The organism is Bradyrhizobium sp. BLXBL-03, from assembly GCF_051853015.1.
Classification (GTDB): domain Bacteria; phylum Pseudomonadota; class Alphaproteobacteria; order Rhizobiales; family Xanthobacteraceae; genus Bradyrhizobium; species Bradyrhizobium manausense.
In genome coordinates this window covers 335,657-390,583 of sequence record NZ_CP182470.1, presented here as the reverse complement: position 1 = coordinate 390,583, position 54,927 = coordinate 335,657, and the positions used below count along the sequence as shown (strand labels likewise).

The 54,927-nt window shown below is 64.7% G+C and carries 57 protein-coding genes and 1 tRNA gene (2 of these 58 only partly in view); 31 read left to right on the top strand and 27 right to left on the bottom strand.

The annotated features are described in order from the left end of the window. From sucD to ACNJX9_RS01870, 7 genes are all read right to left on the bottom strand, one after another. A protein-coding gene (sucD, locus tag ACNJX9_RS01900; RefSeq protein WP_439407640.1) for a succinate--CoA ligase subunit alpha crosses the window boundary here: on the bottom strand, positions 1–774 show its 5' portion. Its footprint begins 111 nt before the window's first position; 774 of the gene's 885 nt are visible here — the first part of the coding sequence; it begins with the start codon at positions 772–774; its stop codon lies off the left edge, out of view. 36 nt (positions 775–810) lie between these two features. Further along, positions 811–1,290 carry a DUF1579 family protein gene (locus ACNJX9_RS01895; RefSeq protein WP_057740743.1) on the bottom strand — a complete coding sequence of 160 codons (480 nt, stop codon included), beginning with the start codon at positions 1,288–1,290 and terminating at the stop codon, positions 811–813. 4 nt (positions 1,291–1,294) lie between these two features. Further along, positions 1,295–2,491: an ADP-forming succinate--CoA ligase subunit beta gene (gene sucC / locus ACNJX9_RS01890; protein WP_057740740.1), complete on the bottom strand. Its 1,197-nt coding sequence runs from the start codon at positions 2,489–2,491 to the stop codon at positions 1,295–1,297. A gap of 214 nt (positions 2,492–2,705) precedes the next feature. Continuing rightward, entirely contained in the window at positions 2,706–3,674 is a 969-nt protein-coding gene (gene mdh, locus ACNJX9_RS01885; RefSeq protein ID WP_027572983.1) for a malate dehydrogenase, read from the bottom strand. Between the two features lie 242 nt (positions 3,675–3,916). Continuing rightward, positions 3,917–5,104: a cell division protein ZapE gene (zapE, locus tag ACNJX9_RS01880; protein WP_439407639.1), complete on the bottom strand. Its 1,188-nt coding sequence runs from the start codon at positions 5,102–5,104 to the stop codon at positions 3,917–3,919. Positions 5,105–5,343: 239 nt separating this feature from the next. After that, entirely contained in the window at positions 5,344–5,880 is a 537-nt protein-coding gene (thpR, locus tag ACNJX9_RS01875) for an RNA 2',3'-cyclic phosphodiesterase (protein ID WP_220004977.1), read from the bottom strand. 175 nt (positions 5,881–6,055) lie between these two features. Beyond that, entirely contained in the window at positions 6,056–6,691 is a 636-nt protein-coding gene (locus ACNJX9_RS01870; RefSeq protein WP_439410235.1) for an arylesterase, read from the bottom strand. 55 nt (positions 6,692–6,746) lie between these two features. On the opposite strand from ACNJX9_RS01870, the gene ACNJX9_RS01865 reads away from it, so the two are divergent. The 4 genes from ACNJX9_RS01865 (at position 6,747) to ACNJX9_RS01850 (ending at position 11,854) form a co-directional block, all read left to right on the top strand. Then, positions 6,747–7,469 carry an ABC transporter ATP-binding protein gene (locus ACNJX9_RS01865; protein WP_439407638.1) on the top strand — a complete coding sequence of 241 codons (723 nt, stop codon included), beginning with the start codon at positions 6,747–6,749 and terminating at the stop codon, positions 7,467–7,469. After that, positions 7,466–10,036 carry an ABC transporter permease gene (locus tag ACNJX9_RS01860; protein WP_439407637.1) on the top strand — a complete coding sequence of 857 codons (2,571 nt, stop codon included), beginning with the start codon at positions 7,466–7,468 and terminating at the stop codon, positions 10,034–10,036. The genes ACNJX9_RS01865 and ACNJX9_RS01860 overlap by 4 nt, the downstream gene beginning before the upstream one ends. 283 nt (positions 10,037–10,319) lie before the next feature. Continuing rightward, positions 10,320–11,111 carry a Bax inhibitor-1/YccA family protein gene (locus ACNJX9_RS01855; protein WP_439407636.1) on the top strand — a complete coding sequence of 264 codons (792 nt, stop codon included), beginning with the start codon at positions 10,320–10,322 and terminating at the stop codon, positions 11,109–11,111. A 212-nt stretch (positions 11,112–11,323) separates the two neighbouring features. Continuing rightward, positions 11,324–11,854 carry a GNAT family N-acetyltransferase gene (locus tag ACNJX9_RS01850; protein WP_439407635.1) on the top strand — a complete coding sequence of 177 codons (531 nt, stop codon included), beginning with the start codon at positions 11,324–11,326 and terminating at the stop codon, positions 11,852–11,854. A 107-nt stretch (positions 11,855–11,961) separates the two neighbouring features. Here the strand turns inward: ACNJX9_RS01850 and ACNJX9_RS01845 are convergent, their stop codons facing one another. From ACNJX9_RS01845 to acnA, 3 genes are all read right to left on the bottom strand, one after another. Next, entirely contained in the window at positions 11,962–12,333 is a 372-nt protein-coding gene (locus ACNJX9_RS01845) for a DUF2794 domain-containing protein (RefSeq protein WP_057740723.1), read from the bottom strand. Between the two features lie 557 nt (positions 12,334–12,890). Continuing rightward, a complete protein-coding gene (locus tag ACNJX9_RS01840; protein ID WP_057740721.1) occupies positions 12,891–13,670 on the bottom strand; it encodes a DUF1223 domain-containing protein in 780 nt (259 codons plus the stop codon). Between the two features lie 230 nt (positions 13,671–13,900). Continuing rightward, positions 13,901–16,621, bottom strand: coding sequence for an aconitate hydratase AcnA (acnA, locus tag ACNJX9_RS01835; protein ID WP_057740719.1), 2,721 nt, complete (start codon positions 16,619–16,621; stop codon positions 13,901–13,903). 240 nt (positions 16,622–16,861) lie between these two features. Between acnA and ccmA the strand changes: the two genes are divergently transcribed. The 5 genes from ccmA (at position 16,862) to ACNJX9_RS01810 (ending at position 19,918) form a co-directional block, all read left to right on the top strand. Next, positions 16,862–17,464 carry a heme ABC exporter ATP-binding protein CcmA gene (gene ccmA / locus ACNJX9_RS01830; protein WP_439410234.1) on the top strand — a complete coding sequence of 201 codons (603 nt, stop codon included), beginning with the start codon at positions 16,862–16,864 and terminating at the stop codon, positions 17,462–17,464. A gap of 136 nt (positions 17,465–17,600) precedes the next feature. Continuing rightward, a complete protein-coding gene (gene ccmB / locus ACNJX9_RS01825) occupies positions 17,601–18,269 on the top strand; it encodes a heme exporter protein CcmB (protein ID WP_271619455.1) in 669 nt (222 codons plus the stop codon). Positions 18,270–18,360: 91 nt separating this feature from the next. After that, entirely contained in the window at positions 18,361–19,146 is a 786-nt protein-coding gene (locus ACNJX9_RS01820) for a heme ABC transporter permease (protein ID WP_271599597.1), read from the top strand. Further along, positions 19,143–19,328: a heme exporter protein CcmD gene (ccmD, locus tag ACNJX9_RS01815; RefSeq protein ID WP_439407634.1), complete on the top strand. Its 186-nt coding sequence runs from the start codon at positions 19,143–19,145 to the stop codon at positions 19,326–19,328. Before ACNJX9_RS01820 ends, ccmD begins: the two co-directional genes overlap by 4 nt. Further along, entirely contained in the window at positions 19,325–19,918 is a 594-nt protein-coding gene (locus ACNJX9_RS01810; protein ID WP_439407633.1) for a DsbE family thiol:disulfide interchange protein, read from the top strand. The genes ccmD and ACNJX9_RS01810 overlap by 4 nt, the downstream gene beginning before the upstream one ends. Positions 19,919–20,025: 107 nt before the next feature. Here the strand turns inward: ACNJX9_RS01810 and ACNJX9_RS01805 are convergent, their stop codons facing one another. Continuing rightward, a complete protein-coding gene (locus ACNJX9_RS01805; protein WP_057740713.1) occupies positions 20,026–20,628 on the bottom strand; it encodes a septation protein A in 603 nt (200 codons plus the stop codon). A gap of 3 nt (positions 20,629–20,631) precedes the next feature. Beyond that, entirely contained in the window at positions 20,632–21,576 is a 945-nt protein-coding gene (gene ftsY, locus ACNJX9_RS01800; RefSeq protein ID WP_057740711.1) for a signal recognition particle-docking protein FtsY, read from the bottom strand. 60 nt (positions 21,577–21,636) lie between these two features. Between ftsY and ACNJX9_RS01795 the strand changes: the two genes are divergently transcribed. Both ACNJX9_RS01795 and ACNJX9_RS01790 read left to right on the top strand, forming a co-directional pair. After that, a complete protein-coding gene (locus ACNJX9_RS01795) occupies positions 21,637–22,338 on the top strand; it encodes an RluA family pseudouridine synthase (RefSeq protein WP_057740708.1) in 702 nt (233 codons plus the stop codon). 103 nt (positions 22,339–22,441) lie between these two features. Then, entirely contained in the window at positions 22,442–23,551 is a 1,110-nt protein-coding gene (locus ACNJX9_RS01790; RefSeq protein WP_057740706.1) for a DUF2336 domain-containing protein, read from the top strand. 68 nt (positions 23,552–23,619) lie between these two features. On the opposite strand, the gene mtaB is transcribed toward ACNJX9_RS01790, so the two are convergent. Both mtaB and dapF read right to left on the bottom strand, forming a co-directional pair. Beyond that, the gene (gene mtaB, locus ACNJX9_RS01785) at positions 23,620–24,894 is read right to left on the bottom strand and encodes a tRNA (N(6)-L-threonylcarbamoyladenosine(37)-C(2))-methylthiotransferase MtaB (RefSeq protein ID WP_439407632.1); all 1,275 of its coding nucleotides are present in this window, start codon (positions 24,892–24,894) and stop codon (positions 23,620–23,622) included. Then, positions 24,894–25,769 carry a diaminopimelate epimerase gene (gene dapF / locus ACNJX9_RS01780; RefSeq protein WP_271599590.1) on the bottom strand — a complete coding sequence of 292 codons (876 nt, stop codon included), beginning with the start codon at positions 25,767–25,769 and terminating at the stop codon, positions 24,894–24,896. The genes mtaB and dapF overlap by 1 nt, the downstream gene beginning before the upstream one ends. 263 nt (positions 25,770–26,032) lie before the next feature. On the opposite strand from dapF, the gene ACNJX9_RS01775 reads away from it, so the two are divergent. Together ACNJX9_RS01775 and ACNJX9_RS01770 are read left to right on the top strand one after the other, a co-directional pair. Next, positions 26,033–26,794, top strand: a complete 762-nt coding sequence (locus ACNJX9_RS01775) for a GyrI-like domain-containing protein (protein WP_439407631.1) — start codon at positions 26,033–26,035, stop codon at positions 26,792–26,794. Positions 26,795–26,799: 5 nt separating this feature from the next. Further along, positions 26,800–27,504 (top strand): SIMPL domain-containing protein, encoded by a 705-nt coding sequence (locus tag ACNJX9_RS01770; RefSeq protein ID WP_439407630.1) that lies wholly within the window; start codon positions 26,800–26,802, stop codon positions 27,502–27,504. 99 nt (positions 27,505–27,603) lie between these two features. Here the strand turns inward: ACNJX9_RS01770 and ACNJX9_RS01765 are convergent, their stop codons facing one another. Next, positions 27,604–28,668, bottom strand: a complete 1,065-nt coding sequence (locus ACNJX9_RS01765; protein ID WP_439407629.1) for an MBL fold metallo-hydrolase — start codon at positions 28,666–28,668, stop codon at positions 27,604–27,606. A gap of 315 nt (positions 28,669–28,983) precedes the next feature. Between ACNJX9_RS01765 and ffh the strand changes: the two genes are divergently transcribed. From ffh to ACNJX9_RS01730, 7 genes are all read left to right on the top strand, one after another. Further along, on the top strand, positions 28,984–30,534 hold the full coding sequence (gene ffh / locus ACNJX9_RS01760; RefSeq protein WP_439407628.1) for a signal recognition particle protein: 1,551 nt from the start codon (positions 28,984–28,986) through the stop codon (positions 30,532–30,534). Between the two features lie 131 nt (positions 30,535–30,665). Further along, positions 30,666–30,998 carry a 30S ribosomal protein S16 gene (gene rpsP / locus ACNJX9_RS01755; protein ID WP_057740692.1) on the top strand — a complete coding sequence of 111 codons (333 nt, stop codon included), beginning with the start codon at positions 30,666–30,668 and terminating at the stop codon, positions 30,996–30,998. A 9-nt stretch (positions 30,999–31,007) separates the two neighbouring features. After that, positions 31,008–31,565, top strand: a complete 558-nt coding sequence (gene rimM / locus ACNJX9_RS01750) for a ribosome maturation factor RimM (RefSeq protein WP_439407627.1) — start codon at positions 31,008–31,010, stop codon at positions 31,563–31,565. A 108-nt stretch (positions 31,566–31,673) separates the two neighbouring features. Beyond that, positions 31,674–32,429 carry a tRNA (guanosine(37)-N1)-methyltransferase TrmD gene (trmD, locus tag ACNJX9_RS01745; protein WP_057740687.1) on the top strand — a complete coding sequence of 252 codons (756 nt, stop codon included), beginning with the start codon at positions 31,674–31,676 and terminating at the stop codon, positions 32,427–32,429. A 110-nt stretch (positions 32,430–32,539) separates the two neighbouring features. Further along, the gene (gene rplS, locus ACNJX9_RS01740; RefSeq protein WP_011083318.1) at positions 32,540–32,920 is read left to right on the top strand and encodes a 50S ribosomal protein L19; all 381 of its coding nucleotides are present in this window, start codon (positions 32,540–32,542) and stop codon (positions 32,918–32,920) included. A 422-nt stretch (positions 32,921–33,342) separates the two neighbouring features. After that, on the top strand, positions 33,343–34,749 hold the full coding sequence (leuC, locus tag ACNJX9_RS01735) for a 3-isopropylmalate dehydratase large subunit (RefSeq protein WP_057740686.1): 1,407 nt from the start codon (positions 33,343–33,345) through the stop codon (positions 34,747–34,749). 92 nt (positions 34,750–34,841) lie between these two features. Then, positions 34,842–35,051 (top strand): hypothetical protein, encoded by a 210-nt coding sequence (locus ACNJX9_RS01730; RefSeq protein WP_271599582.1) that lies wholly within the window; start codon positions 34,842–34,844, stop codon positions 35,049–35,051. Positions 35,052–35,164: 113 nt separating this feature from the next. On the opposite strand, the gene ACNJX9_RS01725 is transcribed toward ACNJX9_RS01730, so the two are convergent. Next, positions 35,165–35,674, bottom strand: coding sequence for a hypothetical protein (locus ACNJX9_RS01725; RefSeq protein WP_439407626.1), 510 nt, complete (start codon positions 35,672–35,674; stop codon positions 35,165–35,167). Positions 35,675–35,820: 146 nt separating this feature from the next. Then, a complete protein-coding gene (locus ACNJX9_RS01720) occupies positions 35,821–36,081 on the bottom strand; it encodes a hypothetical protein (protein WP_439407625.1) in 261 nt (86 codons plus the stop codon). Between the two features lie 152 nt (positions 36,082–36,233). Between ACNJX9_RS01720 and ACNJX9_RS01715 the strand changes: the two genes are divergently transcribed. Next, positions 36,234–36,455, top strand: a complete 222-nt coding sequence (locus ACNJX9_RS01715) for a hypothetical protein (RefSeq protein ID WP_439407624.1) — start codon at positions 36,234–36,236, stop codon at positions 36,453–36,455. Positions 36,456–36,462: 7 nt separating this feature from the next. On the opposite strand, the gene ACNJX9_RS01710 is transcribed toward ACNJX9_RS01715, so the two are convergent. Next, complete coding sequence (locus ACNJX9_RS01710; RefSeq protein ID WP_057740680.1) at positions 36,463–36,744, bottom strand: hypothetical protein; 282 nt, start codon at positions 36,742–36,744, stop codon at positions 36,463–36,465. Between the two features lie 166 nt (positions 36,745–36,910). Here ACNJX9_RS01710 and ACNJX9_RS01705 point away from each other — a divergent pair, with 166 nt between their 5' ends. Continuing rightward, positions 36,911–37,309, top strand: a complete 399-nt coding sequence (locus ACNJX9_RS01705) for a metallopeptidase family protein (RefSeq protein ID WP_057740679.1) — start codon at positions 36,911–36,913, stop codon at positions 37,307–37,309. 4 nt (positions 37,310–37,313) lie between these two features. Here the strand turns inward: ACNJX9_RS01705 and ACNJX9_RS01700 are convergent, their stop codons facing one another. Next, positions 37,314–38,117, bottom strand: a complete 804-nt coding sequence (locus ACNJX9_RS01700) for a helix-turn-helix transcriptional regulator (RefSeq protein ID WP_439407623.1) — start codon at positions 38,115–38,117, stop codon at positions 37,314–37,316. A gap of 103 nt (positions 38,118–38,220) precedes the next feature. Between ACNJX9_RS01700 and ACNJX9_RS01695 the strand changes: the two genes are divergently transcribed. The 3 genes from ACNJX9_RS01695 (at position 38,221) to ACNJX9_RS01685 (ending at position 40,351) form a co-directional block, all read left to right on the top strand. Further along, complete coding sequence (locus tag ACNJX9_RS01695) at positions 38,221–38,790, top strand: pyridoxamine 5'-phosphate oxidase family protein (protein WP_439407622.1); 570 nt, start codon at positions 38,221–38,223, stop codon at positions 38,788–38,790. Between the two features lie 90 nt (positions 38,791–38,880). Further along, a complete protein-coding gene (gene leuD / locus ACNJX9_RS01690) occupies positions 38,881–39,486 on the top strand; it encodes a 3-isopropylmalate dehydratase small subunit (protein WP_188107837.1) in 606 nt (201 codons plus the stop codon). A 79-nt stretch (positions 39,487–39,565) separates the two neighbouring features. Further along, positions 39,566–40,351, top strand: coding sequence for a hypothetical protein (locus tag ACNJX9_RS01685; protein ID WP_057740675.1), 786 nt, complete (start codon positions 39,566–39,568; stop codon positions 40,349–40,351). Between the two features lie 83 nt (positions 40,352–40,434). Here ACNJX9_RS01685 and ACNJX9_RS01680 read toward each other — a convergent pair whose 3' ends face one another. Both ACNJX9_RS01680 and trxA read right to left on the bottom strand, forming a co-directional pair. After that, complete coding sequence (locus tag ACNJX9_RS01680; RefSeq protein WP_439407621.1) at positions 40,435–41,112, bottom strand: LON peptidase substrate-binding domain-containing protein; 678 nt, start codon at positions 41,110–41,112, stop codon at positions 40,435–40,437. A gap of 30 nt (positions 41,113–41,142) precedes the next feature. Further along, the gene (gene trxA, locus ACNJX9_RS01675) at positions 41,143–42,063 is read right to left on the bottom strand and encodes a thioredoxin (RefSeq protein ID WP_057740672.1); all 921 of its coding nucleotides are present in this window, start codon (positions 42,061–42,063) and stop codon (positions 41,143–41,145) included. 272 nt (positions 42,064–42,335) lie between these two features. On the opposite strand from trxA, the gene ACNJX9_RS01670 reads away from it, so the two are divergent. From ACNJX9_RS01670 to ACNJX9_RS01655, 4 genes are all read left to right on the top strand, one after another. Continuing rightward, positions 42,336–42,410: transfer RNA gene (locus ACNJX9_RS01670), tRNA-Gly, on the top strand. 74 nt (positions 42,411–42,484) lie between these two features. Next, entirely contained in the window at positions 42,485–43,468 is a 984-nt protein-coding gene (locus tag ACNJX9_RS01665; RefSeq protein ID WP_439407620.1) for an NAD-dependent epimerase/dehydratase family protein, read from the top strand. Between the two features lie 379 nt (positions 43,469–43,847). Beyond that, positions 43,848–45,125, top strand: coding sequence for a PQQ-dependent sugar dehydrogenase (locus tag ACNJX9_RS01660; protein ID WP_057740666.1), 1,278 nt, complete (start codon positions 43,848–43,850; stop codon positions 45,123–45,125). 215 nt (positions 45,126–45,340) lie between these two features. Next, positions 45,341–45,934 carry a c-type cytochrome gene (locus ACNJX9_RS01655; RefSeq protein WP_057740663.1) on the top strand — a complete coding sequence of 198 codons (594 nt, stop codon included), beginning with the start codon at positions 45,341–45,343 and terminating at the stop codon, positions 45,932–45,934. A gap of 167 nt (positions 45,935–46,101) precedes the next feature. On the opposite strand, the gene panE is transcribed toward ACNJX9_RS01655, so the two are convergent. The 4 genes from panE to ACNJX9_RS01635 form a co-directional block, all read right to left on the bottom strand. Beyond that, positions 46,102–47,025, bottom strand: a complete 924-nt coding sequence (gene panE, locus ACNJX9_RS01650) for a 2-dehydropantoate 2-reductase (protein ID WP_439407619.1) — start codon at positions 47,023–47,025, stop codon at positions 46,102–46,104. 90 nt (positions 47,026–47,115) lie between these two features. Further along, positions 47,116–47,724: a 2-hydroxychromene-2-carboxylate isomerase gene (locus ACNJX9_RS01645; protein ID WP_205668181.1), complete on the bottom strand. Its 609-nt coding sequence runs from the start codon at positions 47,722–47,724 to the stop codon at positions 47,116–47,118. Between the two features lie 128 nt (positions 47,725–47,852). Next, entirely contained in the window at positions 47,853–49,187 is a 1,335-nt protein-coding gene (locus ACNJX9_RS01640) for an MATE family efflux transporter (protein ID WP_057740655.1), read from the bottom strand. An 89-nt stretch (positions 49,188–49,276) separates the two neighbouring features. Then, on the bottom strand, positions 49,277–49,873 hold the full coding sequence (locus ACNJX9_RS01635; RefSeq protein ID WP_271599567.1) for a DUF2239 family protein: 597 nt from the start codon (positions 49,871–49,873) through the stop codon (positions 49,277–49,279). A gap of 143 nt (positions 49,874–50,016) precedes the next feature. Here ACNJX9_RS01635 and ACNJX9_RS01630 point away from each other — a divergent pair, with 143 nt between their 5' ends. Further along, entirely contained in the window at positions 50,017–50,682 is a 666-nt protein-coding gene (locus ACNJX9_RS01630; RefSeq protein ID WP_057740653.1) for a glutathione S-transferase family protein, read from the top strand. Positions 50,683–50,798: 116 nt separating this feature from the next. Here the strand turns inward: ACNJX9_RS01630 and ACNJX9_RS01625 are convergent, their stop codons facing one another. Both ACNJX9_RS01625 and ggt read right to left on the bottom strand, forming a co-directional pair. Next, positions 50,799–52,097, bottom strand: a complete 1,299-nt coding sequence (locus ACNJX9_RS01625) for an MFS transporter (RefSeq protein WP_439407618.1) — start codon at positions 52,095–52,097, stop codon at positions 50,799–50,801. A gap of 96 nt (positions 52,098–52,193) precedes the next feature. Then, positions 52,194–53,945 (bottom strand): gamma-glutamyltransferase, encoded by a 1,752-nt coding sequence (ggt, locus tag ACNJX9_RS01620; RefSeq protein WP_439407617.1) that lies wholly within the window; start codon positions 53,943–53,945, stop codon positions 52,194–52,196. 98 nt (positions 53,946–54,043) lie between these two features. Between ggt and ACNJX9_RS01615 the strand changes: the two genes are divergently transcribed. Continuing rightward, positions 54,044–54,927, top strand: partial view of an MFS transporter gene (locus ACNJX9_RS01615; RefSeq protein ID WP_439407616.1) — the 5' portion only. It continues 505 nt past the right edge of the window; the window shows 884 of its 1,389 coding nt (coding positions 1–884); the start codon lies at positions 54,044–54,046; its stop codon lies beyond the right edge, outside the window.

The window sequence follows — 54,927 nt, the reverse complement described above, 5'->3', positions numbered from 1 at the left end:
GCCCGAAATGATCGCCCCGGCATGGCCCATGCGGCGGCCCGGAGGGGCAGTGACGCCCGCGATGAAACCGACCATCGGCTTCTTGCGGCCGCGCTTGGCCTCGTCCTTGAGGAACTGGGCGGCATCCTCCTCGGCGGAACCGCCGATCTCGCCGATCATGATGATCGACTCGGTCTTGGCGTCGGCCAGCAGCATTTCGAGGACGTCGATGAACTCGGTGCCCTTGACCGGGTCGCCGCCGATGCCGACCGCGGTGGTCTGGCCGAGGCCTTCCTGGGTGGTCTGGAACACGGCTTCGTAAGTCAGCGTGCCGGAACGGGAGACAATGCCGACCGAGCCGGTCTTGAAGATGTTGGTGGGCATGATGCCGATCTTGCACTCGCCGGCGGTCATGACGCCCGGGCAGTTCGGCCCGATCAGGCGCGACTTCGAGCCGGCGAGCGAGCGCTTCACGCGCACCATGTCGATGACGGGAATGCCTTCAGTGATGCAGACAATCAGCGGGATCTCGGCGTCGATGGCCTCGCAGATCGCATCCGCCGCGCCCGGCGGCGGCACGTAGATCACCGACGCGTCGGCACCGGTCTTCTCCCGCGCCTCGCGCACCGTGTCGAACACCGGCAGGCCGAGATGGGTCGAGCCGCCCTTACCCGGCGAAGTGCCGCCGACCATCTTGGTGCCGTAAGCAATCGCAGCCTCGGAATGGAAGGTGCCGTTCTTGCCGGTGAAGCCCTGGCAGATGACCTTGGTGTTCTTGTCGATCAGGATGGACATGAGGTCTGCTTTCGCGAAACTAACGGAGTGAGAGGGTCAGTGGATGCGGCGGTAGATGCCGGTGAGCACGTCGGCCCAGCCTTCCGCATCCGGCGAGAACTGAATCTTCAACGAGTAAGAGACGTCGTCGATGATCTCATAGACGTGGCGCGCATTGCCGCGAAGCGAGCCGCGCACCAGCGTCAGGGTGTTGCCGACCCAGCCGCCTGATGCGGGCGAGGGCGGCGTGTAGCCAAGCGAATCGTACCAGAACAATTTGTAGGTCCGGTCGTCGCGGTCGTAGGTGAAGAGGCCGTGGGTGGCGAAGACCTCCTTGCCGTCGCGCATCTGCACCGAGTCCTGGATCAGATAGAACCCGTTGAGATCCATGCGCGCGACGGTGCGCGAGGTGGCCGGTCCGCCCGCAGTCCAGCGCGACGGAAAGACCATCTCTTCACCATTCCATTCGCCGGCGAACGCGGCGAGACGCGCATGCTCTGCAAGTGGAGATGATGCGGAGAGATGGTCCTGGGCCATGGCCTTAGCCTCCCTTGACGGCCTTCACGATCTTCTGCGCGGCGTCGTCGAGATTGTCCGCCGGCACCACGTTCAGGCCGGATTCGCGGATGATCTTCTTGCCGAGCTCGACATTGGTGCCTTCGAGGCGAACCACGAGCGGCACGCTGAGGCCGACCTCGCGAACCGCAGCGGTGACGCCTTCGGCGATCACGTCGCACTTCATGATGCCGCCGAAGATGTTGACCAGGATGCCCTTCACGTTGGGGTCGGCGGTGATGATCTTGAACGCGGCCGCGACCTTCTCCTTGCTGGCGCTGCCGCCGACGTCGAGGAAGTTCGCCGGCGCCATGCCGTAGAGCTTGATGATGTCCATCGTCGCCATGGCGAGACCGGCGCCGTTGACCATGCAGCCGATATTGCCGTCGAGCGCGACATAGTTGAGGTCGTATTTCGACGCCTCGATTTCCTTGGCGTCTTCCTCGGTCTCGTCGCGCAGCGCGAGCACCTCGGGATGGCGGAACAGCGCGTTGTCGTCGAACGACACCTTGGCGTCGAGCACGCGGAGCTGACCCTGCTTGGTCACGACCAGCGGGTTGATCTCCAGCATCGACATGTCCTTGGCGACGAAGGCCGCATAGAGCTGCGCGGTGAGCTTTTCCGCCTGCTTGGCGAGATCACCCGAGAGCTTCAGGGCATTCGCGACGGTGCGGCCGTGATGGCCCATGATGCCGGTCGCCGGGTCGACCGAGAAGGTCACGATCTTCTCGGGGGTGTTGTGCGCAACGTCCTCGATGTTGACGCCGCCTTCGGTCGAGACGACGAAGGAAACGCGCGAGGTTTCGCGGTCGACCAGGATCGAGAGATAGAACTCCTTGTCGATGTCGGAGCCGTCTTCGACGTAGAGGCGGTTGACCTGCTTGCCGGCCGGGCCGGTCTGCACCGTCACCAGGGTGGCGCCCAGCATCTGCTTGGCGAATTCGGAGACTTCGGCGGCCGACTTGGCGATGCGGACGCCGCCCTTGTCGCCGGCCGAGGCTTCCTTGAACTTGCCCTTGCCGCGGCCGCCGGCGTGAATCTGGCTCTTCACCACCCAGACCGGACCGGGCAGCGCCATGGCTGCGGCAGCTGCGTCCGTGGCACTCAGGACCGGAACGCCCTTGGAGATCGGCACACCGAACTCGCTCAGCAGCGCCTTGGCCTGATATTCATGAATATTCATATGGTCGCTCCCTGAAGCCGCGGGCGGTGACCTCATGGGCCCACCTCAGTCTTGTGGCTGGCATACCATATACCACAGGAACTGCAACCCGGATTCTCTCTCGTCGGATATCCTGGACCCAGACCCCGCCCAGCCTTCAGCAAGGATTGCATCAGGGGTCCGGAAGTGAAACCGCCGAAGACCGGGTGTCGGTCTTCGGCGGGATTGTTGCGCCTTAACGGCCGAGAAGATCGGGGGCGATCTTCTTGCAGGCATCGACCAGGCCCTGCACGGCGCCGACCGACTTGTCGAAGGCCTCGCGGTCCTTGCCGGCGAGTTCGATCTCGACGACGCGCTCGACGCCCTTGGAGCCGATCACGACGGGCACGCCGACATACATGTCCTTCACGCTGTACTCGCCGTTGAGATAGGCGGCGCAGGGCAGCACGCGCTTCTTGTCCTTCAGATAGCTCTCGGCCATCGCGATGGCGGAGGCGGCCGGGGCGTAGAAGGCCGAGCCGGTCTTGAGCAGATTGACGATCTCGGCGCCGCCGTTGCGGGTGCGGTCGACGATCTCGTCAAGGCGCGCCTGCGAGGTCCAGCCCATCTTGACGAGGTCGGGCAGCGGGATGCCGGCGACGGTGGAGTATTTCACCAGCGGCACCATGGTATCGCCATGGCCGCCGAGCACGAAGGCGGTGACGTCTTCGACCGAGACGTTGAACTCGTCGGCCAGGAAGTAGCGGAAGCGCGCGGAGTCGAGCACGCCGGCCATGCCGACGACCTTCTTGTGCGGCAGGCCGGAAGCCTTCTGCAGCGCCCAGACCATGGCGTCGAGCGGATTGGTGATGCAGATGACGAAGGCGTCGGGAGCATACTTCTTGATGCCGGCACCGACCTGCTCCATGACCTTGAGGTTGATGGAGAGGAGGTCGTCGCGGCTCATGCCGGGCTTGCGCGGCACGCCGGCGGTGACGATGCAGACCTTGGCGTTATCGAGAGCCTCGTAGGAGTTGGCGCCGGTGTAATGCGCGTCGAAACCGTCGACCGGGGAGGACTGCGCGATGTCGAGCGCCTTGCCCTGCGGCACGCCCTCGGCGATGTCGAACATCACGACGTCGCCCAGCTCTTTCAGGCCGATGAGGTGAGCCAGCGTTCCGCCGATCTGGCCGGAGCCAATCAAAGCAATCTTGTCGCGCGCCATGTGAACCTGTCCTTTAGACACGTGAGGAGGGGAAAACTGAGAGGGTGGTTATCCCTTTCGCTTCCCCCGTTCAAGTCGGTGGATGCCCATTTGTCGGGCTTGCCGCGTTTCCGGCCAGCACAACCCGGGCCGTCATTCGGGGGCGTCCGCGCCATTGCGCGGGCGAACCCGGAATCTCGAGATCGTCGCGCGAGATTCCGGGTTCGCGCTGACGCGCGCCCCGGAATGACGGAAAGATAGGACTAAGTCTCGACCAGGCCCTTGGTGGAGCCGCTGGCGGTGGAGTCCTTGCGGCCATGAGGCAGCGCCAGATAGGATTCCGAGCTCATCTCGATCAGGCGCGAGGCGGTCCGCTTGAACTCCATCGCCTCGGTGCCCTCATCGGCGATGTAGAGCGAGATCGGATTGGCGCCGGCCGAGGCCATCAGCTTCACGGCATTGTCATAGAGCGTGTCGATCAGCGTGATGAAGCGCTTGGCGGCGTTGCGCTGGGAGAAGTCCATCACTGGAATATGGTCGACCAGGATGGTGTGATAGTCGTGCGCCAGCCTGAGGTAGTCGGATGCGCCCAGCGGCTTCTCGCAGAGATCGGCGAAGGCAAAGCGCGCGACGCCGTGAGCCGAGCACGGCACGTGCAGGGTGCGGCCCTTGATCTGGATATCGCGCGACTTGCATTTGGCATTGCCCGTCATCTTCGCCCAGGCGCGGTTGAGCGCCGTGTCGGCATCGCCATCCGCCGGCGTCAGCCACATCGGCACGCCCTGGAGCTTTTCCAGCCGGAAGTCGGTGCGCGCGTCGAGCCGTGTCACGTCCATGTGGTCGGTGATCTGCTTGATGAAGGGCAGGAACAGCGCGCGGTTGAGGCCGCCCTTGTAGAGATCGTCGGGCGCGACGTTGGAGGTTGCGACCACGACGGTGCCGAGCTCGAACAGCTTTGCGAACAGGCGGCCGAGGATCATCGCGTCCGCGATGTCGGTGACGTGGAATTCGTCGAAACAGAGCAGCCAGCTCTCCTCGAAGATCGCATGCGCCGTCAGCGCGATGACGTCGCCATCGGGGATCTGTCCGCGCGCGATGCTCTGGCGGTAGTCGTAGATGCGCTCGTGCACGTCGGCCATGAATTCGTGGAAATGCGCGCGGCGCTTGTGCTCGACATTCGAGTGCTGGAAGAACAGGTCCATCAGCATGGTCTTGCCGCGACCGACCTCGCCGTGGACGTAGAGCCCGCGCGGCGCCTCGTCCTTGTCGCCGCCGTTGAACAGGCGGGCGAGCAGGCCCGGCTTGCGCCTGGGGCTGTAGTTCGCGAGCCGCAGATCCAGCGCCGTATAGGCTTCGGCGACTTCGGCCTGCGCGGCATCGGCCTCGATCGCGCCGGAGGCGATCTGGGCCTGATAGGCTTCGCTGAAGGAGGAATTTGGGGTGGAGAGCATCGCCCTTTACCGCCAGAGACCGGCGGAAATTGCAAGCCGTGAAATGGTGGACGGGCTATGCGGATTCTTCTCCCTCGCCCCGCTCTTGCGGGGCCGCGACGAGCTTCGCTCGCGCTGAGAGGGCTGGGGTGAGGGGCCTCTCTCCACACGTGAGATGGTAGAGAGACCTGTACCCCCTCACCCGGATCGCAAGAGCGATCCGACCTCTCCCCGCAAGCGGGGAGAGGTGAAGATAGACCTCACGCACATAGCTCGTAGGCGTCCTCGACCACATATGGGCCGCCGCCGGTCGATGCGCGCGAGGAGAACAGCACGAAGCGTTCGGCCATGAAGGCCTTGCTCGGGAAGTAGCCGCGGATCGAGAGATAGTCGGCGACGTCGCGGTCGGTGGCGTCGTGCAGCCGGGCCAGCGTGACATGAGGGATGAATTTGCGCCCTTCCGGATCGAGGCCGATCCGCTGCATCATCCGTTCCAGCTCGGCTTGCAGATCCATCAGCGGCTTGCTCGGTGCGATGGTGGCGACCACGGCGCGCGGCTTGCGGCCACCGAAGCTCTGCAAGCCCTGCACCTTCACTTCGAAGGGCTTGCGATCGATGCGAAACAACATCGATGCGATCTCGTTGGCGGAGGCGCCGTCGATATCGCCGATGAAGCGCAGAGTGACGTGATAATTTTCGGGATCGATCCACCGGGCGCCGGGAAGGCCACCTCTAAGATTGGAAAGCGACTGGCCAATCTCGGCCGGAATTTCCAGACCAGTGAACAAACGCGGCATCGTTTCGCACTCCCGATGCTTGGGTACAGTCCTCAGAGCCAAGGACCCTATCCAAATTAGAGCCGGCGACGAATCACCGGTACCCTGATTCCTATCGCAGTTGTGTGACTCTGCGAAGTGCTGCCAAGGCTACACCCGAAAAACCCTGGGTGTTAGGGTTAGCATTGCCTGCTTTTCAACGGCGTTGCTCGCCGATCGTGCGCACGAATGCCTCCACGGTGGGCAGCATCTTGTCGACGATGATGTCGACGCCTGCAGCGGTCGGATGAATGCCGTCGGCCTGGTTGAGTTTCGCGTCGGCCGCGACGCCGTCGAGGAAGAACGGATAGAGCGGCACGTCGAACCGTTTCGCCAGTTCCGGATAAATCGAATTGAAGCGCGCGCCATAGTCCGCGCCGAAATTCGGCGGCGCCAGCATCCCACACAACATCACGGCGATCTTGCGCGCCTTGAGACGCTGAACGATGTCGGCGAGCGCCGCCCGCGTCAAGTCAGGGTCGATGCCGCGCATGGCGTCGTTGGCGCCGAGTTCGACGATCACGCCCTCGGTTCCCTCAGGCACCGACCAGTCGAGCCGGTCGCGGCCGCCGGACGCGGTGTCGCCCGACACGCCGGCATTGGTCATGTCGATCTCTATACCCTTGGTCTGCAAGGCTTTTTTCAGTTTGGCCGGAAACGCATCCAGGGCCGAAAGGCCAAGACCAGCGCTCAAGGAATCGCCGAGGACGACGAGCTTGATCGGCTTTGCCGCGTCCGCCCAGGCGGGACCCGGGAGCGTCATCAAAGCGAGCATCAACACGGCTATGTGCATGAACAATCCGTAACGCCTCTCGACCGCGCTATCGGACTTGCCATATGACCGGACCATGGACATCAGCATCGCTTCCTCGTCACTCGCCGGCACCGCGCCGGACACCATCGCCATCTCCAACGTCAATCTCTCATTGGGGTCGGGGGCCGCACGCGTTCACATCCTCAAGGATATCAGCTTGCGCGTCGGCTCGGGGGAGACGATCGGCCTGATCGGCCCGTCAGGCTCGGGCAAATCCACGCTGCTGATGGTGATGGCGGGGCTGGAGCGTCCTGATAGCGGAGAGGTGGTGGTGGGTGGCACGCCTTTCAATGCCCTCGACGAGGACGCGCTGGCCCGCTTCCGCGGCCGCCAGGTCGGCATCGTCTTCCAGTCCTTCCATCTGATCCCGACCATGACGGCGCTGGAGAATGTCGCGGTGCCACTCGAGCTCGCCGGCAATCCTGATGCCAGCAAGCGCGCGGCAAACGAGCTGCAATCGGTCGGCCTCGGCGACCGCCTGCATCATTATCCGACGCAGCTCTCCGGCGGCGAACAGCAGCGCGTCGCGCTCGCGCGCGCGCTGGCGCCCGATCCCGCCATCCTCGTCGCGGACGAGCCGACCGGCAATCTCGACGAGGCGACCGGCAAGCAGATCATCGACCTGCTCTTCACCAAGCATGCCGAGCGCGGCATGACCTTGGTGCTGGTCACGCACGATTCCTCGCTGGCGCATCGCTGCGATCGCGTGATCCGCCTGCGCTCGGGCCGCATCGACACGCAGACGACGAACGCATGAGCGTCGCCGCCCAACCGTTTGCGAAGCCGAACGGCGTTGCGCTGTCGCTGCGCTATGCCTTGCGCGAATTGCGCGGTGGCCTGCGCGGCTTCTACGTCTTCATCGCCTGCATCGCGCTCGGCGTGATGGCGATATCAGGTGTCGGCTCGGTGTCGGCGAGCCTGAGCGACGGCCTCGCGCGCGAGGGGCGCACGCTGCTCGGCGGCGACGTCTCGTTCGTGCTGTTTCAGCGCGAGGCCAAGCCCGAGGAAGTCGCCTTCCTGCGCTCGCGCGGCACCGTCTCCGTGGCTTCGACCTTGCGCGGCATGGCGCGCTCGGGCGACGGCAAGCTGGCGCTGGTCGAGATGAAGGCGGTCGATGACACCTATCCGATGCTCGGGCAGCTGACGCTGGCGCCGCAGCTGCCGCTGGCGGATCTGCTCGCGGAGAAGGACGGCGCATTCGGCGCCGCCGCCGACCCGGCGCTGCTGGCGCGGCTCTCTGTCAAAATTGGCGACCGCGTCACCATCGGATCCGCAACCTTCCAGATCCGCAGCGCCGTCGAGGCCGAGCCCGACAAGCTTGCCGGCGGCATTGGCTTTGGTCCGCGCTTCCTGATCAGCGAGGCCGCCTTGCGTGCCACCGGACTGATCCAGCCCGGCAGCCTGGTGCGCTGGGTCTACCGCGTGAAGCTGCCGGATGTCGCCAACAGCGACCGCGCCACCGACGGCTTCATCGCGGATGCGCGCAACGCCGCGCCAGAGGCCGGCTGGGAGGTGCGCAGCCGCTCCAACGCCTCGCCGCAGCTCGAACGCAACATCAGCCGCTTCACGCAATTCCTGACCCTGGTCGGCCTCGCCGCACTGCTGGTCGGCGGCGTCGGCGTCGCCAATGCGGTGAAGAGCCATATCGATCGCCGGCTCGAGGTGATCGCGGCGTTCAAGGCCGTCGGCGCCACGGGCCGCGACGTGTTCGGCATTTACCTCGCGCAGGTCGTTTTGCTCGCCGCGATCGGCTCGGTGATCGGGCTGGCGCTGGGAGCAGCGATGCCGTTCGCCATCGTCGGCCTGTTCGGCAAGCTGCTGCCGCTGCCGGTGGTGCCGGCCGTGCATGAGGGCGAGCTCGCGCTGTCCTTCGTCTACGGCCTGCTCACCGCGCTCGCCTTCGGCCTGTGGCCGCTCGGGCGCGTGCATGACGTGCCGGTCGCGGCGCTGTTCCGCGATACCGTCGCCGCCGAATGGCACCGGCCACGGCTGGGCTATCTCGTGTTCATGGGGGTCGTCATCGCGCTGCTGGTTGCCGTGGTGATCGGCCTGTCCTTCGACAAGCGCATCGCCGCGGTGTTCGTGATCTCCTCCGTCGTCGTCTTCGCTGTCTTGCGCGGCGTCGCCGGCCTGCTGATGGCGATCGCGCGAAAACTGCCGCGCACGCGCTTCACCATGCTGCGGCTGGCGATCGCCAACATTCACCGGCCGGGCGCGCTGACGCCATCGGTCGTGCTGTCGCTCGGGCTGGGTCTCGCCGTGCTCGTCACCATCACCCAGATCGACGGCAATCTGCGCCGGCAGTTCCTGGCCGCGCTGCCCGACCGCGCGCCGTCATTCTACTTCATCGATATTCCAAGTACGCAGGCCGTTCCCTTCGACGACTATCTGCGCCGGATCGCTCCTGGCGCGAAGGTCGAGGACGTGCCGATGCTGCGCGGGCGCATCGTCGCCGCCCGCGGGGTCCGCGCCGAGGACCTCAAGCCCACGACCGATTCCGAATGGGTGCTGCAAAGCGACCGCGGCCTGACCTATACCGGCGAGCTGCCGAAGGGTTCCAAGGTGGTCGAGGGCGAATGGTGGGGCGCCGATTATTCCGGCCCGCCGCTGGTCTCGATGGAGAAGAAGATCGCCGATGGCCTCGGCCTCAAGCTCGGCGACGAGATCGTGGTCAACGTGCTCGGCCGCGACATCCCGGCGAAGATCAGCAATCTGCGCAACATCGACTGGCAGGGATTGGGTATCAATTTCGTGCTGGTGTTCTCGCCGAACGCCTTCAAGGGCGCCCCGCACACCCACATCGCGACGCTGACCGAAGCCTCGGGCGATGCAACCGGCGACGGCAAGATCATCAAGCAGGTTGCGGATGCTTACCCAATGGTGACGAGCGTGCGCGTACGCGAGGTCATGGAGACGGTCGGCGCGGTCGTGACCAATCTGGCGCTCGCGATCCGCGGCGCCAGCGCCGTGACGCTGATCTCGGCGATCCTGGTGCTGGGCGGCGCGCTCGCCGCCGGCCATCGCCACCGCGTCTATGATGCGGTGATCCTGAAGACCCTGGGCGCGACGCGGCTGCGGCTGCTCGGCGCCTATGCGCTCGAATATCTGCTGATCGGCCTTGCCACCGCAATGTTCGGCGTGATCGCCGGCAGCTTAGCTGCCTGGATGATCGTGACGCGGCTGATGACGCTGACCTTCGTCTGGCAGGGTGCAAGCGCGGCCGCCGTGGTTGCCGCCGCCCTGGTCGTCACCGTCGGGCTCGGCCTCGCCGGGACGCTGCTGGCGTTGAACAAAAAGCCCGCCACGGTGTTGCGGAATTTGTGATAAAAGGTCGCGGCCGGCCGCGCGGGAGCGGAATCGCGCCATTCCCGCGGTTAACCACGTCTGCTTGTCAGGCTCACGTCAGGATTGCGCCGCAAGGGCGACATTCGGCCGCGCGTGGACCGTTGCGGTGAATGTGTTAGTTTCCCACATATCGGATGGGTTCGGAGCCCCGATTGTTAGCCAAAATTAATGTCGGCAGGCATCGGTATCCGAGATAGAATTTGACGAACCGGCGGCATGGCAACCCCTGTGCCGGGCCGGGCCAACCAACGGGAATTCGACCATGTCGGACCTAGACCGCAATTACGCTTCTCCTTTCGGCAGGGCCGCCGGGCGTGTTGACGCCGCGACGGTCGACGCCGGACTGCGCGCCTACATGCTGCGCATCTACAATTACATGAGCATTGGCCTCGCCATCACCGGCCTTGCCGCGCTCGGTGTCTACATGGCCGCCGTGACCGATGTTCCGACCCCGGAAGCGGTTCGCGTCGGCAAGCTGTTCCTGACGCCGTTCGGCTACGCGATGTTCGTGAGCCCGCTGAAATATCTGTTCATGCTGGCGCCGCTCGCCATGGTGTTCGTGATCTCCGCGGGCATCAACCGTCTGGCCCCCTCGACCGCCCAGATCCTGTTCTGGGTGTTCTCGGCGCTGATGGGAGTCTCGCTGTCGACCATCTTCCTGGTCTACACGCATGACTCGATCGTGCGGGTGTTCTTCATCACCGCGGCGACCTTCGGCGCGCTGAGCCTCTACGGCTACACCACCAAGCGTGACATGAGCGGCATGGGCTCGTTCCTGTTCATGGGCCTGATCGGCATCATCATCGCGAGCCTGGTGAACCTGTTCCTGGCTAGCTCAGCGCTGCAGTTCATCGTCTCGGTCATCGGCGTGCTGGTGTTCGCCGGCCTCACCGCCTGGGACACCCAGCGGCTGAAGAACGAGTATATCTACGGCTACGCGTCGGCCGGCGGCGACATCGCCGAACGTGCGGCCATCACCGGCGCGCTGTCGCTGTACTTGAACTTCATCAACCTGTTCACGCTGCTGCTGCAGCTGCTCGGCCAGCGCGACTAAGCGCTAGACCAGAGCGAACGGACACGAACCCCGGCCGAAAGGCCGGGGTTTTTGTTTGGGGCCGACGGCCTCCCCGTCATTGCGAGCGCAGCGAAGCAATCCAGAGTTCCTCCGCGGATGCATTTCTGGATTGCTTCGCTGCGCTCGCAATGACGATGTGGAAACAGCATTGCCCCTTCCAGCCGTCGCGAGGACGCTCTAATCTTCGCCCCATGTCCGCACCCGAAATCAGGCCCACCATCGAGGCCGACCTTCCCGCCATCACCGCCATCTACCAGCAGGCCGTCCGCGAGGGCACCGCGACGTTCGAGCTGGATCCGCCTGACCTCGCCGAAATGACGCGCCGCTATCGCGTCCTGGTCGACGGCGGCTATCCCTATTTCGTCGCTGTGATCGACGGCAGCGTCGCCGGCTACGCCTATGCCGGCGCCTACCGGCCGCGTCCGGCCTATCGCTTCACGGTCGAGAACTCGATCTATCTCGATCCCGCCTTCCACCGCCGCGGCATCGGCTCGATGCTGCTGCAGCGGCTGATCAGCGAATGCGAGGCGCGCGGCTTCCGCCAGATGATCGCCGTGATCGGCGATTCCGCCAATGCCGGCTCGATCGGCGTGCACACCAGAGGCGGCTTCAAGATGATCGGCACGCATCCCAATGTCGGCCTGAAATTCGGCCGCTGGCTGGATACGGTGATGATGCAGCGGGATCTCGGTGAAGGCGCGAGGTCGGTGCCGGGGAAGTAGGTCGGTCTCGTAGCCCGGATGGAGCGAAGCGAAATCCGGGACAGCTCCATCCACGGATACAGCGGCCCCGGATTGCGCTGCGCTCCATCCGGGCTACGGGAGCGCCGCTACACCACCGCCAGCTTCCGATCGATCACCAGCAGCACGCGCTCGAGCTCGTGGCCGCGGCGCAGGATCAGGCCGGTCGCCGAGATCACGCTGTACATGCCCTGCTTGCGCGCGAGCCGCGGATCTTTCTCGATCCGGTAGATCGGCACTTCGGAGGCGCGGCGAAAGACCGAGAACACCGCGCGGTCTTTCAGGAAATCGATGGCATAATCGCGCCACTCGCCGTCGGCGACCATGCGGCCATACAGATTGAGAATTCGGTGCAGCTCGAGCCGGTTGAATGTCACCCGGCCGGGTTGGGCATTCGCAGCGGCGGGGCGCGCCACTGCGCGCTGCTCGCTCGGATCGGCATCCTCCGACGTCAAGCTCATGGGGCGCCTCCTCATCGCATCAAGCATGACCGCCTCCGCGAAGACCGTCCCCGGAACCGCGGATCATGACATCTCCATGATCGCGCCAACTGTTCCCGCCCGCAAGGGGCTCTTGAACGGCCGCCGAAGGACCGGGCCAACCTCGCCAACGGCCAGCTCATCATGACACACGGGGCGGTGGAACTTCTCAGCGGCAAACCGTCACGGCATCGTTAGCAGGAATCACAGGATCGCCGCTTTTCCGCCCACCGCCCGCCGCCCTGCATTGCGAAAAGACTGGTGTGCGTTGACCCGGTCCTTTCGGTTCCGGATTCCTCAGCCCCCAGCCCCCCGGGGTCGAACAGGATCGGGTCTGTACGCGCGACAAGGAGGGCCAACGCAAGTTGGTCCTTTTTTGTTTGTGGCGGGGTGTTTCACACCATTGTCATTCCGGGGCGCGCCACTTGGCGCGAACCCGGAATCCATTGGGCGACAGCACGCGCGGTGAAATGGATTCGCGCTACGCGCGCCCCGGAATGACGAAAGACAGATTGTCCTGAGAGAATTCTACGCGCGCTTCAATGCAGCGACGTGTACGCCGCCCCCAACATCGGGCCAGGCCTCTCGCGGCTGCCGTCCTGGACGTAGACCACCGCACCATCGACGCCATCGCGCGACGTCAGATTTTCGATCGGCACGGTCCAGCTTTCCGGATGTCCGTGCCAGTCGCCGACCTTCAGTACATTGCGCACGACGTTGTGGTAGGTGATCTGCTGCCCGCGGTTCTCGCCGCGACTGATCTCGATTGGCACCGATTTCACGATCGAGCAGATCCAGACCTCGCCATGCGAGACCGTCGGCTCGTTGCTCGCAGCAACCGACACATTGATCTGCTTGCCCGCGAGCGACATGGTCACCGGCACGCTCATGACGCCGGTGCCAGCGTCGGTCTTGCCGATCGCGCTTTCGATGCCGGCGCGGTCGCTGCCGATGACATGCGCGGCGCCGTTGACCACGACCTGCGGCGTGTAGACCTCGCGGTCACCACGCATACGCGAATAGGCGCGCTGCCGCGCCGAGAAACGTGAATCCGCCAGCGTATCCTTCCAGCCTAGATAATCCCAATAATCGATCGGCATGCTCAACGCGATGATCGAGGGGTCCTTGGCGAGATCGCCGATGACCTTGTCGGCAGGCGGGCACGAGGAGCAGCCCTGCGAGGTGAAGAGCTCGACCACGGCGCGGGGATCCGCCTGGGCGGGGCGGATGACGGCGACGATGGCGCAGATGCCGAGTGCTCCTGACCAGAATGCTCCGGACCATCGCGAAACGAAATTGGAAACCATCATGCCAGTCATGTTGAAAGTCACACAGGTCACTCGTTGGGGGAAGATCTTATCGCCTGATGGTCACCGTAATCTTACGGGCGCGGTCCATTCAACTATCCAAGCAAACGTCCGAGGCAGGATTTTGCGGGACGAACCCATCCGAAACATACCGCAAAACGTACGAAGGCGGCCTTTTGATAGGCCGCCTTGGTTTAACCTTCTACTCACGTCGCGGTGAGCCACCGTTCACAAATTCGCGCTTAAGCCGCGAGTTTACGCAGCACATAGTGCAGAATGCCGCCGTTCCGGTAGTAATCGAGCTCATCCAGCGTATCGATGCGGCAGAGCAGCGAAACGCGCTGCAGCGAACCGTCGCCCGAGACGATTTCCGCGGTCAGCTTCTGGCGCGGCTTGAGTTCGCCGACCAGGCCACGCAGCGTGACCTTCTCGTCGCCCTTCAGGCCAAGCGACGACCACGAGGTGCCTTCCTCGAAGGTCAGCGGCAGCACGCCCATGCCGACCAGGTTGGAGCGATGGATGCGCTCGAAGCTCTGGCAGATCACGGCGCGAACGCCGAGCAGGCGCGTGCCCTTCGCAGCCCAGTCGCGCGAGGAGCCGTTGCCGTACTCGGCGCCGGCGAACACGACGAGCGGCACCTGCTCCTGCTGGTACTTCATCGCGGCGTCGTAGATCGACATCTGCTCGCCGTCGGGCCAGTGCTTGGTCAGACCGCCTTCGGGGATGTTTCCATCCGCGCCCTTCAGCATGAAGTTCTTGATGCGGATGTTGGCGAAGGTGCCGCGCATCATCACTTCATGATTGCCGCGACGCGTGCCGTATTGGTTGAAGTCGGCCGGGCGCACCTGGTGCTCGCTGAGATATTTGCCCGCAGGCGAGGTGAGCTTGATCGAACCGGCCGGCGAGATGTGGTCGGTGGTGATCTTGTCGCCGAACATGGCGAGGATGCGCGCCTCGACGATATCGGTAACAGGCTCCGGCTCCTTCTTCATGCCTTCGAAATAAGGCGGGTTCTGCACATAGGTCGACGACATGTTCCAGCGATAGGTCTCGCTCTCGACCGTCTTGATCTTGCGCCAGTTGGCGTCGCCCTTGAACACGTCGGCATACTTCTTCTTGAAGATCGTCGAGGTCACGAACTTCTTCATGAAGGCGTTGATCTCCTTCGTCGTCGGCCAGATGTCCTTCAGGTACACCGGCTTGCCGTCCTTGCCTTCGCCGATCGGCTCGACGGCGAGGTTCTTGGTGACGCTGCCGGCGAGCGCATGCGCGACCACCAGCGGCGGCGAGGCCAGATAGTTCGCCTGCACGTCGGGCGAGACGCGGCCTTCGAAGTTGCGGTTACCCGAGAGCACCGCGGCGGCAACGATGCCGTTGTCGTTGATCGACTTCGAGATCTCCTCAGGCAGCGGACCGGAATTGCCGATGCAGGTGGTGCAGCCGAAGCCGACCAGGTTGAAGCCGACCTTGTCGAGATCCTTTTGCAGGCCGGAATCGGCGAGATAGCCCGCAACCACCTGGCTGCCCGGAGCGAGCGAGGTCTTCACCCACGGCTTGGCCTTGAGGCCCTTTGCAGCCGCGTTGCGCGCCAACAGGCCGGCGCCGATCAGCACGCTCGGGTTCGAGGTGTTGGTGCAGGAGGTGATGGCCGCGATGACGACGTCGCCATGGCCAATCTCGAAGTCCTTGCCCTCGACGGGGAAGCGCTTCGTGGGCTCCTCGGCCTTCTTGTACTCGGTGCCGAGCGCGAGCGAAAAACCCTCGGCGACCGACGGCAGCGCGATGCGGCCTTCGGGACGCTTCGGACCCGCCATCGACGGCACGACGTCGGCGAGATCGAGCGTCAGCGTCTCCGTGAACACGGGATCGGCCGACTTGGCGGTGCGGAACAGGCCTTGCGCCTTGGCATAGGCCTGCACCAGCGCAACGCGCGGCGCGGCACGGCCCGAGGTCTTGAGGTAGTCGATTGCGGCGGCGTCGACGGGGAAGAAGCCGCAGGTCGCGCCATATTCAGGCGCCATGTTGGCGATGGTCGCCTTGTCGGCAACGGAGAGGTTGTCGAGGCCGGGACCGAAGAATTCGACGAACTTGCCGACCACGCCGAGCTTGCGCAGCATCTGCGTCACGGTCAGCACGAGGTCGGTCGCGGTGACGCCTTCCTTCAGCGCGCCCTTCAGCTTGAAGCCGACGACGTTGGGCAGCAGCATCGACAGCGGCTGACCGAGCATGCAGGCTTCCGCCTCGATGCCGCCGACGCCCCAGCCGAGCACGGCCAGACCATTGACCATGGTGGTGTGCGAGTCGGTGCCGACCAGCGAGTCAGGGTAGGCAACCTCGAAAGTGCCGGTCTTCTTGCCGACCGTCATCTTCTCCTTCTTGGTCCAGACCGTCTGGGAGAGATATTCGAGATTGACCTGGTGGCAGATGCCGGTGCCGGGCGGCACGACCGAGAAGTTCGAGAACGCCTTCTGGCCCCACTTCAGGAACTCGTAGCGCTCCTGGTTCTGCTTGTATTCTTCCGTGACGTTCTTGGCGAAAGCCTTGTTGTCGCCGAAGAAGTTCACGATCACGGAGTGGTCGATGACGAGATCGACGGGGACCAGCGGGTTGATCTTCTCAGGCTCGCCGCCGAGCTTCTGCATCGCATTGCGCATGGCGGCGAGGTCGACCACGGCCGGAACGCCGGTAAAATCCTGCATCAGCACGCGGGCCGGGCGGAACGCGATCTCGTGCTCCAGCGACTTCTTGCGCAGCCATTTCGAGACGGCGACGATGTCTTCCTTCTTGACCGAGCGGCCGTCTTCGTTGCGGAGCAGGTTCTCGAGCAGGACCTTCATCGAATAGGGAAGTTTCGAAATTCCTTTCAGACCATTCTTCTCGGCCGTGGGCAGGCTGTAATAGACATAGGTCTTGGCGCCGACCTTGAGGGTCTTTTTGCATTTGAAGCTGTCGAGCGAGGTCATGTAGGAAATCCCAATTGTTAGACATACCCGGCAGGGTATTTTAACACCGTCAGCGTAGCAGGCTGGGTCGCTTGCAGGGGCAGGTTAAGTTGCTGCATCAAGTAGTTCCGGGCTTATAGAAGTTTTCTAACCGCGCCGCCACAGCCACAACAGGACCGAGCAAGCCGCGAGCCAAAAATTCTGATGCGCTACCCCAAGATTTCCTGAGGCCCGGCTGTGAACGGGTTGGTCCCAGTCAAGATGCAGCTGGCCGGACGCGGCGTGACTTGCGTGCGCGGCGGCCGCGAGGTGTTTTCCGGGCTCGATTTCGAGGCAGTTGCCGGCGAGGCCATGGCCGTGGTCGGCCGTAACGGATCGGGCAAGACCTCGCTGCTGCGGCTGATCGCGGGCCTGCTCATTCCGGCTGGCGGCAAGATCGTACTGGGCGGTGGCCACGGCGACATGACATTGCCCGAGCAGTGCCACTATCTCGGCCATCGCGATGCCCTGAAGCCGGCGCTGAGCGTGACTGAAAATCTGTCATTTTGGGCTGAATTTCTCGGCGGTGAGCGCGGCGACGCGGCTGAAAGCCTCGCCACTGTCGGCCTCGACCACGCGGCCGATCTGCCCGCCGCCTTCCTGTCGGCCGGCCAGCGCCGCCGGCTGTCGCTGGCCCGGCTGCTGACGGTGCGGCGGCCGATCTGGCTGCTGGACGAGCCGACCAATGCGCTGGATGCGGCCGGGCAGGACATGTTCAGCGGGCTGATGCGGGAGCATCTGGCGCGCGGCGGGATGATCATCGCGGCGACCCATGGGCCGCTGGGGATTGACGCGCGGGAGCTGCGGATCGGGGGGATGGTGTGAAAAGGTCCAACCCTCAGCTTTCCAAGCGGCCGAGTTCGGCTCTCTCCGTTCCCTCCCCCCTTGGGGGAGGGAGCGCAGCGTGCCTGGGGCGCGAGCCGGGCTCTCATGGCCGTCTCGCAACCGCCGGGGGCCCCGCATGACCGCCCTCGCCGCCCTGATCCGCCGGGACATCAAGATCGCGCTCCGCGTTGGCGGCGGGGCGTTGATTGGCGTGCTGTTCTTCCTGACCGTCGTCGTCCTGATGCCGTTCGCGGTGGGGCCGGACCTGGCGCTGCTGTCGCGGCTGGGGCCGGCGATCCTGTGGCTCGGGGCGCTGCTGGCCAGCCTGCTGACGCTCGACCGGCTGTTCATGGCCGACCATGAGGACGGCTCGCTCGACCTGATCACGATGAGCCGGACGCCGCTGGAACTGGCCTGCGCCGCCAAGGCGCTGGCGCATTGGCTGGCCGCCGGCCTGCCGCTGATCGTCGCAACCCCCGTGCTCGGCCTCTTGCTCAACCTGGACATGGTCGCCACGGCTGCGGTGGCGCTGACGCTGCTGGCGGGCACCCCCGCCCTGACCTTCACCGGCATGATCGGCGCGGCGCTGGCGGTGACGCTGCATCGGGGCGGGCTGCTGATGGCCGTGCTGGTGCTGCCGCTGTCGATTCCCGTGCTGATCTTCGGCGTTGCCGCCTCGCAGGCCGCGATCACGGGACCGCTGTCGTTCGGCGCGCCGTTCTCGATCCTCTGCGCGCTGTCGCTGGTCAGCCTCGTGATCGGCCCGTTCGCGGCGGCGGCGAGCCTGAAACATGGCCTGGATTGAAACGAGCTCGGTTGCCTTGACCCCGATCAACTTTCACCGCGCGCTTTCATGCTGATTGCGTGAGCAGTCCCGGGTGCTTTATCAGGATACAATGTCGCTGATCGACCTCGCCAACCCCACCAGGTTCCTCGCGCTCTCGGCGCGGGTGCTGCCGTGGCTCGCGGCTGCGACCATCGTCCTGCTCGCGATCGGCCTCTATCAATCCGCATACGCGCCCGACGATTATCAGCAGGGTGCGACCGTGAAGATCATGTTCATCCACGTGCCCAATGCGTGGCTGTCGATGTTCGTCTGGGGCGTGATGAGCGTCGCTTCGCTCGGCACGCTGGTGTGGCGGCATCCGCTTGCCGATGTCGCGGCGAAAGCCGCAGCGCCGATCGGCGCCAGCTTCACCTTCCTCGCGCTGCTCACCGGCTCGCTGTGGGGCCGGCCGATGTGGGGCACCTATTGGGAGTGGGATGCGCGACTGACCTCGGTGCTGATCCTGTTCCTGATGTATCTCGGGCTGATGGCGCTGTGGCGCGCGGTGGAAGATCCCTCGCGCGCGGCGCGCGCTGCCGCCGTGCTGACGCTGGTCGGCGCGCTCAATCTTCCGATCATCAAATTCTCGGTCGACTGGTGGAATACGCTGCACCAGCCGGCTTCGGTGATGCGCATGGGCGGCTCGACGCTCGACAAGGCGTTCCTGATTCCGCTCCTGGTGATGGCCGTCGCATTCACGTTGCTGTTCGTCACGCTGCACCTGGCCGCGATGCGCAATGAGATTTTGCGCCGGCGCGTGCGCTCCCTGCAGATGATGCAGGCGAGCCGCGTAGCGTTTTCGAGCGGAGTGGGTACCGGTTCGCGTGAAGAAAACGCGTCAAAAGGCGCCGCATGACGATGTCGCTCGGACCTTACGCGCCCTTCATTGTGACATCCTACGCGGCAGCGGCCCTCGTGGTCGCGCTCCTGATCGGCTGGGTCATCATCGACTATCGCAATCAGACCGAGCGGCTGCGCCAGCTCGAGCGCAGCGGGGCCACGCGCCGCTCGGCCCGCAGCGCAGTGGATGCACCATGAGCGATCAAACCACGTCCGCACCTCCGCAGCGCCGCACCTTCCTGATGGTGCTGCCGCTGCTCGCCTTCGTCGGACTTGCGGTGCTGTTCTGGTTCCGGCTCGGCAGCGGTGATCCCTCGCGAATTCCCTCCGCGCTGATCGGCCACCCCGCACCGCAGACCACGCTGCCGCCGCTGGAGGGATTGCAGGCCGACAATGTGCAGGTGCCGGGCTTCGATCCCTCCGCATTCAAGGGCAAGGTCAGCCTCGTCAATGTGTGGGCGTCCTGGTGTGTGCCCTGTCATGATGAAGCGCCGCTCCTGAGCGAACTTGCCAAGGACAAGCGCTTCCAGCTCGTCGGCATCAACTACAAGGATACGCCCGAGAACGCCCGCCGTTTCCTCGGCCGCTACGGCAATCCGTTCGGCCGCGTCGGCATCGACGCCAATGGCCGCGCCTCGATCGAGTGGGGCGTCTATGGCGTGCCGGAGACTTTTGTCGTCGGCCCTGAAGGCACCATCGTCTACAAGCTGGTCGGCCCGATCACGCCGGAGAATTTCAGGACGGTGCTGTTGCCGCAGATGGAGAAGGTGTTGAAGGCGGGGTCCTAGCAAAACCCGTCATTGCGAGCGCAGCGAAGCGATCCAGACTGCTTCTGCGGAAAGACTCTGGATTGCTTCGTCGCAAGGGCTCCCCGCAATGACGAGTGGAGAGACTGTCACCCCTTCCTGATATCCCCCGCTTCGGCCTCGCTGGTCTCCAGCGACACCGGCTCGATCCCATAGCGCTTGGTCAGCGGCATCTGGGCGATGGCGAAGATCATCGTGATGGGCGTGACACCGAACACCTTGAAGTTCACCCAGAAGTCCGTGCTCTGGGTACGCCAGACGATCTCGTTCAAGACGGCCATGCCGGCGAAGAACAGCGCCCAGCGCAGCGTGAGGATGCGCCAGCCCTGCGGGGTCAGATTGAACATCTGATCGAACATCACCGCGATGAAGGAGCGGCCGAACAACAGGCCGCCGCCGAGGATCGTGGCGAACAGGCCATAGATGATGGTCGGCTTGAGCTTGATGAAGGTCTCGTCGTGCAGCACCAGGGTCAGCGTGCCGAACACCAGCACGATCACGCCGGTCACGATCGCCATGATCGGAATGTGCCGCGTCACCACATAGGAGGCAGCCATCGCCGCCACGATCGCGACCATGAAGGCACCGGTTGCGGCAAACAGATTGAACTTCGCATTGACGAAGAAGAACACGAGCAGCGGACCGAGCTCGGTCGCCAGCTTGAACAGCGGATGCGGCTGGGTCTTGTCCATGCTCTAGCTTTCGATTCCGGCGATGGCGCGGGCGAAATCGCGCGCGGTGAACGGCGCGAGATCGTCGACGCCTTCGCCGACACCGATGAAGTGCACCGGCAGCTTGAACTTCTCGGCAAGCGCCACCAGGATGCCGCCGCGCGCGGTGCCGTCGAGCTTGGTCATGACGAGACCGGTGACGCCCGCCGTGCGATGGAAGGCCTCGACCTGCGACAGCGCGTTCTGGCCGACGGTGGCGTCCAGCACGAGCAGCACCGCATGCGGCGCTGTCGCGTCCACCTTGCGGATGACGCGCACGACCTTCTCGAGCTCGTTCATCAGCTCGGCCTTGTTTTGTAGCCGGCCGGCGGTGTCGATCAGCAGCACGTCGATGTTCTGCTGTTTCGCCGCGGTCAGCGCATTGAAGGCGAGGCTCGCCGAATCCGAGCCCTGCGCGCCCGCGATCACAGGCGTCTTGGTGCGCTCGCCCCAGACCTTGAGCTGCTCGATCGCGGCGGCGCGAAAGGTGTCGCCGGCGGCAAGCATCACCTTGCGGCCTTCGGAGGCGAATTTTTGCGAGAGCTTTCCGATGGTCGTGGTCTTGCCGGAGCCGTTGACGCCGACCACGAGGATCACGAACGGCTTCTTGGCCGTGTCGATCTCGAGCGGCTTCGCCACCGGCGCCAGCACCTTCTCGACCTCGGTCGCGACCACGTCCTTGACCTCGTCGGCCGAGATCGCCTTGTCATAGCGCCCGGTGCCGACGGCATCCGCGATCCGCACCGCGACTGACGTGCCGAGATCGGCGCGCAGCAGCACGTCCTCGATGTCGTCGAGCATGGCGCGGTCAAGCTTGCGCTTGGTGACGAGGTCGGCGACCGCGGTCCCGAGCGAGGACGAGGTGCGCTTCAGCCCGTTGGACAGGCGGCGCCACCAGCTCAGCTTGGGGGTGTCAGTGGTATCGTTCATGGTGGCGGTGTGTTAGCCGTTCCGGCTCCCAAACGAAAGCCTTGACCGAAAGACTTGCAATTGCTCGATGTTCCCGAATTGACCGCTGAGGAGATTTTAGCCCGCGTGCTCCACCGCGACGGCTTGATGCTGGTCATCGACAAGCCGGCCGGCCTGCCGGTGCATCGCGGCCCCAAGGGCGGCCCCAATCTGGAAGACTCCTTCGACGCGCTCCGGTTCGGTCTGCCGCGGCCGCCGGTGCTGGCCCACCGGCTGGACAAGGACACCTCCGGCTGCCTGGTGCTCGGCCGCCATCGCAAGGCGACCGCCTCGCTCGGCCTCCTGTTCAAGCACGGCAAGATCGGCAAGACCTACTGGACCGTGGTCGAGGGCGGCCCTGCCGAGGACGAAGGCACCATCGACATGCCGCTCGGCCGGCTCAATGCCGAGCGTGGCTGGTGGCAGAAGCCCGACCCCGAGGGACAGAAGGCGATCACCAACTGGAAGGTGATGGGCCGCGGCGACGGCTTCACCTGGCTGGCCATGGAACCGGTGACCGGCCGGACCCACCAATTGCGGGTGCATTCGTCCGCGACCGGCTGGCCGATCTTCGGCGATAACATTTACGGCAACGGCCCGCGCTTCGGCGAGCCGAAGCTGCATCTGCATTCCCGCGAGATCGTGGTGCCGATCTCCCGGAACAAGGAGCCGATCCGCGTGGTCGCACCCGCCCCGCCCCACATGCACGAAAAACTCCGCGCCTGCGGCTGGAACGGGGAGTAGGAGCCTCTCCCGAGCATGGTTTACGAAACGTTCAGGGCTGGCCTCTAATGATAACGGTCGCTTAGAAAAAGCTTCCGTCATTCCGCTCAGGACGAGCAACGTCATGTCCACGGCCCAGCTATCGATCATCGACGAGGTCGAATCCGCGATCCGGACCGGCTCGGCGGAAAAGGGCATGGAGACCGCCCGGCGCGTCACCGACCTGTTTCTCTCCTCCGCCGGAAGCTTCAACGACGAGCAGATCGCGCTGTTCGACGACGTGCTCGAGCGCCTGATCGGCACCATCGAGCTGCGCGCCATTGCCGACGTCGCAGCGCGCGTGGCGCTGGCCGAGATCAGCGCCCAGCTCGCGCCCATCGCACAGGCACCGCCCTCGGTGATCCGCCGCCTCGCCAACAATGACGAGATCCGCATCGCCGGCCCCGTGCTGCAGGAATCCGCCCGGCTCGACGATGGCGAGCTGACGAAGATCGCCGCCAGCAAGAGCGAGCCGCATCTGCTTGCGGTCGCCGGCCGCTGGTGGCTGAAGGAGATCGTCACCGACGCGCTGCTGGCGCGCCGCTATCCGAGCGTCAGCAAACGTCTCGCCGCCAATCCGGGCGCGCGCGTCTCCGGCAACGGCTTTGCCATCATCGTCGGCCAGGCCGAATCCGATCCCGAGCTTGCCGTCAGCGTCGGCGTCCGCGTCGACCTGCCCTCGGATCTGCGCCGCCAGTTGCTGCGTTCGGCGACAGACGCAGTGCGTACGCGGCTGCTGTCGCGCGCGCCGACGCATCTGTTCGAGGAAATCCAGAACGCGATCGCTGCCGTCACTGTCGGTATCGAGCGCGAGATGTCTGCTGTCCGCGACTTCGAAGGCGCCAAGCGGGCGATCGGAAATCTCAAGGCGACCGGCCAGCTCAACGAGGCGACACTGCTGAACTTCGCGCGACAGCGTCGTTACGAGGAAACCGTGGCCGCGCTGGCGGCACTGTCCGGATCGACAGTCGAGGTGATCCGTCCGCTGATGCAGAGCCTGCGCGAAGACGGCCTGCTGGTGCCGTGCAAGGCGGCGCTGCTGAGCTGGGAGACGACGGTTGCCGTGCTCGAAAGCCGCTTTGCCACCGGTGCGATGAAGCCGGCGGATGTTGCGAGGGCGAAGGGCAATTTCGCGCGGATGACGGCGGAGAATGCCAGGCGCACGCTACGCTTCTGGCAGGTGCGGGCGTCGTAGGGCTTGCGAGTTAATGCACCCCGCGTCCACGCCCCAGGTGTCGTCCCGGCCTAGTGCGCAATTGCGCACTAGGCCGGGACGACAACTGAGTATGTGGTCAGCCGCTCGTCATCACTGCCGTTGATCGTCCGCGGCACGACACTGCCGATGCGCTCGCCCGCGATAGCCACCGGCAGATAGTGCTCAGTCCGCCCCAGGCTCTCGCTCTCGACCAGCACATCGCGCGTCGCACCGATCTCGGCTTGCAGCCGCCGGCGCAAAACCGCCTCTCCGGCTGCACGCAACTGCCTCGCCCGCTCCTTGATCACCGGCCTTGCCACTTGCGGCATCCGCGCAGCCGGTGTGCCGGGACGCGGCGAATACGGGAAGACATGCAGGAACGTCAGCCCGCATTCCTCGACGAGATCGAGCGAGCGCGAAAACATGTCTTCGGTTTCGGTCGGGAACCCCGCGATGATGTCGGCGCCGAAGGCGATATCCGGGCGTAGGCGCCGTACCTGATTGCAGAACACGATCGCATCATGCCGCGAATGCCGCCGCTTCATCCGCTTCAGGATCATGTCGTCGCCCGACTGCAGCGACAGATGCAGATGCGGCATCAGCCTGGCATCGTCGGCGATGGCATCGAGCAGATCAGCATCCGCCTCGATCGAATCGATCGAGGAGATGCGCAACCGCTTCAGCTCCGGCACGTGCCGCAGGATCTGCTTCGTCAGCAGGCCGAGCTTCGGCGCGCCCGGCAGGTCAGCGCCATAGCTGGTGAGATCGACGCCGGTGAGCACGATCTCGGCATGACCGCGCTCGACCAGGGTGCGCACCTGGTCGACCACGGCGCCCATCGGCACCGAGCGTGAATTGCCGCGGCCGTAGGGGATGATGCAGAAGGTGCAGCGATGGTCGCAACCATTCTGCACCTGCACGAACACCCGTGGCAGGCCGCTCGCATAGCCATCGACGAGATGCGGCGCCATCTGCTTCACCGACATGATGTCGCTGACGGCGATTTTCTCGCCGGTGCCGACACCGAAAGCGTCGCGCGCCGCTCGCCAGGCTTCGCTTCGCATCTTGTCGTCATTGCCGACGACGCGATCGACCTCGGCCATGTCGGCGAACATCGCGGCTTGCGTCTGCGCCGCGCAACCGGTGACGACGATGCGCGCACCCGGCCGTTCACGCTTCATCTTGCGGATCGACTGCCGCGCCTGTGCCACCGCCTCATTGGTGACGGCGCAGCTGTTGATGACGATGGTGTCGGACAGGCCCGCGCCTTCCGCTTTGCTGCGGATCACCTCGGCCTCGAAGGCGTTGAGGCGGCAGCCGAAGGTGACGATGTCGACGGCCATCAGCCCACCGGCGCAAACAGCGCCGGATCGAAATGGCCTTCATATTCGAAGGTCGCTGTGCCCGTCATCAGCACGTGATCGTCGCGCTCGCGCCATTCGATGCCGAGCTTGCCGCCGGGCAGCGTCATCTCGACCTTGCGCTCGGTGCGCTTCAACCGCGCTGCTGCGACCGCGGTCGCGCAGGCCGCCGAGCCGCAGGCCCTCGTCAGGCCGGCGCCGCGCTCCCAGGTGCGCATGGTGATGTGCTCGCGATCGACGATATGGGCGAGCGTGATGTTGGCACGCTCCGGAAAGATCGGATGATTTTCCAGGAGCGGACCGAAGCGCTCGAGATCATAGGCGTTGACGTCGTCGACCCAGAAGATCGCGTGCGGATTGCCCATGCTGACCACGGAGGGCGAATGCAGGATCGGCTTGTCGATCGGCCCGATCTGCAACTCGATGTAGCGGGTGTCGCGAAACTCCTCCGCCAGCGGAATGTCCTGCCAGCCGAACTTCGGCGCACCCATGTCGACGGTGTAGAGATCCGGCGCCGGGCCCTGCCAGGCATTGAGCAGGCCGGCCGCGGTCTGGAAGGTCGCCGTGGTCTGCCCGCTCTTCTCGAAGATGCGGCGAACCACGCAGCGCATGCCGTTGCCGCAGGCGCCGGCTTCGGAGCCGTCATTATTGTAGATGCTGATGAAGGCTTCGGTGCCGTCGAGCCGCGGCTTCTGCAGTACCATGAGCTGGTCATAGGGCACGCCGCCTTGCGCGGAAGCGACCGCGCGGGCGTCTTCAGGCGTGATGCGGCCCGCGGAATCGCGCATGTCGACAACGACGATCTCGTTGCCGATGCCGTTCATCTTGGCAAATGCGTGGTTGGCGAGCGCGCTCATGAAAATTCCCGAATTTCGCCCGTCTTATATGGTGATCCCAGGCCCCTTGGCCAGTGATTTGCGCCCGCGGGGGCCGGGGCGCCTGCCATGACGCAGACGTCATGGGACGAATTTGGCGCTCGCGTGTTAGAACGGCGAAAGCGCGCGCGGAGGGGGATGCGCGACCGGATTTGGCCTTCGTAAGGGCCTTCGTCGTTGAGGCCTTCTTGGTAAAAGGCCTTCTTGGTTAAGGCCTTCTTTGTTAAGGCCTTGGGGAGAATAGAATGATTAGGTTTCGTCGTCTCGCTCTGGCCGCGCTGATCCCGGCAGCGGCCTTGTCGCTGAGCCTGTCGATCGCCCGGGCTCAGACACCGAGCCCGGCGCCCGCGGCTTCAGCAAGCTCCTCGCCGGCGCCGGCGGCCTCGCCCTCACCGGACGCCAGCGCCTCGCCCGTGGCAGCGCCGTCGCCGGCAGCCAGCGCCTCACCCGCGCCGGCGGCATCGCCCTCTCCTGCAGCTAGCGCCTCACCGAGCCCGGCGGCACCGCCGCCCGCTGCGGCCGCCACGCCGGCCCCGGTGCAGACCGCCGATCCCTTTGGCCAGGAGACCACGCTCGAGCCGAAGAAGGTCGTGATGATCAAGGGCACGGCCAATTGGGATTCGGCGTTCGACACCCTGGTCGACACCTTCAAGGCGCTGAACGCGCTGCTCGACAAGCAGGGCATCAAGCACGCCGGCAACGCGATGATCGTCTACACCTCGACCGACGACACCGGCTTCACCTTCTTCGCCGAAATCCCCGTCGACCAGGATCCGAAGAACCTGCCCAAGGACATGAGCATCGGCAAATCGCCTGAAGGCAAGGCGCTGAAATTCGTCCATCGCGGCTCCTACGACAACATGGACAACACCTATGAGGCGATCACCAATCACCTTGACGACAAGAAGCTGGAAGCCAAGGACACGTTCATCGAGGAATACCTCACCGATCCGCTCAAGACGGCCGAGGACAAGCTCGTGATCAATGTGTTCGTGCCGCTGAAGTGAGACAGATGAAAAAGCCTGCCGCCCTCGCTGCAATCTTCGCAGCCACGATGCTGACAATGCCCGCACGCGCCGACGATTTCCCGTCCGCCATCTCCGTCAGCGGCGAGGCCACGGTCTCGGCGGCGCCTGACCTTGCGCAGATCGACGCCGGCGTCGCCAACGACGCCAAATCGGCCAAGGAAGCGTCCGATGCCAACAACGCGGCGATGGGCAAGGTGCTGCTGGCGCTGAAGGGCGCGGGGATTCCCGAGAAGGACTACCAGACCTCGCGCCTGTCGCTGCAGCCGCAATATGCGCCGAACCGCTCGACCGGCGCTTCGCCCGTGGTCGGCTTCCGCGCCTCCAACCGCGTCACCGTGAAGATTCGCGACGTGACCAAGGTCGCTGGCGTCATCGACATCCTGGTCGGCGCGGGCGCGAACGACATCGGCAACATCTCGTTCGAGGTGACGCAAGCCTCCAAATTGCTCGACGACGCGCGCGAGCAGGCGGTCGCCGACGCCCGCCGCAAGGCCGAGATCTACGCCAAGGCCACCGGCGTCACGCTGGGGGCGCCGCTCAGCGTCTCCGAAGGCGGCGCGCCGGTGCCGCTGTTCAAGGCGCGGATGACCGCCGCTCCAATGGCTGCTCCTGCTGCGGTTGCGCCGGGCGAGGAAACGCTGTCGGTGACGGTGAATGTGAGCTGGGCGATCAAGCCGAAAGAGCAGTAAAGGGCTTCGTAAGAGGCTCGCGGCTTGCCGCAACGAAGCTGTCGTCCCGCCCCCCGTGCGCAATTGCGCACGAGGCCGGGACGACAGCGGAGATTGACGCTAAATCTCCACCACCTGCCCCGGCTTCATCGCCACGAACCGCTCCTGCGGAATCTTGGCGGCATAGAGCGCTTCCACGAGCGCTTTCGCCGGCGCGTCGATCGCCTCATCCGTCAATTGAAACGTGCCGTGATGATGCCCGAGCGCTTGCTCGGCGCCGCAATCACCGAGCGCCTTCACCGCATCTTCCGGGTTCATGTGCTGGTCGCGCATGAACCAGCGCGGCTCGTAGGCGCCGATGGGGAGGATCGCCAGACGCAACTTCCCGTGCTTCTCGGCGACGCGGCGGAAATGGCTGCCATCGCCATAGCCGGAATCGCAGACCACGTAGATTTTGCCGGCCGGCGTCTCCAGCACAAAGCTCGCCCACAGCGCCTTGTTGCGGTCGAACATGCCGCGCGCGGTCCAGTGCCGGGTCGGCACCAGCGTCGCGGCGATGCCGCCGCCGAGCTCGACGCGATCGTGCCAGTCGAAGGCCTCCACCTTGATCGTCGAATCGTAGCTCCGCATCGTCACGTCGTTGCCGAGCGGGGTCACCACGCGCGGCGCAAAGTTCTTGGCGAGCCGCGACAGCGTCGCGATGTCGAGATGATCGTAATGGCCGTGCGAGACCAGCACGATGTCGACCTTCGGCAGCTTTTCGAAAGCGATGCCGGGATCGTTGTGCCGCTTCGGCCCGGCAAAGCTGACCGGCGAGACCCGCGAGGACCAGACCGGATCGACGAGGATGTTGAGGCCGCCGGCCTGGATCAGCCAGCTGGCATGGCCAACGAAGGAGAGCCGCACCCTGCCGCCATCGACGCGCTCGGGCGGCGTATCGGCATGAGGGCTCGGGGCCCACACAGGCCATTTGGCCCGCTCCCGCCCGCCGCTGAATTGCCAGCGCAGCACCTCGCGGAGCGATTTTGGCGGCGAGCCGTCCGGGTCGAAGAAATGCAGACCGTTGAAATGGTCCGAAACGGGGCCGTCATAGGTTTTCATGCTGGATATCCAGAGGGGCGGGACACCGATCAGCGCGCCGGCGCCGGCAAGCACTCCGAACAGTCGGCGGCGGGTGATCGGCACGGCGGGGGCTCAGGGCTGGTCGCGGCGGCAAGACATCACCGGCTATATGGGCGGGCGCGCGAAAAAAGGAACCCATCGTCGGAAAGCGCCTGCTTTCAAGGCCTTACCCTGGAAACGGCATCCCGGCGCCTTAACTTTCCTTGACTTTTGGGCGCGAGCGGCGTTTAACCCCGCCACTTTCTCGGAAAGGCTTTCTTTTCGACCCGCCGACCGGCCCTGGAGGCCGGAGGTCAACGCCCGACAGCGCGATGCGCCCTCGGGCGCAAAGGTGTTTGGAAGATCGCCATTCTGGCGAGCAGGACAAGGACAACTTCATTGTTCGACAATCTGTCGGAACGGCTTGGTGGCATTCTCGATCGTCTGACGGGGCGCGGTGCGCTGACCGAAAAAGACGTCGATGCCGCGATGCGCGAGGTGCGCCGCGCGCTGCTCGAGGCCGACGTTGCGCTCGAGGTCGTGCGCAGCTTCACCGAACGCGTGCGCGAGCAGGCGATCGGCGCCACCGTCGTCAAGTCGGTCACGCCAGGCCAGATGGTGGTCAAGATCGTCCATGACGAGCTGATCAACACGCTCGGCGCCGAAGGCCAGACCATCGACGTCAATTCGGTGCCGCCGGTGCCGATCATGATGGTCGGCCTGCAAGGCTCGGGTAAGACCACCACCACCGCCAAGCTCGCCCGCCGCCTGGTCCAGCGCGACAAGCGCAAGGTGCTGATGGCCTCGCTCGACGTCTATCGCCCGGCGGCGATGGAGCAGCTCGCCGTGCTCGGCCGCGATCTCGACATTCCGACCCTGCCGATCGTGGCGGGCCAGCAGCCGCCGCAGATCGCAAAGCGCGCGCTGGAGGCCGGCAAGCTCGGCGGCTACGACATCGTGCTGCTCGACACCGCCGGCCGCACCACGCTGGACGAGGAGATGATGGCGGAAGCAGCTGCGATCAAAGCGGCTGCGAACCCGCACGAAGTGCTGCTGGTTGCGGACAGCCTCACCGGCCAGGACGCGGTGAATCTCGCGCGCTCGTTCGACCAGCGCGTCGGCCTCACCGGCATCGTGCTCACACGTGTTGACGGCGACGGCCGCGGCGGCGCCGCGCTGTCGATGCGCGCGGTCACCGGCAAGCCGATCAAGCTGATCGGCACCGGCGAAAAGACCGACGCACTGGAAGATTTCCACCCCGACCGTATCGCCGGCCGCATCCTCGGCATGGGCGACGTGGTCTCGCTGGTCGAACGTGCCGCCGCCAATATCGACGCCGAGAAAGCCGCGCGCACCGCCGAGCGCATGCGCAAGGGTCAGTTCGACCTCAACGACATGCGCGAGCAGCTGCTGCAGATGGCCAATATGGGCGGCATCAGCGGCCTGATGGGCATGATGCCCGGCATCTCCAAGATGAAGAACCAGATCGCGGCCGCCGGCATCGACGACAAGATCTTGAAGCGTCAGGTCGCGATCATCGATTCCATGACGCGCGACGAGCGCCGTCATCCGGATCTTTTGAAAGCGAGCCGCAAGAAGCGCATTGCTGCCGGCAGCGGCCAGAGCGTCGAGCACGTCAACAAGCTGCTGAAGATGCACCGGAACATGGCCGACGTGATGAAGGCGATGGGCTCGGGCAAGCGCGGCCCGCTCGCCGGCATCGCGCAGGCGATGGGCTTTGGCGGCGGCATGAAGATGCCTTCGCCGGAAGAGATGAAGGCGCTGCAGGAGAAGATGGGCGGCGGCGGGCAGGGTCTGCCCAGCCTGCCGAAGGATCTGCCGCCCGGACTTCGCCAAGGACTTCCGAATCTGCCGGGGCTCACGGGCCTCAGCGGCAAGCCGACCCTGCCCGGGCTCGGCGGCTTCCCCGGATCGGGGAAGAAGAAGTGACTTCACCCGTCATTGCGAGCGCAGCGAAGTAATCCAGACTTTCTCCGCGGATGCTTTCCTGGATTGCTTCGCTGCGCTCGCAATGACGAACCACATCAACCTTTGAATTAACCGCTACTCAGGAGAACTAAATGTCCGTCGTTATCCGCCTCGCCCGCGCAGGCACCAAGAAGCGTCCCGTCTATCACGTCGTCGTCGCCGACTCGCGTTTCCCCCGGGATGGCCGCTTCATCGAGCGTCTCGGCTATTTCAACCCGCTGCTGCCGAAGGACAACGAGACCCGCCTCAAGCTCGACATGGACAAGGTGAAGGCCTGGCTCGCCAAGGGCGCACAGCCGTCGGACCGCGTGTCTCGCTTCCTCGATGCCGCCGGTGTCAAGAAGCGCGAAGCGCGCAACAATCCCGAGAAGGCCGTGCCGCGCAAGGAGCGCAAGGCGCAGGCCGAAGCCGCCGCGAAGGCTTAAGGGCCAGGCATGTCGGCGCTGATCTGCGTCGCGCGGATCGGCGCCGCGCATGGTGTGCGCGGCGCGGTCAAATTGTGGACCTTCACCGAAGATCCCTTTGCCGTGAAGCGCTACGGTCCGCTTCTCTCCAAGGACGGCAAGCGCCAGTTCGAGCTGGCGCAAATCCGCGAGGCCCGGGATCATCTGGTCGCAACCTTCAAGGGCATCGCGACCCGTGATGAGGCCGAGCGCCTCAACGGCATCGAGCTCTACGTCGCGCGCGAAAAGCTGCCCGCGACCGACGAGGACGAATATTACCACGCCGATCTGATCGGGCTCGCCGCAATCACCACCGACGGCGACGCACTCGGCCGCGTGCTCGCGATCCATAATTTCGGCGCCGGCGACATCATCGAGATCGCCCCGCTTAAAGGCGCGACGATGCTGCTGCCGTTCTCCAACGCCGTGGTGCCTGAGGTCGATCTCAAAGGCGGCCGTGTCGTGATCGCGCTGCCGCAGGAGATCGAGGGCGAGGAGCGAGGCAACGATCCCACCACGAGTCGTCCCGGCGAAGGCCGGGACCCATAAACACAGGCCGTGGTTTTTGGCTAAGCTGATGGCTTCGATCATCGCAAAACCGGCTGCGGTGGCTATGGGTCCCGGCCTTCGCCGGGACGACGGATTTCTTAGAGCACTATGACGAACCCCACCCCCTGGCGCGCGACGGTGCTGACGCTGTTTCCGGAAATGTTTCCGGGGCCGCTCGGCGTGAGCCTGGCCGGTCGGGCGCTGGCCTCCGGCCTCTGGCAGATCGAGGCGCGGGATATCAGGGCTTCCGCCACGGACCGTCATCGCAGCGTCGACGACACTCCCGCCGGCGGCGGCCCGGGCATGGTCCTGCGGGCCGACGTTCTGGCGGCGGCTATCGATGCCGCCGACATCGGTCCCGAGCGCCCTCGCCTGCTGATGAGCCCGCGCGGTCGGCCATTGACCCAGGCTCACGTGGTGGAACTCGCCCAGGGCCCCGGCCCCCTCATCGTCTGCGGGCGATTCGAAGGGATCGACCAGCGGGTGATCGATGCGCGTGGCCTGGAGGAGGTCTCGATCGGCGATTACGTGCTCTCAGGGGGCGAACTCGCCGCGATGGCGCTGATTGACGCCTGCGTCCGGCTGCTGCCGGGCGTGATGGGCAAGGAAGCTTCGGGAGCCGAGGAGAGTTTTTCCGACGGCCTGCTTGAATACCCTCAATACACGCGTCCCCAGTTGTTCGAAGGGGTTCCGATCCCGGAGATCCTGACCTCCGGCGATCATGCCAAGGTCGCCGCCTGGCGGCGGGCGCAATCCGAGGCCCTGACGGCGGCCCGGCGGCCTGATTTATGGGCCCAAATCCCGCCCAAAGCCCCGAATCGGCCCGGACGCCAAAAAACGCCAAAAAACAAGACAGACGGGTGACAAACGCTCCGGCTTGCCTTATAGGAGCGGCCACATCCGCAATGGCTGGATAGACGAATTTCGCGCAGCCCCCGTTTGTAAAGGCTGGGCGCGCCGATGGAGATTTACCCATGAACCTGATCAAGCAGCTCGAGCAAGAGCAATTCGACAAGCTGTCCGCCGGCAAGGACATTCCGGAATTCGGTCCCGGCGACACCGTGATCGTCAACGTCAAGGTCGTCGAGGGCGACCGCACCCGCGTGCAGGCCTATGAAGGCGTCTGCATCGGCCGTTCCGGCGGTGGCCTCAACGAGAGCTTCACCGTCCGCAAGATCTCCTACGGCGAAGGCGTCGAGCGCGTGTTCCCGGTGATGTCGCCGATGATCGACTCGATCAAGGTGGTGCGCCGCGGCAAGGTCCGTCGCGCCAAGCTCTATTACCTCCGCAACCTGCGCGGCAAGTCGGCCCGCATCGTCGAGAAGCAGGACCGCCAGGCCGCCGTCGGCGAGTAAGCTTCGCAACCAGACGAATATTCGAAAAGCGCGGGGCTCGGCTCCGCGCTTTTTGTTTTGCAGTAGTCTCTCCCCGACCTCGTCATTGCGAGCGCAGCGAAGCAATCCAGTCTTTCCGCAGAGGCAGTCCTGGATTGCTTCGTCGCAAGAGCTCCTCGCAATGACGAGCTGAAACTCTCGCGCTTTTAGCGCTGCGTGCTATATAGCTTCTAGAATGTTTCCAGATCTGACCAGCTTCGTGAGCCCCCAGCGCATCGTCATCGACGATCGCTCGCGGCTGCCTGGCCGGTTCTTCGGACGCTTCGCGACCTCGGCAACGTCAGAACTTACGCGCGCAGCCTAAAAGCTGCGCTGACGATTTTGTTGCCCTGCGCGGCCCGCCGCGCTCATCGCTTACACACATTCCTTCGGAGCTGAAGCTCATGTCCAAGCCGACCACCCTGTACGACAAGATCTGGAACGACCATCTGGTGCACGAAGCCGAGGACGGCACCTGCCTGCTCTATATCGACCGCCATCTGGTGCACGAGGTGACCTCGCCGCAGGCGTTCGAAGGCCTGCGCGCGACAGGGCGCAAGGTGCATGCGCCCGAGAAGACGCTCGCCGTCGTCGACCACAACGTGCCGACCACCGACCGCACCAAGCCGAACCCGGATCCTGAGAGCATCGAGCAGATCAAGGCGCTGGCCGAGAACGCCAAGGAATTCGGCATCGAATATTACAACGAGTTCGACAAGCGCCAGGGCATCGTCCACGTCATCGGCCCCGAGCAGGGTTTCACGTTGCCCGGCACCACCATCGTCTGCGGTGACAGCCACACCTCGACGCATGGCGCGTTCGGCGCGCTCGCGCACGGCATCGGCACCTCCGAGGTCGAGCACGTTCTGGCGACGCAGACGCTGATCCAGAAGAAGGCAAAGAACATGCGCGTCACCGTCGACGGCAAATTGCCTGACGGCGTGACCGGCAAGGATATCATTCTCGCCATCATCGGCGAGATCGGCACCGCAGGCGGCACCGGCTATGTGCTGGAATATGCCGGCGATGCGATCCGCGCGCTCTCCATGGAGGGCCGCATGACGGTCTGCAACATGTCGATCGAAGGCGGTGCGCGCGCCGGTCTGGTTGCGCCCGACCAGAAGGCCTACGACTTCCTGCGCGACCGGCCGAAGTCGCCGAAGGGCGCGGCCTGGGATGCGGCGATGCGTTACTGGGAGGGCTTGCGCTCCGACGACGGCGCGCATTTCGACCACGAGCTGCGGCTCGATGCAGCAAAGCTGCCGCCGATCGTGACCTGGGGCACTTCACCTGAGGACGTCATCTCGGTCACCGGCATCGTGCCAGATCCTGACAAGATCGCTGATGAGGCCAAGCGTCTCTCCAAGCATCGCGCGCTGAAATATATGGGCCTGACGGCGGGGACGAAGATCACCGACATCAAGCTCGACCGCGTCTTCATCGGCTCCTGCACCAACGGCCGCATTGAAGATTTGCGCGCGGCAGCGAAGATTGCCGAAGGCAAGACCGTTTCCGCCAACGTCAACGCCATGGTGGTGCCGGGCTCCGGCATCGTGAAGGAGCAGGCCGAAGCCGAGGGGCTCGACAAGATCTTCATCAAGGCCGGCTTCGAATGGCGCGAGCCCGGCTGCTCGATGTGCCTCGCCATGAACCCGGACAAGCTGAAGCCGGAAGAGCGCTGCGCCTCGACCTCGAACCGCAATTTCGAAGGCCGCCAAGGCTTCAAGGGCCGCACGCATCTGGTGTCGCCGGCGATGGCCGCGGCCGCCGCGATCGCGGGCCACTTCGTCGACGTCAGGGACTGGCGCTAAGCTGCTCCCTCCAATTTGAGCGAACGCGGCAAGCCGTCGTTAAGCCGCAGCGCCGACAGTGTCCTCGCGACGATCTCGCGAGGACACGTCTCATGGCCAACAAGCCTGAATATGTGGATCTGATCGGCGAGGCGACCCGCCAGCACCGGCGGCGCGCGCCGCAGCTGCACATCGTCGCCAAGCCCGAGGTCGAGGAGACCTCGAAGCTCAGCCGCTGGCCGCCGGCGATGTTCAAGCAGTGGAAGATCGAGACCTTGATGCGGTGGAAGCCGTCGTCGTGGAATGTGAAGGGCTGGCTCTGAGCCAACGAGTGTCGTCACGATCCGCAGTCATTCCGGGGCGTTCGAAGGACGAACCCGGAATCTCGAGATTCCAGGTCTGGCGCTTATGCGCCATCCCGGAATGACGACTCACATCACCAATAGCGGTACGGATAGTGCCAGCGATGCCAGCGGCAGATGCGGCGGGGGCCGTAATAGGTCCAGATGATCCGGCAGCGGCGCGGATAGTGATAATAGGGATAATAGCCGCCGTAATAATAGCGCCGGTGGAAGTGGCGATAGCCATAGTACGGGCGAAAGGTGCCGCCCCAGTGGCGATGGTAGCCGCCATGTCCGCCAAAGTGGTGGAAGCCGCCATAGCGATAGCCGCCACCGTGGAAGCCACCGAAGTGCCCTCCCCCGCCATGGAAGCCACCAAAATGTCCGCCGCCGCCGTGGAAATGTCCACCGCCACCGCCACCGCCATGGCGGACCTGGATCATCATGTCGTCGCTTGCAGCCTTCGCCGCGGGCAGCGCGGTCGGATTGATCGGCGTCATCGCTTCAGCGCGGCGCGCAAGTCCTGACGACAACAGCAGAGCAGCAACGGCGGCGAGCCCGAGCAGGCGCAGCGAGCTTGTCCCGGGACGCATGATCCTCGGCATGGAATGTCTCCCTGAAATTGGACAGCGTCATCGCGGCGTCGTCGTCCCGCGGTCGCTGTTCATTTGCAGTCGCTCACGCGGTTAAACTAGAGACGGCGACGTGAATGCGCCATGAATGAACGACGCGCCGCGCAAGGCATGCCGCGTCACCAGAACGGCCCGTAGCCGAGCACGAAGGGCGCGGGCACAGCGTAAGGATAGGGACGGTAATAGACGGGCCGCGCATAGTAGTGCGGATCAGGCCGCGGAGCGTAGCGGGCAGCATCGTATCGCACGTGCCGTCGCCCATCGAACACCGCGCGGCCCGCGGAGGCGTCAGGCAGCTTGGTCACCTTCTGCGCAGCGGAGGCGTGAGGCAGGCTTGCGGCGAGCCCCGCAGCAACGGTCAATGCGATCCATCTCGTCATGACGACCTCCGCCGGCAACATGAGAGGATCACGCGGCGGCCTGCAAGTCAAAAGCGGCCAATCTGGAACGCTGCACCTGAATCTGCTAGGGATGAACAACCAGCCGTCAGCGACGTACGTATCTTCTGGTCGAGCGAATGCAGGAGATGGTCATGACACAGTTTCGAACATTGCTGATATCCCGCCTCGCCATCGCAGCGAGCATTGCGCTTGGCGTCGTCCTTGGTGCGAGCTCGGCACTGGCCTCGCAGGGGCCGGGCGTCGAGAGCGGCACGGCAAGCCAGACGACGCAGCTGGTGATGGCGATCCTGGTCTATGGCGTGTCCGCGCTGGTCGTCGGCGCCGGCCTGATCGGCGCGCTGCGCGGGCACTGACCCGGTATCAGCCGCGACGCCAGTAGCAGCTCATATGCGGCGTGATCACGGTGCCGCTGGGCCTGTGTTCCTGCACATAGGCAACGTTGCACTCGCGGACCGCGTCGGGGCCCGGGTTGTAACGCGGATAGACGCCGTCAGGGCTGTCATAGGGCGTGACGCGCAGGCGGGTCTGGGGCCGCTTTCGCGGCGGCGGGATGTCGTCGGGCGACACCGCCTGGGCCAGGCGGACGACAGTGCCGGCCGTCTCTGCCTGGGCACTCATGCCGACTTGCGAAAACAACCCCATGCACAGTAGAGCCGCCGCTGCTTTTGCTCGCATTTTATCGCCCACCTGAACCACCCTCGACCGAGGCCCGCTCGGCCCCCACGCTCCCCGTTTTGGCCGCGCCCGTCAACCTCACGCGCTTATAAAGCCGGATGCATCGCTGCGAAACCCGCGCTAAGAGGTGCGCATGTGGATGGACCTGAAAGCGCCCTCGCTGGCCGAGATGGAAGCTGCGGCGCACGACGTTTTCGAGCGCCTGCCGGCGGAGTTTCGCGGGCTCTGCGAGGGCCTGATCATCCGCGTCGACGACTTCCCGACCGAGGAGGTGCTCGACGAGATGGACTGCGAGAGCGAGTTCGACCTGCTCGGCCTGTTCCAGGGCGTCGGCCTGCCCCAGCAGAGTCTTGGCGACGTGGCACGGCTGCCGAACATGGTCTGGCTCTACCGCCGCCCGATCCTGGACTACTGGGCCGAGCACGACGAGAGCCTCGGCCATATCGTCCGTCACGTCCTGATCCACGAGATCGGCCACCATTTCGGTCTCTCGGACGACGACATGGCAGCGATCGAGGCGCAGGCCGAATAGGAAATCATCGATCGCGCGGCGATGGCGCAGGCAGAAGCATCGTCAGCCGATAGTCGGGCCAGCCCGCGAGCGATAGCGACACCTGCTGATAATGTAGCAGTCCCATGGTCGGATGATTGAACGCGCGTTCGCCGCCTTCGCGGGTCAGGACGCCCTGTGTGTCCCAGCAACGTTCGAAGTCCGCGCTTGCCAGTCTCAGCTCCTCCACGAGCCGGCGAATGTCCGGATCGTCGGAGTAGGCTGTCACCGCGGCACGGAACTCGGCGACGACGCGCTGCGCACGGGACGCCCAGTCAAGGATCAGGCTTCGCGCCTCCGGCCGGAGGAAGATGTAGCGCAGCAGGTTCTTTTCACCGTCATCATCGAGCCATCCTGCAAACAAGCGCGACGCTTTCGCATTCCAGCGGCGGGCGCTCCATGTGCGATCGAGGATGTAGGCGGGACCATCGATTGCATCGACGCAGGCCAGGATCTCCCCGGGTGGATCGTCTCTGTGGCCCGGCCGCTCGGCATCGCGCTTGCCCGCGACTTCAAACAGATAAGCGCGCTCGGCAGGTGACAGGCGTAATCCGCGGGCGATGCGCGCAAGTGCCGAAGCAGAGACGGACACATCGCGCCCCTGCTCGATCCAGGTGTACCAGGTGACACTCAAGCCGCAGAGCTGGGCGACCTCCTCGCGCCGGAGGCCGGGCGTGCGCCGCCGTGGTCCCGCGGCGAGGCCGAATTCCACCGGAGACTGACGTTCCCGGAGCGCCCGCAAGAATGCGCTGAGCGAGAGCGCCGGAGCGATCGGATCTGCTCGTTTCATGGTGGTTGTTATACCAGCATATCTTATGTTCTTAAACCGGTACCCGAGATGTGTTAGCTTCTTTGCCTCCGAGGCGCTGTCACCGAACAGAGGACCCACGGACATGGGCAAGCAATTCACCGGGATCGAACCCGAGCACAGGGCTTTCATCGAGCGGCAGAAGATCTTCTTCGTCGCGAGCGCCCCGCCGAAGGGACGCATCAACGTCTCCCCCAAGGGCCTGTCGTCGTTCCTTGTGCTCGGAGCGAACGACGTCGCCTATCTCGACTGCACCGGCAGCGGCAGCGAGACCCGCGCGCACCTGATCGCATCGGATGACAAGCGCCTCACCATCATGTTCTGCGCTTTCGAAGGCCCGCCGATGATCCTGCGGCTCTATGGCCAGGGCCGATCGATCATGCGCGGCACGCCTGAATATACCGAGCTCGCCCCAGGGTTCGAGGACATGACTGGCGCCCGCCAGATCGTGCGCCTCTCGGTCGACCTCGTGCAGACCTCGTGCGGTATGGGCGTGCCGCTGTTCGACTACCGGGAAGAGCGTGGCAGCCTCATCCGTTACTGGACGGCGCAGGGCGTCAACAACTTGCGAAAGTACTGGGGCCTGAAGAACATGAAGAGCATCGACGGCCTGCCGACCGGCTTTGCCCCTGACAGCATGGCTCCGCCAAGCTGACTGACAGATCAAGACTGCCGAATCCGGCCTAGGATTTATACGCCAACCGGGCTAAACAGCCTCCCCTGACTTCGAACCGGGAATCCTGAGATGGACAAGTTCACCACGCTGGAAGGCGTCGCGGCGCCGCTGAAGATCATCAATGTCGACACCGACATGATCATTCCGAAGCAGTACCTCAAGACCATCAAGCGCACCGGCCTTGGCAAGGGGCTCTTCTCCGAGCAGCGCTACAAGGACGACGGCAGCGAGAACCCGGATTTCGTCCTCAACCAATCAGCCTATCGCAACGCGAAGGTGCTGGTCGCCGGCGACAATTTCGGCTGCGGCTCGAGCCGCGAGCACGCGCCCTGGGCGCTGCTCGATTTCGGCATCCGCTGCGTGATCTCGACCTCGTTCGGCGACATCTTCTACAACAATTGCTTCAAGAACGGCATTCTGCCGATCCGCGTTTCGCAGGAGGACCTCGACAAGCTGTTCGACGATGCCGAGCGCGGCGCCAACGCGACGCTGACGATCGACCTGCCCAACCAGGAGATCCGCGGCCCCGATGGCGGCAAGGTCAAGTTCGAGATCGACCCGTTCCGCAAGCACTGCCTGATCAACGGCCTCGACGACATCGGGCTGACGATGGAGAAGAAGTCCTCGATCGACAGCTATGAGGAGAAGCTCAAGCGCGAACGCGCCTGGGCCTGAGTTCAAGTCTCATTCGAGCCCCGGCGCTTGTCGCGCCGGGGCTTTTTCTTTGCCCTCGTTTTCCCGTATAGCTCGCCTCATGCTTCCCGAGATCGTCACCTTCTGGCATGGCCCGATGGACGCGCTACGCCAGACCTGCCTGCGCTCGCAGCTGGCGGCCGGCCACAAGGTCACGGTCTATAGTTTCGACACCATCCCGGGCCTCCCCGCGGGCGTCGAGAATGCGGACGCCGAAGCGATCCTGCCGCACGCCTTCTCCGAACGGTTGCGGCCGCCGCAACCTGACGGCAGCTGGCGCGACTGGACCACACTTCAGTTCAGCGACTTCTTCCGCATCAAGCTGATGGCGAAGCATCTCGGCCTCTGGCTCGACGCCGACGTGCTGCTGCTCAAACCCGTCGAGATCGATCCGGCAGAGCCATACTTTGCCTGGGAGCGATCCCGCCGGCTCGGCAACTCCGTGCTCTATCTGCCGCCCGACCACCAGATCGTCGGCGCCTTCGAGAATCTCATGGCGCAGGAGGAGCTGACGCCGGAATGGCTGTCGCCGAGCCATCGCCTGAGCTTTGCGATACGGAAGCTGAGCGGCGGCTCGCAGCGTCTGTCCGACCTTCGCATCGCCATCTTCGGGCCTCCGGCACTGACCATCCTCGCCAAGCGTTCGGGCGATCTGCAAAAGGCGTTGCCGAAGCGATCGTTCTACGCGGTACATTCCGAGCCAAGACTGTTCTTCGAGCCGTCGAGCTATCTCGGTATCGTCACCGATCCCAACGTGATCGGCCTGCACATCTCAGGCAAGGGCCGCTCGCTGCAGCCGCCGATTCCGGGCAGCCTGTTCGCCTGGGCGGTGGAGCGGTTCGGGTAGCGGCCACGCAGGCAGTGCGCCCCCTCTCCCGCTTGCGCCCGCGAGGGAGGGAGCACACCGCCTTCGCGGATGCACCGCGCCCGTCACTGCAGCGGCGGATCGCCGCTGGTGCGTTTCTTGGCAAGGTCCATCTCGGTCACCGCGATCAGGATCTCGGCGCGGGTCTTCAGGTCAGGCGCTTCCAGCATGGCCTGCTTCTCGGCCGGGCCATAGGGCGACATCATCGCCAGCGCATTGACCAGCGCCTCGTTGGGCGCGCTCTCGACGCCCTCCCAGTCGACCTTGAGATTGTTGGCCTTCAGAAACTCCGCCAGCGCCACCAGCAGCGCCTCGCGGTTGACCGCCTCCTCACCCAGCCGAGCCTTGAAATCGTCGGTGAAGGCGAAGAAATCGACCTTGCACTGCCGGTAGGGAGTAAGCACGTCGAGCTCCTCCATCACCCTGAAGCGGGCAACGCCGGTCAGCTCGAGGATGTAGCGGCCGTCGCCGGATTCAGCGAGCTGGGTGATGCGGCCGACGCAGCCGACGCGGAACAGCACCGGCCTATCGGAATTCTTCGGCGAATGCGCCACGTCAGGCTGGATCATGCCGATCAGGCGATGACCGTCGCGGAAGCTGTCGTCGACCATCGCCAGATAGCGCGGCTCGAAGATGTTGAGCGGCATCTGGCCGCGCGGCAGCAGCAGCGCGCCCGGCAGCGGAAACACCGGAATGATTTCCGGCAGGTCGGCGGGGCCGCGATATTCGATGTTGATCGGCATCTCAGTCCCCGCCTGAATTGCGACCTGAGCTTATGAGAACAGGATGGTCGACAAGCGCTTGCGGCCCTCGACGGTTGCCTCGTCTGCACCGCCCCAGGCTTCGAAGAACTGCACCAGCTGCTTGCGGGCGCCGTCATCGTTCCATTTGCGGTCGCGCTTGACGATTGCGAGCAGCTGCTCGGTCGCGGCTGCGCGGTCGCCCTTCGCGTTCAGCGCGGTGGCAAGGTCGAAGCGCGCCTGATGATCGAGCGGATTTGCGGCGACTTTCTGTTCCAGCTCGGCAATTGGACCGAGCTGCTTGGCCTGCTCGGCGAGATCGATCGCGGTCTGCACCGCCTTCACGGCCGGGTCGTTGCGCTTGGATTCCGGCACCATGGCCAGCGTCTGCTTGGCCTGCTCCATCGCGCCCGAAATGGCGTAGCATTTGGCGAGGCCGGCAAGCGCGGGGATGTTGGTCGAATCATGCTGCAGCACTTCGGCGTAGATCTGCGCGGCGGCAGCAGTGTCGCCCTCGGCGAGCACGGCCTCGGCCTCCTGCAGGATCTCGGCGATGTTGGGCTCGCCCGGCGCAGTGACGCCCTTGGTCAGCTTCTCGATGAAGGCGTTGACCTGGCTCTCCGGTACCGCGCCCATGAAGCCGTCGGCGGGCTGGCCGTTGACGAAGGCGATCACGGCCGGGATCGACTGGATGCCCATCTGGCCGGGGATCGCCGGATGCTGGTCGATGTTCATCTTGACCAGCTTGACCTTGCCCTTGGCCGCCTTGACGGCCTTTTCGAGCACGGGCGTGAGCTGCTTGCAGGGGCCGCACCATTCCGCCCAGAAGTCGATGAGCACCGGCTGGCGCTTCGATTCCTCGATGACGTCCTTCACGAAGGTTTGGGTGGTGGTGTCCTTGATCAGATCGGCCGCAGCCGGGGCCGCTCCGTTACCCTGGTCGATGATCGTCACGGGATCCCCTCGTCTGGTCTGGAATGGCGGCTCTTTAGCACGTCGCCATCGCCTATGCTTCGTTTCAGGCCCTAAAATTGGGCCGGGCCGGCCGAATTTCAATCCGTCGCAGCCGATTCGGCAGTTCCGGGCCGTTTTGGGTCGATTCGGCCGCTCCAGGGCTCATATCGGGGCTCGGAATGCGCATCTATGCTGCCGGTAGCTGTTGCATTCGCCTCCCGCTTTTGGCATACGACAGCCGTTGCCGGCGCGTCACGCGACCGACACAGGATGCGGGTGTAGCTCAGTGGTAGAGCACGACCTTGCCAAGGTCGGGGTCGAGGGTTCGAGCCCCTTCGCCCGCTCCAATTTTTCCCAGCATCCAGCTTAATCAGGTTGAGCCGTGGTTTTCCACGCTGCTGGCGGCTGGATTGGGGCTGACATGACAATTCTCGTCACCGGCAGTGCGGGTCATTTGGGCGAGGCCATTCTACGCACGCTCCGCGGGCGCAGTTCCGCTGTCCGCGGGATCGACCTCAAGCCCTCGCCGTTCACCGATGCTGTCGGCTCCATCGTCGATCCCACCTTCGTCCGGGCGCAGATGGATGGCGTCACGGCCGTGATCCACACCGCGACGCTGCACAAGCCGCATGTGGCGACCCACGGCAAGCAGGCCTTCATCGACACCAACGTCTCAGGGACGCTCAATCTGCTCGAGGCGGCGCTGGCTGCCGGCGTGAAGAGCTTTGTCCTCACCAGCACCACCAGCGCGTTCGGCGCGCAGCTGCGGCCCGAGGCGGGACAGGCGGTGTGGGTCACCGAGGAGCTGGCGTCGGTGCCGAAGAACATCTACGGCACCACGAAACTGATGGCGGAAAATCTGTGCGAGCTGTTCTTTCGCGAGAGCAGCCTGCCGGTGGTCATCCTGCGGACCTCGCGGTTCTTTCCTGAAGCTGACGACGATCCTGCGATGCGGTCGGCCTACGCCCTGGACAACGCGCAGGCCAACGAGCTGCTCTATCGACGGCTGGATATAGCGGACGCGGTCAGCGCCCATCTGCTTGCAGTCGCGCGTGCGCCCGCGATCGGCTTCGGCCGTTACATCGTCTCGGCGACCAGTCCGTTCTCGCAACATCAGCTCGCCGCGCTCGCCCGCAATGCTGCCGATGTCGTGCGCGAGCTCTACCCGGATTGCGCCGAGCTCTATGCCGCGCGCGGCTGGCGACTGTTCCCCGGGATCGACCGCGTCTATGTCAACGCGCGCGCGCGGCGCGAGCTCGGATGGCATCCCGAATTCGATTTCGCCCATGTGCTGCGCAGCCTGCGCGCGGGCTCGGATTTCCGCAGCGCCCTGGCGTGCGAGGTGGGATCGAAGGGCTATCACGACACGCCGTTTGACGACGGGCCCTACCCGGTCCTGAAATAGTCGCCGGTTTTGCCAAATCGCACGATGTTTCAGACCTGGGGCTGGCGTCACCGTGCGCGAACCGGCACCTCGCCGTTCTATGCATGGGGTTTGTTTTCGCAGCCTTGTATCGGTCGCCTTGCTTCGCTGCTCGCAAAAGAGGCGGCGCCATCCCGATTCCGCGTTGCAGCGAGAACGTTGTCGTCGCCGCCCGCGAGGATGTGAGGAACATCCGTCTCATTTGATTGAGCGCAACTGCCGCGCACGCGACGCGCTTCTCACGGCCCGCAGATGTGCTAACCTTTTTGCGTCTGCCTCGCGGGCAGACTTCGAACTTCGCCTACTCACACAGCAAAACAAGAATGTGCAGCCCCGATGGCTGCCTTAGGGGAGTGACGCGATGAAATCGATCATCCATCGATCCGTGTTGGCGCTTGCAGCGGTTGCCCTTCTTGCCGGGACCAGCGTTGCCAGCGCACAACAACAGCAGGACAAGAACCGGGCGCTGAAGAAGTACGAATCCGGCACCAAGGAATTCTGGACCCATCCGCCGGACGACTGGTTCCTCGGCGACGAAACCGAAGCGCAGAAGGGCCTTGCGCCGCCCTCGGGTCCGCCGACCGGCGCCTCCGACGCCGAGCTCGCCAACATCGTCAAGAAGGTGAAACTGCCGCCCGGCTTCAAGATGGAGGTCTACGCCTCCGGCGTGCTGGCGGCGCGGCAGATGGCCTGGGGTGACAAGGGTACGCTGTTCGTCGGCTCGTTCGGCCTCGGCAACGTCTATGCCATCAAGGACAATGGCGGAAAGAAAGAGGTCAAGACCATCCTCAAGGGCCTGAACATGCCCACGGGTCTCGCCGTCAAGGACGGCGCGCTCTACGTCATCGCGGTCGACAAGCTGATCCGCTACGACGACATCGAGAACAAGCTCGACAATCCCGGCGAGGGCAAGGTTGTCTACGACGACATGCCGTCCTATGCCGCGCATGGCTGGAAGTACATCGCCGTCGACAAGGATGGCTGGTTCTACATTCCGTTCGGACCGCCCTTCAACGTCGGCATTCCGCCGACCAGCGTCTCGCAGATCCGGCGCGTCGATCCCAAGACCGGCAATGCCGAAATCTGGGCGCTCGGCGTTCGCAACTCGGTCGGCGGCGACGTCGATCCGCGCACCGGCAAGTACTGGTTCACCGAGAATGCGCGCGACTGGGTCAGCGATGACCTGCCCTCCGACAAGCTGAACATGATCAACAAGATCGGCGAGCATTTCGGCTATCCCTACTGCCACCAGGGCGACCTTCCCGATCCGAAGTTCGCGATGGGGCACAAGTGCTCCGAGTTCACGCCGCCCGTGCTGAACCTCGGCGCCCACGTCGCTCCGCTCGGCATGAAGTTCTATACCGGCGACCAGTTCCCCGCCGAGTACAAGAACAACATCCTGATCGCCGAGCACGGCTCCTGGAACAGGCATAAGTACCAGGGCGCCCGCATCATGCGCGTGATCGTCGGACCCGACGGCAAGAACGCCAAGCAGGAGGTGTTCGCCTCCGGCTGGCTCGAGGGTGACCAGGGTTATCTCGGCCGCCCCGATGACATCGTTCTCGCCAAGGACGGTTCGATCCTCGTCGCCGACGACTGGGCCGGCGCGATCTACCGCATCAGCTACAGCAAGAAGTAGCGCGACCTGACCAAGAGGCTGCGGTGGCCTCGAAAGGCGCCGCAGCCTCTTTCGTTTCAGAGTCTCACCCCCGTCGTTCCGGATTGCGCGTCAGCGCCAGTCCGGAACTCATAACCCCGAATCGTGGTTATGGATTCTCAGATGCGCAATTGCGCATCATGGCTCGTGCTCCGCACGCCCCGGAACGACGAACTCGATAGATCGGAATTGTCCCCATGCGCCGTCAGTATTCTTTGTACGCAATCGGCGCGCTCTCGCTCACAGCGATCGCATTCGTCCCCGCAAGCGCCGCCGACAACGCCGCCGTCCAGGAGAAGGCGGCCGTCTGCTCCGGCTGTCACGGCGAGAACGGCATCTCGCAGACCGAGAACATTCCCTCGCTGGCCGGCCAGCCCGATCAGTTCCTGCAATGGCAGCTCGTGTTCTTCCGTGCCGGCTCGCGCAAGAACGAGCAAATGCAGCCGATCGCAGAGGAGATCACCAACGAGGACGTCCGCAGCCTCGGCGCCTATTTCGCGGCGATGACGCCGCCGAAGGCCGCCGAGGACAAGGATCCGGATCTGTCGAAGAAAGGCGCGCAGGTTGCCGTCGGCCGCCGCTGCGCCTCATGTCACACGGACAGCTTTGCCGGCACCAAAGCCGTCGCGCGGCTTGCAGGTCAACGCGAGGAATATCTGGTCAAGGCGCTGCACGACTACAAAGCGGGCCAGCGCGTCGGCGGCGGCGTCGCCGCGATGGCCGACGTCGCCTATCACATGAGCGACGAGGAAATCACGGCGGTGGCGCATTATCTGGCGTATTTCAACTAGCGCAGGGCTGTTGCGGCAAACTCACTCGTCCCGGCGAAGGCCGGGACCCACAGCCACGAAAGTAATTCGGCGAAGGCTCGGGGTTTACCGGCGCATGCCGCGGTAATCTTCGATAGATCACGCGGTCCCGGCCTTCGCCGGGACGACACCGAATGTGCGGCTGCTACCTACCCCGCCCGCTGCTTCTCATACGCCTTCAGATGCGTATACGCGATGCGCAGCTTCGGCACCGGCACCTTGGCCGCGTCGGCGCGCGCGATAAGGTCGCCGATCACGTGATCGGCTTCGACCGGCAAGCCCGCCTTGATGTCGCGGAACATCGAGGCCGTCATCGGCGAGCCCTCGGCGGTGAGATTGCCCTTGACGCGCTCGAAGAACGGACCGCCCGGCGGATAGCCTGATGCCGTCGCGATCGCGCTGGTCTCGTCCAGCATGCCGAGCAGAAAATCCCGGCCGCCGGGCGCGGCGAGGATGTTGCCGACGGAGGTGCGCATCAGGCTGGTGCTCGCCGCAAGCGAAGACAGGAATACCCACTTCTCCCACATGTCCTGCAAAATGTTCAGGCTGGCTGTGGCACCCTTGATGCCGCTCTTGAAGGTCTCGTCGATCGCCTTGACGCGATCCGACATCGTGCCGTCGCGCTCGCCGTAATTGATCGACTGCATCGGTTGCAGCTGCACCACTTCGCGCTTCTCGTTCAAGGTTGCGGCGATGGCGCAGAGACCGCCGAGCACGCGCTCCTTGCCGAATTTTGCATCGAGGATGTCGAGATGCTTCATGCCGTTGAGCATCGGGATGATCGCAGTGTTCGAGCCCACCGCCGGCGCAAACGACGTGATGGCATCATCGAGGTCGAACGCCTTGCAGCTGAGCAGCACGACGTCGAACCTGTCCCTGATCGCGCCGGCCTGCACGGTCGGAGGATTTTTCAGCGTCACATCGCCATTCGGGCTCTTGATGACGAGGCCCGCGCTCGCGAGCTCACCGGCGCGCCTGGCGCGGACCAGGAAGGAGACGTCGCGGCCGGCCTGCAACAGCCTGCCACCAAAATAGCCGCCGATGGCGCCGGCGCCGACCACGAGGATGCGCATGGGGTTGTCCTTGTTATTGTTTCTTGCCGTCGTCCTGGCTTTCGCCAGGACGACGCCAGAGAGTTAGCGCGTTTACGCCGGATGCGAAAATCACTTCTCCAGCACCATCTCCTCGACCTCGCGCAGCTGCTCCTTGCCGAAGAACATCTCGTTACCGACGAAAAAGGTCGGCGAGCCGAAGGCGCCGCGGGCGACCGCCTCCTCGGTATTCTTGATCAGCTTGCCCTTCACCTCGGGCTCCTGGGCGCGAGCGAACAGCTTTTGAGCATCAAGGCCCGAAGACGCCAGCGCCTTCGCCGCGATTTCGGGATCATCCATCTTCTTCGGCTCCCGCCACATATGATGGAAGGCGGCGTCGACATATTTCTCGAACACGCCCTCGAGCTGCGCTGCGATCGCGGTGCGCATCAGGTTCAGCGTGTTGACGGGAAAGTGGGGGTTGAAGACGTAAGGCTCGACCTTGAAGCGCTTGATGAAGCGCTCGGTCTCGACGGCCTGAAATTCGCGCTTGTTCTTGATGCCGGCCAGCGTCTCCGCCGGCGATCTGTTGTTGGTCGACTTGAAGATGCCGCCGAGCAGGATCGGCACATATTCGAACTTGACGCCGATCCGCTGCTCGATCGCGGGGATCGCGAGATGGCTGAGATAAGCGTTCGGGCTGCCGAAGTCGAACAGGAATTGCGGGGCTGTGCGGGTCAATCTCGTTCTCCCTGACTTGGCTCTTTGACCTGGCTCTTTGACCTGGCTCTCTGATCTCGCTTTGCTCCATTGTGGCGCAGGGCGCGCCACAGGTCCACCGTTTAATGACGGTCATAATATCTTGCTGATCAGCCCAGACGTCGGATTGCCCGCTTGCGCCACACCAGGAGGTAATAGCCCATCTGCAAGAGGAACATGGTGCAGAACACGATCGGATAGGCGGCCCATACGCCTTTCAGGCCGATCGCGCGGCTGAGGATCACCGCCGACGGCAGCTCGATCGCGACAATGGCAAAGATCGACAGCAGCATCGGCGTCAGCGCCACGCCCGCCGCCCGCATCGCGCCGGAGAACGTGGTCGCAAGTCCGAACGGCACCGAGCTCCACAAGGCGACGAAGAGGAGGCCCTTCGCCAGGTCGAGCACGGCACCGTCGGTGATGAAAATGCCGAGCACGGCGCGCGGCACCATATAGATCAGCGCCACCAGCCCGCCGGTCAGCACGAGATTGAACGCAAGACCGGTGCGGACGATGCCGTCGAGCCGCGCCCGGTCGCCGCCGCCGACCGCCTGCGCGCCGAGGATCGAGACCGCGATCGAAATCGACATGGCCGTGAACTGCGTGTAGCCCATCACCTGGTTGACGGCGCCGTACGCAGCGGTCGCATCGGATCCAAAGCCGTTGACGAGCCCGAGCAAGACCAGCTCGGCGATGGCCATGACCACCATGCCGATGGCGCTCGGCAGGCCGATGCCGAGGATCTGTCCGATCACGGCGCGATTGAGCCTGACATGGCGCAGCAGTGCCGCGTCCGGCGCAAGCGCGTGCTTCTTTCGCGCCAGATAGGCGCCCAGCACGTTCAGCGTCACGGCGTTGGAGATCGCGGCGGCCCAAGCCGGGCTGGTGATGCCGATGTCCAGGTGGATCAGCATCGGTGTCAGGATCAAGCCGATCGCGGTCGACAACGCCAGCGCCAGCAGCGGTGTCACGGCATCACCGACACCGCGGATCATCGCCGTCATCAGCAGGAAGGTGAAGCCGAGGGGCATCGTCAGCAGCATGACCCGCGCATAAGCGCTGGCAGGACCGAGAATGTCCGCAGGCGTTGCGAGCGCCATCATCAATTGCCGGCTGAGCAGACCACCCACCAGTCCCACTGATATCGAGAGCAGCAGGCCGACCGCGAGGGTCGTGCCGGCGACCATCTTGATCCTGTCGTGCTTGCCCGCGCCGAAGGCCTGCCCGATCAGCACGGTGGCGCCGGTGCTGAGGCCCATGACGAAGGCGAACAGGAAGAAGAACACCGGGAAGAACGTCGAGACCGCGGCGAGTGCGTCAACGCCCATCATCTGGCCGAGATAGACGTTGCTGACGGTGCCGAACAGCGATTGCAGCGCGTTGCTCAGCATCAGCGGCGCGAGGAAGCGCAGGAAAGTTTGCCAGAGCGGTTTTGGAATAGACATGGATGGGCCTTTCGTCAGGGCGAGCAAAGCCGTTGCCGCGGGGCGCGCGGCTCGGCCGTTGATGGGGTGGTTGGAGAGCGGCGCGCGGCTTACGCGCGGTCGCTGTAGGCGAGCTTGACGATGTGGTCGCGGATGTCGGCCGGCCAGTCGGCAATCAGTCCGGTGAAGCGGCGCCGGTCATCGGCGAACAGCGCGCGCGAAGCTTCCTCGAACTGTGCGAGATTGCCGGCCATGGTCGACATGAAGTGATAGGCCGCTTCGCGCGCCTGCCGCTCGCGGTCCTTGTCACCGCTCGCGCGCCTCGCCTCTTCGACCAGCTTTCGCAGCGCGACCGATGCGCCGCCGGGCTGCGCATTGAGCCATTCCCAATGCCTCGGCAGCAGCGTCACCTCGCGCGCGACCACGCCAAGCTTCGGCCGGCCGCGCCCGCGCGGCTCGGCCGGCGGCTCGGTCTCTTCGACCGGCGGCGGAATCTGCTTTGCCAGCCGCGCCAGCACCTCGCGGTCCCCGCCGCGCAGATCGAAGTCGATCGATCGGCCCGTGGCGTCCGAGAAGATGATGATGGCCTCGTCCGGCCGCGGCGCGATCCGCTTGACGACCAGCGCGACTTCTCCAGCCGGCCCGGACACCAGGCGACGCTGCCCCTGGAAGGCGGTGAAAGTCCTCAGCATTGAAATCATTGCCATATTGACTGCGATGGCCGCTTTAATACCCGGGTAAATAACCGCCGTCAATATACCCGGGTGAAAATATCCGGCCGGACGGCTCGACATTGTGTTCCCGGGCTGGCAGGTACACGGCCGAGCCCCCCGGCCCCAAGGATTTCGCGATGCTGACCGTCCACCATCTCAACAATTCGCGTTCGCAGCGGGTGCTGTGGCTGCTCGAGGAGTTGGGCGTGCCCTACGAGATCGTGCGCTATCAACGCCAGCCCGACATGCGCGCGCCCAAGGAGTTGCGCGCGATCCATCCGCTCGGCAAGTCGCCCGTCATCACCGACAACGGCAACACCATCGCCGAGTCGGGTGCGATCATCGAATATCTCGTTGCGACCTACGGCAACGGCCGGCTGATCCCGCCGCCGAACACACCGGAGCGGCTGCGCTTCACCTATTGGCTGCATTATGCGGAAGGATCCGCGATGTCGCCGCTGCTGCTGAAGCTGCTGTTCACGCTGATGCCGAAGCGTGCACCGGCGCTGCTGCGTCCGCTGGTGCGCAAGGTCTCGAACCAGGCGCTGACCACGCTGGTCAATCCGCAGCTCAAGCAGCACATGGATTATTGGGAAGGCGAGCTCGGCAAAAGCGAGTGGTTCGCCGGCAGCGAGTTCACCGCCGCCGATATCCAGATGAGCTTCCCGCTGGAAGCCGCGCAAGCGCGCGGCGGGCTCGAGCAAGGACATCCCAAGGCGATGGCGTTCCTGGAGCGCATCCATGCGCGGCCGGCCTATGCGCGAGCGCTGGAAAAGGGCGGGCCGTATCAGGTGGGGCGGTAAGTCTCTTTCCCGTCATTTCGGGCCGGTGCGCAGCACCGAACTATGGTGCGCAATTGCGCACCTGAGAATCTCGAGGTTCCGGGTTCACGCTTCGCGTGCCCCGGAACGACAGCAACTCACTGATCCGCGTGCAGCACCCGCCCGCGCGTCTCCGGCAGTGCGAACGCCGCGATGAAGAACACCGCGTAAGCCACCACCGCGAAGATCGCGATCGCATTGGCCAGCGACGTCGTCGCCGAGAGCGCGCCGACGAGGAACGGAAACAGCGCGCCGATGCCCCGGCCGAAATTGTAGCAGAAGCCCTGGCCCGAGCCGCGCAGCCGCGTCGGATAGAGCTCGGTCAAGAACGCGCCGACCCCCGAGAAATAGCCCGAGGCGAAGAAGCCGAGCGGGAAGCCCAGCACCCACAGGATCTCGTTGACGAGCGGCAGCTGGGTGTAGAGCAGCACCACGGCGATCGCGCCGATCGAGAAGATCAGGAACAAATTGCGCCGTCCGATTCGGTCGGCAAGCCAGGCGCCGACCAGATAGCCGACGAACGAGCCGATGATCAGCGTCGAGAGATAGCCGGTCGAGCCGACGATCGACAGATGCCGCTCCTTGGTCAGGAACTGCGGCACCCAGAAAGTGATGGCGTAATAGCCACCCTGGCAGCCCGTCGCCATCAGCGATGCCAGCGCCGTGGTCTTCACGATCGGAAAGGTGAAGATCTCCCACAGCTTGGGATGACTGCCCGTTTCCGCGTGCTTGGCGCGTGCGGCGGCTGCGATCTCCGGCTCAGTGACGGAGCGGCGGATATAGAACACCAGCAGCGCCGGCAGCGCGCCGATCACGAACATCCAGCGCCACGCTGTCTCCGCTGGCATCAGCGAGAACAGCACTGCCTGCGACAGCACTGCAAGACCCCAACCGACGGCCCAGCCCGATTGCACCGAGCCGACGGCGCGTCCGCGATATTGCGGCCGGATCGCCTCACCCATCAGCACGGCGCCGGCGGCCCATTCGCCGCCGAAGCCGAGGCCGAGCACTGCGCGCGCGATCAGGAGTTGCTCGAAATTCTGCACGATTGCGCAAACCAGCGAGAAGAACGAAAACCAGATGATGGTGATCTGGAGCGTCCTGACCCGGCCGATATGGTCGGACAGATAGCCGCCGAGCCAGCCGCCGATGGCGGAGGCGAGCAGCGTCACCGTGCCGGCAAGGCCGGCTGAGGCCGCATCGACCTTCCACAGCGCGATGATGGTGCCGATCACCAGCGGGTAGATCATGAAGTCCATGCCGTCGAGCGCCCAGCCGGCTGCGCAGGCCCAGAAGGTGCGGCGCTCGGCGACGTTCATGTCGCGATAGAAAGCAAGAAGGCTGGTGTCCTCGATCTCGGCGCGTTCGATGCGCTGGAGCGGATCGGCTGTTGTCATGTGCGTTTCCCCGGCAAATTCTTTTGATTGGCCGGTGGTAGCACGCGCGGCGGCCGGCGCAAGCCAGCGCGCGCCGTTGTGCCATGCGGGAGCGGGTTACTGCCCAGCGGCTTCCGCACCGCGCGTGCGCGGATCGGGCGCCCCGAGGGGGCCGTTCGGCGTCACGGCAATCGAATTGGCCGACGTCTGTCCCATCGGCTCGACAATGGGATGGTCCATCGCCTTCAGCCCGGCCAGCACGTCGTCGGGGAAGCCGCGCTCGATGCGCACTTCATCCGGAAGCCATTGATGGTGCAGCCGCGGCGCCGCCACGGCGGCCGCGACGTCCATCCTGTAGTCGAGCACATTCACGATGACCTGGAGCACGGTCGAGATGATGCGGCTGCCCCCCGGCGAGCCCGTCACCAGCACCGGCTTGCCGTCCTTCAGCACGATGGTCGGCGACATCGAGGACAACGGCCGCTTTCCGGGCCCGGGCAGATTGGCCTCATAGCCGACGAGACCGTAGGCGTTGGAAGCGCCGACGGCGGCAGTGAAATCGTCGAGCTCGTTGTTGAGCAGCACGCCGGTGCCGTCGGCAACGAGGCCGATGCCGTAGCTGAAGTTCAGCGTGTAGGTGTTGCTGACGGCGTTGCCACGGCTGTCGACGACGGAGTAGTGCGTGGTGTTGCTGCCCTCGCGCGGCGAGGCCGCGCTCGCAACAAGGTCCCTGGACGGCGTGGCGTGCTCGGTGGAGATGCCGGTGCGGAGCTTGGCGGCATAGTCCTTCGCAATGAGCGTATCGATCGGCGCGTTGACAAAGGCCGGATCGCCGAGATAGCGCGCGCGATCGGCATAGGCGCGCTTCATGGCCTCGATCAGGAGATGCAGCGATGCTGGCGAGCCCTGTTTGATATCCGCCAGCTGAAAGCCTTCGAGGATGTTGAGCGTCTCGACCAGCACCACGCCGCCGGAGGACGGCAGTGGCATCGAGACGATGTCGTAGCCGCGATAGGTGCCGTGCACCGGGGTGCGGATCGCCGGCTGATAGGTCTTCAGATCGGCCGGCGTCATGATGCCGCCGGCGTCGGAGACGGCCTTGGCGATCTTCTCCGCCACCGGACCCTCGTAGAATCCGCGCACACCTTGGGCCGCGATGCTCGCCAGCGTGTCGGCGAGGTCGCGCTGCACCAGCCTGTCGCCTTCGCCAAGCGGCTTGCCATCAGGTTTTGCGAAAATCCTGGCTGACGATGGAAAGCGTGCCAGTCGCGGATACCAACCCGGCAGCGTGTCGGCCATGTCGTCGGTCACGACAAATCCATCGCGGGCGAGTGTGATCGCAGGTTGGAGCAATTGCGCGAGCGTGAATTGTCCGGAGCCGTATTTTTCCAGCGCCAGCGCCAGGCCTGCGACGGTGCCGGGCACACCGATGCCGAGCCCGGAATCGCGCGACTTGGCGGCATCAGGCTTGCCGTCGGGTCCGAGGAAAATCTGCGCCGTCGTCGCCGCAGGTGCGGTCTCGCGATAGTCGATCGCGACGTCCTCATGGCGTTCGGCGGAATGGATCACCATGAAGCCGCCACCGCCGATATTGCCGGCGCGCGGATACGTCACCGCCATCGCAAAGCCGGTGGCGACGGCCGCGTCGACGGCATTGCCGCCGCGCCGCAAGATGTCGGCGCCGACCTGCGCCGAGATCTTCTCTTGTGCCACCACCATGCCATGCTCGGCGGGGATGGCGTGCACGGCGTCCAGCGCGGGCGGCACATACGCTCGCCGCGCATCCTGAGCGGTTGCCGTTGCAAGCCCAAACGCCAGAGTGGCGATGAGCCCGAAAAAAGCACGTCGTGTCGAAAATGACGCCATCATCAAATTTCCGCCAGGCCTTCAGGCCAGTTCTAACGCGTCGCAACAATGCTATACGGTTTGCGCCAAGAGCGGCAAAACTGTTTTGTGATGAGGACTGCGTGACGACGACGACCGCCCCCGATGCGCGCCTGGCCGGCGCCCTGCGAACCTATCCGCCGCGCGCCGCCGTCATCAGCTGGATCTTCTTCGATTGGGCCGCGCAGCCCTATTTCACGCTGATCACGACCTTCGTGTTCGCGCCCTATTTCGCCACCAACGTCGCGCCGGATCCTGCCACGGGGCAGTCGTTGTGGGGCTTTGCGATGGCAGCAGCTGGCCTGGCGATTGCGCTGTTGTCCCCGGTGCTTGGCGCCATCGCGGATGCCTCCGGCCGCCGCAAGCCGTGGATCGCCGCGTTCGGCGCAGTTCTGGTGGTGGCTTCGTGCGCGCTGTGGATCGGCAAGCCCGGCGATCACGCCATCATTCCGCCGTTGCTCATTGCGGTTGCGCTTGCCAGCGTCGGCGCGGAATTCGCCACCGTGTTCAACAATGCCATGATGCCGACGCTGGTGCCGCCCGACCGCATCGGCCGACTCTCCGGTACCGGCTGGGCTACCGGTTACATCGGCGGCATCGTCAGCCTGATTATCGTGCTCGGCTTCTTCGCCGCCAACCCCGAGACGGGCCGCACGCTGCTCGGCTTCACGCCGCTGTTCGGACTCGATCCCGTCACCCATGAAGGAGATCGTGCTGCGGGACCTTTGACCGGGCTCTGGTTCATCGTTTTCGTAACGCCGATGTTCTTGTTCACGCCGGATTATCCGGCGAAGCGCCCGGTGCGCGAGGCGCTGCACGAAGGACTGGCTGATCTCAAGCAATCGCTGCAGGATCTGCCGCAGCAGAAATCGCTCGCCGCGTTTCTGCTTGCCAACATGATCTACACGGATGGTCTTGTCTCGCTGTTCGCCTTCGGTGGCATCTATGCGGCCGGCACCTTTGGCTG

Coding starts and splice junctions, on each gene's coding strand:
- ACNJX9_RS01845 (WP_057740723.1), bottom strand. CDS start 12,333: ATGAGCTTGACGTCGGAGGATGCCGATCCGAGCGAGCAGCGCGCAGTG.
- trmD (WP_057740687.1), top strand. CDS start 31,674: ATGACGAACCCCACCCCCTGGCGCGCGACGGTGCTGACGCTGTTTCCG.
- ACNJX9_RS01705 (WP_057740679.1), top strand. CDS start 36,911: ATGTGGATGGACCTGAAAGCGCCCTCGCTGGCCGAGATGGAAGCTGCG.
- ftsY (WP_057740711.1), bottom strand. CDS start 21,576: ATGAACGATACCACTGACACCCCCAAGCTGAGCTGGTGGCGCCGCCTG.
- ccmA (WP_439410234.1), top strand. CDS start 16,862: ATGCAGCTGGCCGGACGCGGCGTGACTTGCGTGCGCGGCGGCCGCGAG.
- leuC (WP_057740686.1), top strand. CDS start 33,343: ATGTCCAAGCCGACCACCCTGTACGACAAGATCTGGAACGACCATCTG.
- ACNJX9_RS01640 (WP_057740655.1), bottom strand. CDS start 49,187: ATGTCTATTCCAAAACCGCTCTGGCAAACTTTCCTGCGCTTCCTCGCG.
- ACNJX9_RS01635 (WP_271599567.1), bottom strand. CDS start 49,873: ATGGCAATGATTTCAATGCTGAGGACTTTCACCGCCTTCCAGGGGCAG.
- ACNJX9_RS01730 (WP_271599582.1), top strand. CDS start 34,842: ATGGCCAACAAGCCTGAATATGTGGATCTGATCGGCGAGGCGACCCGC.
- ccmB (WP_271619455.1), top strand. CDS start 17,601: ATGACCGCCCTCGCCGCCCTGATCCGCCGGGACATCAAGATCGCGCTC.
- rplS (WP_011083318.1), top strand. CDS start 32,540: ATGAACCTGATCAAGCAGCTCGAGCAAGAGCAATTCGACAAGCTGTCC.
- ACNJX9_RS01865 (WP_439407638.1), top strand. CDS start 6,747: ATGGACATCAGCATCGCTTCCTCGTCACTCGCCGGCACCGCGCCGGAC.
- ACNJX9_RS01695 (WP_439407622.1), top strand. CDS start 38,221: ATGGGCAAGCAATTCACCGGGATCGAACCCGAGCACAGGGCTTTCATC.
- acnA (WP_057740719.1), bottom strand. CDS start 16,621: ATGACCTCGCTCGACAGCTTCAAATGCAAAAAGACCCTCAAGGTCGGC.
- thpR (WP_220004977.1), bottom strand. CDS start 5,880: ATGCCGCGTTTGTTCACTGGTCTGGAAATTCCGGCCGAGATTGGCCAG.
- ACNJX9_RS01710 (WP_057740680.1), bottom strand. CDS start 36,744: ATGGGGTTGTTTTCGCAAGTCGGCATGAGTGCCCAGGCAGAGACGGCC.
- rimM (WP_439407627.1), top strand. CDS start 31,008: ATGTCGGCGCTGATCTGCGTCGCGCGGATCGGCGCCGCGCATGGTGTG.
- ACNJX9_RS01725 (WP_439407626.1), bottom strand. CDS start 35,674: ATGCCGAGGATCATGCGTCCCGGGACAAGCTCGCTGCGCCTGCTCGGG.
- mtaB (WP_439407632.1), bottom strand. CDS start 24,894: ATGGCCGTCGACATCGTCACCTTCGGCTGCCGCCTCAACGCCTTCGAG.
- ACNJX9_RS01655 (WP_057740663.1), top strand. CDS start 45,341: ATGCGCCGTCAGTATTCTTTGTACGCAATCGGCGCGCTCTCGCTCACA.
- ACNJX9_RS01770 (WP_439407630.1), top strand. CDS start 26,800: ATGAAAAAGCCTGCCGCCCTCGCTGCAATCTTCGCAGCCACGATGCTG.
- ACNJX9_RS01810 (WP_439407633.1), top strand. CDS start 19,325: ATGAGCGATCAAACCACGTCCGCACCTCCGCAGCGCCGCACCTTCCTG.
- ACNJX9_RS01680 (WP_439407621.1), bottom strand. CDS start 41,112: ATGCCGATCAACATCGAATATCGCGGCCCCGCCGACCTGCCGGAAATC.
- ACNJX9_RS01895 (WP_057740743.1), bottom strand. CDS start 1,290: ATGGCCCAGGACCATCTCTCCGCATCATCTCCACTTGCAGAGCATGCG.
- zapE (WP_439407639.1), bottom strand. CDS start 5,104: ATGCTCTCCACCCCAAATTCCTCCTTCAGCGAAGCCTATCAGGCCCAG.
- ACNJX9_RS01870 (WP_439410235.1), bottom strand. CDS start 6,691: ATGCACATAGCCGTGTTGATGCTCGCTTTGATGACGCTCCCGGGTCCC.
- ACNJX9_RS01805 (WP_057740713.1), bottom strand. CDS start 20,628: ATGGACAAGACCCAGCCGCATCCGCTGTTCAAGCTGGCGACCGAGCTC.
- ccmD (WP_439407634.1), top strand. CDS start 19,143: ATGACGATGTCGCTCGGACCTTACGCGCCCTTCATTGTGACATCCTAC.
- ACNJX9_RS01665 (WP_439407620.1), top strand. CDS start 42,485: ATGACAATTCTCGTCACCGGCAGTGCGGGTCATTTGGGCGAGGCCATT.
- sucC (WP_057740740.1), bottom strand. CDS start 2,491: ATGAATATTCATGAATATCAGGCCAAGGCGCTGCTGAGCGAGTTCGGT.
- ACNJX9_RS01685 (WP_057740675.1), top strand. CDS start 39,566: ATGCTTCCCGAGATCGTCACCTTCTGGCATGGCCCGATGGACGCGCTA.
- ACNJX9_RS01720 (WP_439407625.1), bottom strand. CDS start 36,081: ATGACGAGATGGATCGCATTGACCGTTGCTGCGGGGCTCGCCGCAAGC.
- ACNJX9_RS01715 (WP_439407624.1), top strand. CDS start 36,234: ATGACACAGTTTCGAACATTGCTGATATCCCGCCTCGCCATCGCAGCG.
- dapF (WP_271599590.1), bottom strand. CDS start 25,769: ATGAGCGCGCTCGCCAACCACGCATTTGCCAAGATGAACGGCATCGGC.
- ACNJX9_RS01630 (WP_057740653.1), top strand. CDS start 50,017: ATGCTGACCGTCCACCATCTCAACAATTCGCGTTCGCAGCGGGTGCTG.
- ACNJX9_RS01820 (WP_271599597.1), top strand. CDS start 18,361: ATGTCGCTGATCGACCTCGCCAACCCCACCAGGTTCCTCGCGCTCTCG.
- ACNJX9_RS01660 (WP_057740666.1), top strand. CDS start 43,848: ATGAAATCGATCATCCATCGATCCGTGTTGGCGCTTGCAGCGGTTGCC.
- ggt (WP_439407617.1), bottom strand. CDS start 53,945: ATGATGGCGTCATTTTCGACACGACGTGCTTTTTTCGGGCTCATCGCC.
- ACNJX9_RS01700 (WP_439407623.1), bottom strand. CDS start 38,117: ATGAAACGAGCAGATCCGATCGCTCCGGCGCTCTCGCTCAGCGCATTC.
- ACNJX9_RS01840 (WP_057740721.1), bottom strand. CDS start 13,670: ATGACTGGCATGATGGTTTCCAATTTCGTTTCGCGATGGTCCGGAGCA.
- rpsP (WP_057740692.1), top strand. CDS start 30,666: ATGTCCGTCGTTATCCGCCTCGCCCGCGCAGGCACCAAGAAGCGTCCC.
- mdh (WP_027572983.1), bottom strand. CDS start 3,674: ATGGCGCGCGACAAGATTGCTTTGATTGGCTCCGGCCAGATCGGCGGA.
- ACNJX9_RS01790 (WP_057740706.1), top strand. CDS start 22,442: ATGTCCACGGCCCAGCTATCGATCATCGACGAGGTCGAATCCGCGATC.
- ACNJX9_RS01775 (WP_439407631.1), top strand. CDS start 26,033: ATGATTAGGTTTCGTCGTCTCGCTCTGGCCGCGCTGATCCCGGCAGCG.
- ACNJX9_RS01855 (WP_439407636.1), top strand. CDS start 10,320: ATGTCGGACCTAGACCGCAATTACGCTTCTCCTTTCGGCAGGGCCGCC.
- ACNJX9_RS01860 (WP_439407637.1), top strand. CDS start 7,466: ATGAGCGTCGCCGCCCAACCGTTTGCGAAGCCGAACGGCGTTGCGCTG.
- panE (WP_439407619.1), bottom strand. CDS start 47,025: ATGCGCATCCTCGTGGTCGGCGCCGGCGCCATCGGCGGCTATTTTGGT.
- ACNJX9_RS01850 (WP_439407635.1), top strand. CDS start 11,324: ATGTCCGCACCCGAAATCAGGCCCACCATCGAGGCCGACCTTCCCGCC.
- leuD (WP_188107837.1), top strand. CDS start 38,881: ATGGACAAGTTCACCACGCTGGAAGGCGTCGCGGCGCCGCTGAAGATC.
- ACNJX9_RS01625 (WP_439407618.1), bottom strand. CDS start 52,097: ATGACAACAGCCGATCCGCTCCAGCGCATCGAACGCGCCGAGATCGAG.